Genomic DNA, 57671 nt, shown 5'->3' with positions numbered 1-57671 from the left:
TGCAACAAGTTTATTTGCAACAGGAACAGATAATATTATTGTACTAGTAGAAAAAATTAATAGTACAAATGACCTAAAAGTTAAAAGCCAATTAATGGATAAGCTTGATGAAGAACTTGAAATAATGGACAAAGATGATCTTTCAGAAGCACAAAGAATTGTTAACGCAAAATTAAAACAATCAAAACTTATTACTAAATAACCCCTACTACATAACCTTAATTATCCTATGTAAATTCTTCAAACCCTAATTTGAAGGATTTACATAATTTTTTAATCAGACCATACTTTGAACATGAAAAGGATTAATATTATTGCTTCCTACAATTTGTTCTACAACTGTTTTATTATCATTTTTATTTTCTTGATAATTTTCTTGAATTTCTTTTAAATCATCCAAACTTTGTTTAGTATCATCTCTATTTAAATATGAAGGCAAGTTAGACAATAATTGAACGTAAGTATTAATTATATTTTCTAAAAAAGCATCTAAGTCAATTTGATTCATTTCATTTCTAGATAATGAACTTGAATTACCATATACTTCTGATACATCTAAACTTCCATGAGGATTTTTCCTTCTTCCTGCATGATAATCCATATTATTTTTAAGCTCTGTTAAATACATAGCAGGAATCTCTTTTTTCTTCATAGTTTCAAAGGCAGCTTTATTAAAAGCTTCGTCATTAGTTAAAGTAGTAACTTGCAATAATGAAGTACCAAACTCTCCAAACATAAGATCATAACCTTCTGTTTCTTTAGTTTTAAAAGCACCTTCTTTTTCCCGTTGAAGTTGAAGCTCTTTTGCTTCTTCAAAAGTTAATTTTTTATATTCTGATTCTGTCATATCTTTTGTTTCTAACAATTGACTAAAATCATCACTTTTTTGTGTAGTAGAATTTTTCTCTACAGAGCTTACATCTGAATAGGTTTTAATATCTGAAGAAATTTCCATAAGAGTCCTTTTTTAAAAATATATTTTTTTGTTATAAATTATACTCTTTTTTTTACAAAAAATACTCTTAAATTATTTTGAATTTAAATATTTGATTATTTCTAAGTAAAAACCAATTCTATTTTAGTTCCTTCATCTATTTGGCTTTGTATATAAATATGGATATTTAAAGTCTCACATAATTGTTTTACAATACTCATGCCAATTCCTAAACCATTGGTATTTTCTTTATAATATCGTTGAAATACTTTTTTTGTATCTTTGATACCTACTCCGGTATCTTCTATTACTAATTTTTGTTTCTCTACTGTTATATAAACATATCCATTTTTTTTATTATATTTACAAGCATTTGTTAATAAGTTATCAATAATACGTTCTACACCACTCTTATTACTTTTAATTATTCCATCTCTCATATTTTTTGTAAAATTAATTTTAGGATATATTTTTTGTAAAATTTCTACTTTTTCATTAATCAACTCTTCTAGGGATACCGTCTCATCTTTTGAAATCTTGTTTGGAGTTATAAATTCTAAGTTTTTATATAAAGAAGAGATACTTTTTGCACTAAGTTCAATACGTTCAATCTCATCAAAATCACCTCTTTTTCTTAAGAGTTTTGAATTCAATAATATAGAAGTGGCTGGTGTATTTAAATCATGAATTAAATCTTTAAGAAAATTTTCTAAAAGATAAAGAGCTTCTTTCATTGGTCGCATAGAATACATAGCAAAGCCTACTGAAATAAAAAGTAATAAAAAGAAAATAATGATACTAAATTTGAAAATTTTTATTAAAAATTCATTATAAACTTTTTCATATTTTTCTTTATCATAAATTACTTTTAGAAAATAAGGACCCGTTGAAGGTATCTGAAAATAAGCACATAAACCTTCTTCACAATGATAAATTTTGAAAAGCTGTTTTTCTTTATCTTCTTCTATAATATCAAGTGAAAACTTATCTCCTTTGAAATCAAAAGTATAATCTTTCATCTGATAAAGTATATTCTGATCTATATCTTTTATTTTATCTTCGTGATACATATACAAGACAATACTTGCAAAAATAATTAAAGGTATAAAAAAAAGATATATTGTAGTGAAAAGCGATTTTTTCTCATAGTTTTTCAAGTTTATATCCTATACCTTTGGTATTTGTGATATTTAAATCTAACACTTTTTTTAATTTACTAATTAGAACACGAAGTCCAGTTTCACTCGGTTTATTCATGTAATCAAAAAAAGTTGATTTATCAACTGTCATATTTATATTACGTATAAGTAATGCAAAAATCTCTTTTTCTACATTTCCTAAAGTTACTTCATTTCCACCTTTTAGTACCCTATTTTCTAATAAATCAAATGAAATATCGTTATATTGAATAACAGGGTTTTTACGTTTTAACGTTGCTTGAATCCTAGCAAGTAATTCATCAAGGTCAAATGGCTTTTTAATATAATCATCACAACCACAATTAAAACCTTCCAATGTAGTCTTAATATCTCTAAGCGCTGTAATAAAAAATGTAGGTGTATTATCTTCTGCATCACGCAAAAGTTTTAAAGTTTCCATTCCGCTAATTAAAGGAACATTTATATCAAATAAATATAGGTCAAATTTATTTTCATAAGTAATGTCAATTACTTCTTGACCATCACTTACTAAAGTAACATCATAATTTTCTTGTTCTAAAATTTGAACCATTGTTTGTGCTAAAATATTATCATCTTCTAAAAGTAAGATTTTTATTTTATTATTCATCTAAATATTTACTTTTTTAATGAACTATCATTATAAGGTTTAAGAGGAATTTTTTGTTTAGCTTTAATAATAGCATCAGCTTCTTCTCTAGCTTTTATATTTTTTTGTGCTAACTTTTTCTTTAATTCTTCTATTAACTCTTTTTTCTCTTCAGGAGTAGGAGCTTGATTTACTTTCTCAAATAGTTTATCTACTTCTTTAGTCTCTGCAAACATTGTTGTTGCTATAAAAAAGAAAAAGGTCATTATTAGTTTATTAAATTTCATTCTTCTTCCTTTATTTTTTATTTACTTTTTCATCACTTTTTTCTAAAATTTTGATACTGTTTTTAACTTTTGAAATAGGTGATATTTTAAAAGACTTTAAATTACATTTATTCTTTTTTGCTAATTGATATTGTGAATTATAAGACTCTAAAGCTGCATTAATATTTTTTGCAAAAATTGTAGGAGATTTATTTTCAATTAAAAAAAGTTGTGCTTTTGCTCCAACAACATCCTTTTGAATAAAATATCCTTTTTCAAACTCTTCTGTAATATATTTAGAAGCATGAGCCATAACCTTTGTATGTTTACTACAGTACTTATATGTTATCTGTTTTTTCTTAACTTGTTTAACTATCTTTTTTTTTGTTTCTTTTTTAACAATTGGTTTCTTAGGAGGGATTATAGTTTCTGAAGTATTCTCTTTAACACATCCAGAAAAAAGTATTGTAAAACCTGTTATAAAACATATTCGTTGTAAGTTAGTCATTTTTATAACCTTCCTTTTATTTTATAATATGGCTTCGTTTCTATTAAAACTATCATCAAACTAATATATTATTAGATTAGCAAATATGATAAGAGTATTTAAAAGCCTGTATATCATAGTTTATTGGTTTTCTTTGAATAATTAGTATCTTCTTTTATCTTTAATTTTTATAATAAAAAAAGATATAAAGTAATATTTTATTTTATATCTAACACTCAAAAAGGTTCCAATTATAATCAAAATCATATTAAACATCAAGATAAAAAAATTTAAAAATAGAACTAACACTTAACTTACACATTAAATATATACTTCCATTACATTTTAACAAAATAAAGGAGTATTAAAATGAAATTAAATAAAAAAATAGCAATTCTAGCTATCATCTCAGCAACAGGTTTATTTGCAGCAGGATTAAGTAATGTTAATATGCTAGTAGATAAAATTAATAATACTAAAGATGTTAAAGTAAAAGAACAATTAATGCAAAAACTTGATCAAGAACTTGGAACAATGGATAGAAAAGATCTTCCAGCAGCACAAGAAATTATTAGTACAAAATTAAAAAAAGAAAAGGAAGTAAAAAAATAGTATTTAGCTATTTAATGTAAGTCATCCTAACCCTAATTGGGATGGCTTATATTACTTAATATATATTTTTAATTATATAAGAACTAATCCCTCTTTTGAATTTTTATATGTAGTTTTTAGAAAATCATCTAAATAACTTTTACCAAAACTCTCAATTCCATCCAGACAAATTTTTAAATAATCAAAATTTGGTAATATTTCACTGTTTTTCTTCTGAAACTTCCCTTTATAAAGCACACAATTTAAAATAATAGTATCATCATAAGTTCTAACACTTTTTTCATCTAAAAAAAATCTATCATAACCTTTTTCTCTTTTATCTAAAGTTTCAAAATATTGATCAGATAAATTTTTTATAACTAAAGCATTAAACCAAAATTCTTCTTCCTCTTCTACGTTTAAAACAGCTCGATTTATCGAGTCAACAAATCTATAAGAAGGTTCTTGATTAAATACCCTTCTAAATCCATACACTTTTACAAATTCGACATCTTTTAATAATATACCTTCTTTTAAAAGTTCTTTTTTATTAATTAAACTTCCATATACAATTAAATTTTTCATATTTATTTATCTAGTTTATTATCCATAAACCAAAAAAATGAAAACATCAATCCTGGTGTTTTAGCCTTATTTTCATCATAAATAAAATCTCTAAAGCTAGAAACTGGTAAGAACATAGTTTCTATCTCTTCATCATGAATTCCTCCACCTTTATGTACTTTCATAGATTCATTTATTGAAGCGTAGTATAAACTTTGGCATCCACCACTAACTCCAACATTTGTATAAAAAGATGTGATTTTTTCAATATTTTCTAAAGGAACTTTATATCCACACTCTTCGTCAATTTCCTCTTTTACTATAACTTCAAGAGGTTTTTCTTTATCTACAATACCTGCACAAAGCTCATATGTACATAATTTAGAAGTATCGTTTAAGTATACAGGAGGTCTAAACTGTTTTACTAAAAGAAAAGAGTTCTTTTCTTCATGATAGAGTAATACGGCAACTGAATCAAAACTTTTCACTGCTTCCCATGCTTTATTTTTTCCATTTTGTGTATAAGTTATTTTAACAGGGTGAACAAATTTTGTATCAGTTAATTCATCTGTTTTAAAGTTTTCAATTTTATTATTCATATTAAACCTTTCGTATATTTTATTTTTATTTGTATAAAATATGAGTAAATTTATTATAACTTAACATTCAAATATAAAAAGGTGTATTTATGAAACTAGAATATACAGGACCAAAAGAGATAGTTTCTCCTCATGGAATAAGCTTTAAAAACGGAAAAGATGATAAATATGTGTATATATATCCTGCAATGCAAATATACAATGCAATTCACCATAATTATGAAAAAGGAGTTATCTATACTCACAATATAGATGGCAAAAGATTAAATGATGATGAGATATTAAATACTATACTTAATTTAAAAACCAATTTAAAAGAAACTTGTGAAAAAGAAGTTTCTTTATTAGAAAATTTTTTAGATAAAGAGATAGAAGACATTAAAGAAGATGATAAATTAACAGAAGAAGAAAAGTTAGTTTATAAAAACAATCTAATAATCATGAAAAAATATAAACTTCAAAGAGAAACAAATAAAATCATTTATAATCATCTAATTGAAATTATTGTTGATGATATTTTTGAGCATAAATTAAAAGAATTAAATACACCATTCAACGAAAGATTTTGGCATATACTACAATCAATTCAAGGAGAGTTGTCAAACCATGAGAAAAGATCAATTGGCTCACAGCTTGACACTATTCATAAAGAGAATATTTCTATATCATTAAAAATAAACTCTATTGGGAAGTAACAACAATATTAGTAAAATCGATTGAGAAAGTTGAACCCTCATCGATTTTAGAAATAAGGCCTAGTTTCAATTTATAATCAAAACAAATACGTTTTACAATATCTAATCCTATTCCAAAACCACCTTCTATGTTACTACCACTTTTAACTCTTTTATATCTTTTAAATATCTCTTTTTGATCATTCTCACTTATACCTATTCCAAAATCTTGTACTGCAAAAACTGAATCTTTTAAAGAAACTTTTATAATAGAGTTTGGGTTACTATATTTAATTGCATTTGATATTATATTATTAACAACTTTTTGAGTTTTTGTTCTATCCATTAAAATCTTACATGGTTCAACAGCACACTCCAAAGTAATATTTTTTGTAACTGAAATATCATTAAAATACTCAACACTATCACAAACAAGTTCATCAAGATTGAATGTCTCTTCTACACTATCATGCATAGTATCAAAAGCAGAAAAATGAATATCATTATAAATTTGAGAAATTTGTTTAGAACTACTCATAATATACTTCATCATCTTATCTGGTTTCTTACCTTTTTTTAGCATACTAACAGAGGTCATTAAAACAGATACTGGAGTATTTAATTCATGGGCAGAATCTTTTATAAAGTTATCCATATGCTCTACTTTTTCCCTTACAGGTTTTAATAAAATTTTTGCTAAAAAATACGCAATAAAACCTACAAAAATAGCACTAAGAAGAAGAGCAATAACTACATATACTTTTAAACTATCTCTATCTTCAATACCTTGGCAAGTCTCTATAACAATATATTTAATAGGAATTTTTGGGTCATTAAGTTTTTCAATATAAAAATGATAAATATCACTTTCATAAAATTTCTTTTCTAAATCTACAAAATCTACACCATCAATATATGAATAAATTAATTTTTTATCTTCATCAAATAATGCATATCTTAACACATCTTTCTCTAGCTTTTTTGGTACAAATTTCTGATGATGCATATAAGAATTTAAGATATCCGTTTTTATCTGCATTGAAGCATTACCAAGGGTCATATTACATGTATTTTCTAAACTTTCTACTTCATCTTGATAATAGAAATATAATAAAATACCAATAAGTAATAATGCAGAGCCTATATAAATTGATAAAAAACTTACTAAGGCTTTTCTTTCACTTTTATTCAAACTTATATCCTATACCTCTAATTGTTTGGATTCTATCTTTTCCAAGAAGTTCTCTTAAATTTTTAATATAAACTCTAATTGTTGCATCAGTTGGCATCTCTTCGTATGCCCAGATATTTTGTAATAATTCGTCACTAGATACAACTCTACTTTTATGTTTACAAAAATATTTTAAAATATCTCTCTCTTTTTGAGCTAAATGTTTAGTCTCATTATCAACTACTAATTGGCAAGATTCAGGGATAAATTTTATATTTTCACCTATCTCAACATCATCTGATTGTTCAATTAAAAAATGTTTACATAATTTCATAATTCTTTGATCTAATTCTTCTAAATCAAAAGGTTTTTTAATATAATCATCAACTCCACTTTCAAAAGATTCTTTTAAATGTTTTGTATCTTGATAAGCTGTTAATACAATTGCTGGAGTTTGATTCTTATAATCTTCTCGTATAGTTTTTAAAACTTCAATTCCAGTCATAATAGGTGTATTAATATCTAATAACGCTAAATCAAAAACTTCATCAATTAAATATTCTAAAGCATCTTGTCCATTAGTTGCTAAAGTAACTTTATATCCTTTGTCAGTTAAGTGATCATCCAACAAGTCATTTAAAGCTGGATCATCTTCAAGTAACAATATCTTCATTACTTATTTCCTTTCTTCTATTTTTAAATTTTTTTACAATAACTGGTACTAATGTTAAAAGTCCTAAAAGTATGAATGCAAACAAAATATCTTTAGTAAAAATATCCCCCAAAGAATTAATATTTGCTAACTGACTTCCAGCATATGTATAAACAAATGAACCAGGAATAATTCCAAGTGAAGTTGTGATGATAAATGTTTTTAAATCAACTTTTGTAACTCCACATAAAAAGTTTACTAAGAAAAATGGGAAAATAGGTAGAAATCTCAAACTAAATAAATATTGATATTTACTATTTTCTAATTCTGTATTAAATTTTTCTAATTGCTTTTCATATTTTGATTGTACCTTTTTTCCAATTATATATCGCGCAAGTAAAAAAGCAGCTACTGCTCCTAGTGTTGCTCCAATATTTACAAATACAGTCCCAACAAGTGCACCAAATAAAAATCCACCTGAAAGAGTCAATACTGTAGCAATAGGAATTAAAAAAGCAACAGATACTATATACGTAAGAATAAATATAACTACAGTTAAAGCATAATTTTCATTTACAAAAGTAGTTAATACATCTTTTTGAGCTTTTAAATTCTCAAAAGTAAAATATGAATCCAAATCAAAAAATTTAATTAGACCAATGATTAAAACAAATACAAGAACTATTATAATTTTACTTTTCATAACTAACTCCCTGTAACTATCGATTTAATTTTTTTTAAAAACTTTAAAAACTTGTTATTTAGTAATTTATTAATATAAAACTGTTTTGAAGGTTGTTTTATAATATCTGCATAAGTAGGATATAAATATACCATTTTTGATAACTTATCAAATGAGATATTAAAAGTTTTAGCCAATTGTAGTTGATGAATTAATTCCCCAGCTCTAGATCCTAAAATAGAAGCTCCAACAATTTTACCGCTATTTAATACACTAACTTTTATAAGCCCTATTTTGTCCACATCAGTATACCCTCTATCTGAATTTTTATATTCAAATTTATAAGTTTTCACTTCATCTTTGTATTTTTCATCTGCTTCTTTTGGTCTTAATCCAATTTGAGCTAACTCAGGGTCACTATATACACACCATCCAATATTTTCATAAGAGATTTTTTTCTTAATTGGCAAACCAATATTTGAAGCAGAAACAATAGCTTCTTGTTCTGCTATATGTGTAAATTTATACTTTGTAGAAACATCTCCAATTGCATAAATGTTTTCATTTGATGTTTGAAGGTATTCATTTACTTTTATTCCCTTCTTATCATAATTTACATTTGCATTTGATAGGTCTAAATCCACATTTGGGGCACGTCCAGTTGCAATTAAAATTTCATTTGCACTTACTTTTTTTTCTTCACCATTTTGTTTAATATAAATTGATTTTTCTGTATCATCTTCGCTTGCTTTTACAAACTCTACATTGTTAATAAAATCAATACCCTCTTTTTGCAATTGTTCTAATAAAATATTACTAAGCTCTTCATCATTCTCTTTTAAAATACCTTCACTTCGTGAAAGAATAGTTACTTTTGAACCTAAACGATTAAAAGCTGTTGCCATTTCAACACCAATGGCTCCTGTTCCAATTACAATTAAAGATTGGGGAATTGCTTCTTGTAAAAATATATTTTCATTTGTTAAATATGATATATCTTTTAATCCAGTTATATTAGGAATATCTGCCCTTGCACCAGTAGCAATTATAAATTTATTTGAATAATATATTTTTCCATCTACATTAATCTCATTTGCATTTATAAAAGTAGCATTCCCTTCTATAATATTAACCCCTGCTTCTTCAAATATTTCAGGTGTTTCATGGGAATAAATTTCTGCAACAACACTTCTTACATGTTCTAATACATTTGAAGTATTTATTGATATATCATTTGAAGAAAGTCCATATTTAGAAATATTTTTAGTATCATAATAAGCTTTTGCAGATTTTAAAAGAGTTTTTGAAGGGACACATCCACTATGGGTACAATCTCCTCCAAGTTTAGCTCTTTCTACTATTGCAGTTTTCTTTCCAAAAGCAACTAAAATCTTTGAAGCAACTAATCCAGCTGGTCCTCCACCTATAATTATTACATCAAACTTCTCCATGATTTCCTCTTTTCTAAAAATTTTATTGTTTCTGAGGTTTTAAAAAAACTATTTGAATACTCTTTAAAAAAGCTATTCAAGTCATCTAAAACATCAATGTCATTCAAACTATGAAGTAAATTTACCTGTTTTTCGTGTAGCTTTTGTAAAGTCTCTTCTAATACATTTTCTGTACTCCAAGAAATATTTTTAAATACCTCATCATAAAATTTTTGTTTAGAAAAAGCAATTAGATAATAACCTCCATCTAAAGAAGGGCCTAAAACAATATCATTAGTATCAAGTTTCAAAAAAGATTCATTTATAATTTCATTTGATATATGAGGAGTATCACTTCCTATTAAGACAATTTTTTCATAGCCATTTTCAAATTGAGTTTGAAATGCATTTTGCATTTTTACTCCTAAATCTCCATGGGATTGTAAGAAATTGTTAAAATCACCAAACTCTTTATTTATCAAATCTAATTTAGGATAAGCACAGAGTTTAAAATCAAACTCTGATACTTTTAAAGTGCTAATTAAATCACGAACAAAACATTTATACAAATCTAAAGTGAATTCTTCATCGCAATCTTTTGATAATCTTGTTTTTACAAAACCTAATTTAGGTTCCTTTACAAACATGATTACTAAATTTTTATTCATTACTTACTTCAATAAAATCTATATAAGACAATGATGATTCTCCTGTATTATCAGAATCAGTCATTATTGCTAAAGTAACATTATTAGGAGGATTTTCACCAAAAGCTTTTTTATAATCTGCTAAAACATCCACAGTATGTGTTTGCCATTTGTTTAAGTTTATATCAGAATTATTTAAAATAATCATTTTTGCCCTATTGGTATAAGCGCTTGTAATTATATTCTTATCTTGTATCTTATTTGACCAAATATAATTTATAGTACTATGAGGAGGATACTCTCCATAAATAGACTTTGCTAAATCATATTTTATTTGATCAAAAAAACCTGCTTTATCTGGATCATATTCAAACATCACATATATACGAATAGGATAATCATCACCATCTTTTCTTGTAGCATCACCTTTTTTATATACATTGTTTACTTTCCATTTAAAAGAAAGTTTTGGATATTTAAAAATATCATAGTTTTTTTTGAACTTTATACCAGAAGCTGAAGCATTACTTTTTGCAACTAAAACAGAATCTTTTATTTCATAAGTTGAATGCTTTTCAATCTTTTCAAATAATAAAGGTTCCCAATTTTCTAAAGAGTTAAAGTCCTCTTTTAATAAAACTTGTGCATTTAATGTAAATACAGCAAAAATAAAAATTAACAACAACCGCATGATAAATCCTTTTCATTTTCTGATTCTTTTTCATATTCATTGGCTAATGTAGCACAACCCTTAAACTCACCAAAGTGAATATCTGTATTTCCAATAATTTCAAAATAATCTTTATATCTAGTCTTACTTAACATATCCGCTGTATTTTTACATACATGCTCAGGCCTATTTATTTCAAACAAATGATTTGAGTCTAATTGAAACTCTAATTCACTCTCTTTAATTCCACCTTTATATATAGCAAACTGTCCATAATCTTCACAAACACTATCTAAGTCTTCTATTTTCCATAATCTATAAGTAATTGAATAAAATTTAGTTTTGCCTATAATTTTCTTCATCTTTTCATCTGTTATTTCTATCTCTTTTGAAGTAACCATACGAGGTTCTGTAAATCCAGCTTCAATAGCAAACCTTACAAAATCATTTGCATATAAAGCTCCACCTAAACACTCTCCATGTAATACTTTATCTTTTTTAATATGTTCAGGTAATCTTCTATTTGAGTAAACATCAGAGAAATAAAACTCTCCTCCGTATTTTAGAAGTTTAAATACTTTTCTTAAAATATCTCTTTTATCCTCAAGTAAATTAATAACACAATTTGAAGTAACTATATCTATAGACTCTTCTTCAAAATGTTTATCTATATTTTCTATATAATCATGTACAAAATTTGTATTTACTTTACAAAACTCAAATCTTTTAGTTTGTGCTTCTTGATGTTTTTTTGCCACATTAATTTGATTTTCAGTCATATCTATACCATGTACAAATCCGCTTTGACCTGCAAGCTTTGAAAGAATATAAACATCTCTTCCACTTCCACACCCTAAATCAAGCATTGTTTGATTTTCAAGAACTAAAGGCATAGGAGAACCACAGCCATAATACTTATCTTTTATCTCATCTACTATATATGGTAATGTATCTCGTACTCGCTTGGGAATCATATCTAAAGTACAACAGGCAGTTGTTTTTAAATCCTCACTTGAGCTTAAAACCTCTCCGTAATACTCTTTTGCATTGTCCTTAGCATCAAATTCTTCTGTGCATTTTGCTTCATCATCTGAACATGAACTCTCAACACAGCATGAACTTACTTCTTCAACTTTTTCATCTGAACATGAAGTCTCAGAACAACAAGAACTAGCCTCCTCATCTTTTTCATTGGGAATAACTTCCCCATGACATGAACTTCCACTATTAACTGTACAGGCATAACAGTGTGAATCAAAACTAATTTCTGGTTTAAAATTATTAAAATCTATTTCCCAAAAAGGAGTATTTTCATATCCTTTTACTCTAGTTTCTAATGCAAGATTAAAATCACAATCATAAATAAAACCTTGATAATCAATAGATAAAACTCTTTTACACATTACATTACATAAAGTACTTTCATTATATTTACTTTTCAATGTATCCATATATTCATCTAAAAGATTATGTTTTTTCAAATCAAATTTAAATCTTTTGATAGGCATATTAACTATAGTAGCAAGAGAGTTAAATTCAACATCAAACTTATCTTTTAATATTGTTTTATACTCTTGTTGTAATTGAGCTTGAGGAGCAGGAAGATACGTTCCAACAGGATTATATACTAAATCTAATTGTAAATCACCTTTACCATAACCCATATCATTTAGTTTTTTTAGTAAAACTATTGTTTCATCATAAACACCAGCTCCTCTTTGCTGTGTTGTTCCATCTTCAAAAACAGAAGGTAAAGAAGCTATTACTTTTACATTAAATTTTTTATATACTTCTAAAAAATGTTTATATTTCTCATCATTTAAAACTGTTAAACTAGTTCTTACAACTAAGTTTTTCCCTGCTTTATTTAACCTTGTAAGGAATGTTAAAAAACTTTCATTCATCTCTGGAGTTCCACCAGTAAATTCTATAGTTTGTATATCAAGTTTTTCAATCTTTTCAATAATTTTATTTGCAGTTAATATATCCATATTTTTGTCACCCTTAGGACTTGCTCCTATATGACAGTGAGTACAAGTAAGATTACACATATTTCCAATATTTATTTGTATTAAATCAAATTTATCTTTTAAAACTTGCCTATGCTCCCAAAAATTACCCATTTGTAAACCTTTATTTAAATATTTTTATAATCTATTATGATAGAATAATTCCGTTTAGTTAATGTGTATTAAACTGTATAAAAGGAAACAAATATCAATATTTCAATTATTATTCCAGTATTTAATGAATCAAATATCAATTTATTTTTAGAAAAACTATTTAAACATGATATGAAAAATAATGAAATTATTATTGTAGATGGAAATGATAGTTCAACAATCAAACTTATAAAAAATGAACAAGTAATAAAAACCAACTCTATAAAAGGTAGAGCAAATCAAATGAATAAAGGTGCAAGTTTAGCATCAAAAGATATATTACTTTTTTTACATGCAGATACTATACTTCCTAAAAATGCATTTGATATTATTTCTACTATCTTAGAAAATAAAAATATCCAAGCAGGTGCTTTTGACTTAAGTTTTGATTCAAATAGATTTATCCTAAGTATTATCGCAAAAGTAGCTTCTTGGCGTTCAAGAATCACAAAAGTACCATATGGAGACCAAGCTATATTTATAAGAAAAAATATATTTGAAAAAATAAAAGGCTATGAAAACATCTCACTTATGGAAGATGTAAATTTAATGCAAAAACTAAAAAAAGAGAATCTAAATATTAAAATATCTAAACAAAAAGTAATCACAAGCGCAAGAAAATGGGAAAATAAAGGAATAATCTACACAACCCTAAGAAATTGGATTTTAATATCTTTATATTATTGTGGTGTAAATCCTAATAAACTTACAAAATTTTATACTTAGTTTTCTTTCTTATTCCATTTATCATAATGAACTAACTGATCTAAAGGTATTCGTGAAGTCCACCCTGCTTTCTCTAACTCTGGTTTATCATGAAAGTAATCAACTTTTCCAATACAAAGATAAGCTATAGGAACTATATCCTCTGGAATATCTAATATCTCTTTTAATACATCATGATGAATAATACTAACCCAACCAACTCCAAGATTTTCAGCCCTTGCTGCAATCCATAAAGTTTGCACCGCACATACTGCACTATATAAATCCATATCTAAATTTGCAGTTCTTCCAAGTACTGTTTCACCAGCTCTATTTCTATTACAAGTAATACAAATACCTACAGGAGCTTCTAAAATACCTTCTAGTTTTAAACTCTTATAAATTTTTTGTCTTTCATCTTTAAACATAAGTTTTGCTTCTTCATTAGCTTGCTCAAATCCATCTTTTATTTGCTCTTTAACCTTTTTATCACGAACTACTATAAAATCCCAAGGTTGCATAAAGCCAACACTTGGAGCATGATGGGCAGCATCTAAAATTCTATTAATCACTTCATCATCTATATCTTCTGTTTTAAATTCACTTCTAGTATCTCTTCTATTATATATAGTTTTATATACAGCTTTTTTTTCTTCTTCAGTTATATTCATTTAATTTCTTAATTTAATTTTTTTGTATTATATCTAAATAGTTACTACACAGTATAATAATATAATCAAGAAAAATCAAAGGGATACTTATGCGTAAATATTTTTTACTTCTATTTATAGGAATTGGTTTATTGCTTGCTAGTTCAATGGATAAAGAGATTAAAATAGAAAAACCTATGGATAAAAACTTAAAAGCTGCATATTTTGCAGGAGGCTGTTTTTGGGGTGTTGAACACCATTTTGAAAAGAAAAAAGGTGTAAAAGATGCAATCAGTGGATATATGGGTGGTTGGGTAAAAAATCCAGGATATTATGATGTTGTAAAAGGTAAAACAGGGCATGTAGAAACTGTAAAGGTTGTTTATGATCCAAAAATTGTAACATTTGAAGAGCTTACAAAACTATTTTTTGAAATTCATGACCCAGAACAAAGAGATGGGCAAGGTCCAGATATTGGAAGTCAATATCTTTCAGGAATTTTTTATCACAATGAAGAAGAGAAAAATACTGCACAAGGTGTAATAGATATTTTGACAAAAAAAGGTTATGACGTAGCTACGTCACTTGTAGAAGTTAATCCATTTTATATTGCAGAAGGCTTTCACCAAGACTATTATGCTAGAACGGGGAAAACACCTTATTGTCATATTTATAAAAAAATATTTTAATCTATTTTAGTAACTTTTTAATAATCTCATAAAGAGTCTTTTCGGCATCTTTTAGAGATTTACCAAAAGTTACTATTCCTTCAAAATGACCCTTCATAACAAAAGCATTATTTAAAAAAGGGTCAATATTTTTGTAAATATTTTTAACATCTTCAACCATCTCAGGTGTTCCATATGGCGTATCATTTGTACTTAAATAATTGTTTTTTAACATATAATCCCAAATCTTTTCATTATGAATATGAATTACAGCTTTTATATCTGGGTCTAAATTATATATACAAGCATGAGTTATAGCTTCAGAACTTGGACGGCTTGGTCCCATTGCATATGTCCTAAATTTTTTAAAATCTACTTTTTTAACAAAAGAGTAATAACTAGGAGTTAATTTGGGTAACTCTCCTGTTTGAGTAGAGGTAATTACAAAAGAGTTTTTCTTTTTGTATCTTACAGATATATTACCAAAGCCTATTCCATTACTATAAGCTCCTATAAGGCCTAAAGAAAAGAGTCTTGCTCTAACATTTTCAATTTTTTTACACTCTTTTATCGCAATATCATCTGTTTGATTATATTTTAATGAATACTTTACAACACCTTCATCTATCATAAAAAACCTTCACTTTGTAATTCTATTTAAAAAAGACAATATTACTGAATTATAAATTATAGAACTCTTTCTCACTAATATAATTTCTTAAGGCAATATATTCAACTACTTCATTTCTTACATTTAATATTGGCATCACATAACTATCTACATAATAAGCAGAACCATCTTTTCTTTTATTTTTAATCTGCCCATGCCATATTTGTTTTTTCTCTTTTATAGTGTCCCAAACTTCTGTAAAAACTTCAGTTGGCATATCATGATGTCTTACTATATTATGAGACTGTCCCAAAAGCTCCTCTTCTGTATATCCAGAGATTTTACAAAAAGTTTCATTTACATAAGTAATTTGACCTTCTAAATCTGTTTTAGACACAATAGAAGCTTTATCAACTATTAACTTGTACTCATTTAATAATTGTTGTTGACTTTTTATTTGATGTATTTTTCTATGATAATCAACCCAAAGGTCCACTTTTAAAATAAACTCTTCTGCTAATAAAGGTTTTGATAAAACTTCCGATGCTCCATTTTTAAAAGCATCTCTATTTGTAGAAGATTTTTTTACTGAAGATAATAAAATTATAGGCAATTCTTTATAACTGTTTTTAATTAAATTTAATGTTTCAAAACAACTTTCACCTAATAAATCTAAATCAATTATTACTAAATCTACTTTTCTATCTTTTAAAAAAGACAATCCATCAGTTATTGAATATTTTATTGTTACATTATAATTACGAGGAATAAGAAGATCACAAATATGGTCACAAACTAGCTTCGAAGAATCCACAACTAGTACATTGTTTAAACTATCATTATTTTCAATATTAAAAATTGTTTTGTATAAAGTATAAGCTAAATATTGAGTGTTTCTACTTTTTTCTACATAGTCTAAAACACCTTGTAAATATAAGTACTCTTTTAGATGAATATCTGAATCAGCAGTTAAAACAATAATTCTCGAATCTGAAATACTTTTTATACTATTCAATAGATCTATTCCGTCTTTATCTGGCAAATGTAGATTTAAAATAATATAATCATAAGTATTTTCTTCTATTAGCTTTTTTGAATCATTGTAAGTCAAACTACAATCACATTCTAAACTAAAACCTTTTAACTCTTTTTTTAAAGTGTTACTTATCTCTATAGAATCTTCTATTAGCAATAACTTTTTATTTTTAACTTTATTTTCTTCATCTAATTCAGTTTGATATATTAATTCACCACTAAAAAAGTTTATTTTATATCCGTATCCACTTAAATTTTTTATTATATCTGAGTAGGTTTTTTTTCTAATAATTCTTATAGTTGTTCTTAAACTATCAATAGAAACATCTTTGACCTTACCTAATACACTTTGAATTTGATGATAAGGAACATAGTTATTTTTGTTTTTCAATAATAATTCTATTAATTGTCTTTCTTGAGTATTCAAAGGAACAATTATTTTATTTCTATCTAATAATTCTTTTGTATCAATATTGTAAACAAAGCCCTCACCTAAAATAAATTTATTTAATGGCTTGTCATTTGCAAAACTATTTTTAACTTCAATTAAAGATATTATTTTTTCAAAAACAAAATTGTTCTTTTCTAAATAGTTAGAAATACCTAAATTTATACATTTAAGTAGATTTTCACTTTCAAAATTATTTGTAACAATAACTATTTTTAATTTAGAATCTTTTTTCTTCAAATTTTGTATTAAGTTTATTATATTTTTATCTTCTAAAATTATATTACAAATTAAAATATTTGGTTTATGGTATTGGTACTTAAAAACAGCTTCTTCTTCATTTTTTGCCCAAGATATTTCATATCTATTATTCAAAAAAAGATCAACTAATTTAGTTCCAAACTTTTCATCACTTTCTAGATACAAAATATTATTACTTATAAATTCGTTTAACACTTTTTTCCATCCTACACATTTAAATTAAATAAATTATATCCATATAAAAAATTATTTTATCCTATAAAAAATACTAAATAGCTTAATATATTATATTCTTTCATACTCTATAATTTGGTTTCTCCCTCTCTCTTTTGCAGTATATAAAGCACTATCTGCCTGTTCTAGTACTATTATAAATTCAGAACCTTTTTCTGCTTTTGCATATCCTATTGAAGTTGTAATATTTATTTTTTTCTCTTGAAAAATAAATTTATTTTCTTCAATAGATTTTCTTATTTTTTCTAATTTCTTTTCCAAAATATTTTTATCAATATCTTTAATAATTAGAATAAATTCTTCTCCTCCATATCTACACAAAATATCATCATTTCTTGAGTAAGAATTTAAGATAATAGAAAACTCTTTTAATATTAAATCTCCACAAGTATGACCATATAAATCATTTACTTTCTTAAAATAATCAATATCAAAAAATATAATATAATAATCACTAGATACAAACTCACTTATATCTATATTCTTTAGGTAATGTCTATTATAAAGGCCTGTAAGAGAATCTGTCATAGCATAATCTGTTGCGATTTTTTGAGTATGAGTTACTAAGAGCTTTGTTTTTTTATAAATTAAATATAATAAAGTACCAATTAACATAATTACCACAAGAATATAGATTAATTCTCTTTTAAAAAAGCTATCTACTTTATTATTTATATTCTCTGTAGGAATCTTAATACTTATAATTCCTCTTAAATCACCAAGTTTATAATTGTATGCTAAATCATCATATTTTTCTTTTATTATAGGAAGAACATTCTCTTTTTTTCCATGACATTTTAAACAATATTGTTCAATATTTATTCTTGTTGCAAATTGATAATATTGTTTTCCATTTTCATTGTATTTCTCAAAATATTCAATATCATCATTTTTATTAAAAAACTCTATTGCCTTTTGCTCTTCTTTATCTGCTTTATTATTTTTGTTTCTAGGTCTATCAGAAACACTTTTTATATAATATTTTTGTTGATTTTTAAAATTTTCAGGAATTAAAGAAGATGCATGTGCAGGTATAAAACCAAGAGTTTTTTCATTTAACTCCAATCCACTTTTAAATAATTGCTTTTGATAAATATCCTTCATAGATATTATATAGTCGTTTAATACCCGTGCTTCTGCTTTTATATCTTTTTCAAAAGAGTCATTAAGTTCTTTATAAAAATGAAAACTTTTTAAAATAAGAAATATACTAAGAAAAATAATTGATAATACAAATGTATTTAAGAGTTTAGGTATTCCACTAAAAAGCAACAGGCTTCCTTTTATAATAATAAAAGAAAGCGTATAATAAAAAAATTAAAAAAAAATGAATAAATCTTTAATTTATAAATTTATTATAAATTGATTTCTCATTTGTATCACATAAACCTTTTTCTGTAATTAATCCAGTAACTAACCTTGCAGGAGTAATATCAAATCCATAATTAACAGCTTTTGAGTTCTTTGGAGTTATTAAAAGTTCTTCAACTTCGCCATTTTTATTTAAACCTTTTATATATTTAACTTCATCTTCACTTCTAGTTTCAATGGGAATATCTTTTACTCCATCTTTAATCTCAAAGTCAAGTGTTCCTTCTGGAATAGCAACATAAAAAGGAATATCATTGTCTTTTGCTGCTAAAGCTTTTAAATATGTACCAATTTTATTTGCCACATCACCATTTGCACTCACTCTATCAGCTCCAACAATACATACATCAACTAAACCTTGTTGCATCAGATATCCACCTGTATTATCAGGAATAATTGTATGTTCTATATCATCTTGTCCTAATTCCCAAGCTGTAAGGTTTGCTCCTTGATTTCTAGGTCGTGTTTCATCTACATAAACATGAATATCAATACCTCTTCTTTTTGCTTCATAAATAGGAGCTAAAGCAGAACCATCATCCACAATTGCTAACCAACCTGCATTACAATGAGTTAATACATTAATTGATTTTTTACCTTTTTTATTCATAATATCTTCAAAAATATCACAACCATATTTTGCAATAAGGGAACTTCTTTGACTATCTTCATCACATATTTTTATTGCTGCACTTTTCGCTACTTCTAATAAATCTTCATTTTCATTTATATTTAAAATTGCTTCAAGCATAATATCAACTGCCCACATAAGATTTACAGCAGTTGGTCTTGATTCTCTAATTTCTTTAGACTTTTCTACTATAAATTTTAAGTCTTGGTTTTCTTTTACTGCTAAATAAACTCCAAGGGCACCAATGTTTCCTATAACTCCAGCACCTCGAACTATCATATCTTTTATAGATACAATAGCATCATCTGCATTTTTTAAAACAACAGTTTCTTCTATAAATGGAAGTTTTGTTTGATCAATTACTTCTACAAATCCATTTTCATTTAACCAAAAAGCTTTATACTTTCCATTCATTTAGTTTTTTCCTTGATAATATGTAATACAGTTTCTACTTTTGTTATATTTTTATGATCTTTTACAAGTACTTTAGCAATATCAAGTGTCATTTTAATTGCATAATCTCTTATCTTTTCATCTTTTATGTCTCTAATATCAGCTACTCCTGCTATTCCAAACATTCTTCTAGCCATTTTACAAGCTGCATAGCCTAAAGCATCTTGGAAAATATTTAACATAAACTCTTTTTTGTATTCTAGTAAATCATAATTATGAATAAATCCATTTACAATTAAGGCTGATTCTTCTTGCTCATTCCATAAATGTAAAAATTTTTCTTCAAATTTTATAAATATTTCTTCAATAGCTTTTAAAATCCATATTCTATACTCTTCTTGGGTATTTAAAGCTACATGGGAAGTATAAGACATAATAAGATTTCCAATCAAAGCGCCAATATCAAAGCCAAAAGGTCCAACAAAAGCAAATTCAGGATCAATAATAAAAGTCTCTTCTTGATTTAACATAATTGAACCTGTATGCAAATCACCATGAAGTAAAGCATCACTTTGAGTCATAAACTTATATTTTAAACCCAATACAGCTTTTTTAAAATTTGAATCTTCAAATAATTCTTTTGCTAAATTATGATTTATAGAATATTCATCATTTGTTTCATGTTCCATAAAAGCAAATGTGAAAACAAAATCTTCTGTTAATTTACATAATTCAGTATTTGAATTAAATTTATCAATAAGTTCTCTTTTTTCTGTTGAATTCAAATATAAAGATGAAGTTTTAAATAGATTTTGTGCTAAAAATGTTGAGATATGTTCTGCAAAATTTGGATATAAAGTTTTATTTATCATTCCTTGTCTCATAATAATATGTTCACCTAAATATTGCATAATAACACAACTCATATCTTCATTAACATCATAAAGTTTTGGGATATAATTAGAAGTGATTTTTGAAAATTGTTCTAAAGCCCTTATCTCAAAAGTCATTCTTTCTCTACTTAAAGGATATTCTTCACCTACACATCTTAAATATGGAACTGCTTGTTTAAGAATCAAAGCTTTTTTAGGATTTGGAATTGATTTAATTATAAAAACATAGTTTAAATTTCCATCACCAATTTCATCAATATATAAATCATCTGCATTAAAATAATTTTTTACTTCTTCTATAGAATGAATATATTCGATTATATTATTTTTATCTAAAATCTTGTAATCCATGTACTTACCTTTAATTTATAATAATTCAATATTTTATTCATAATTTATACATAAACTACTGAAATAACTAAAAAAAATTACATTAAAATCATATAATTTTTGTATAATTGCCACCATGAACTTTAAAAATGAAAATTTATTAATACTAGTAATAAGATATGCATTGCCATCACTAATATTATTTTTGTCAATAATTATAACTACATTTCTTTATTTTGAGAATAAATCTGAACTTAAAAGAATAAAAAAGAATACTCAAGAAGAATTTATTGAGAATAAAAAGCAAGTTATAAAAGAACAAATTGAACACATATATAATTATGTTATTGATGAGCAAAAAAACACAGAAGAACATCTCAAAGATTCCCTTATAAGTAGAGTTAATGAAGCTCATACAATAATTACAAATATATATAATCAAAATAAAAAGACTCATACAAAAGAAGAAATCACACAAATAATAAGAGCTGCAATAAAAGATATTAGATTTAACAATAATAGAGGCTACTTTTTCGTATATGACAAAGAAGCTACAAATATTATTCACCCTTTAATTCCAAAACTAGAAGGGACAAACCTTATTAATTATAAAGATACAAAAGGTATTTATGTCTTAAGAGAATCTCTTGCTTTATTAAAAGATAAAAAAGAATCCTATCAAGAATGGCACTGGAGAAAAATAAAAGGTGACAATAGAGAATTTAAAAAGATTGGTTTTGTAAAAAATATCTATGAGTTAGATTGGTTTTTAGGTACAGGTGAATACCTAGATGATTTTACAAAAGATATTCAAAAAAAGATTATCTCACAAATTAATAAGTTTAAATTTGGTGAAAATGGATATTTCATTGTAACAGATAGCAATAATAACTATATAAGTCATGTAAACAAAGAGTTAATAGGCAAAAATGCATTAAAAAAATTAAGAACACTAAATGATATTAAAGCTATAAAAAAGATAGAAAAAACAATAAATGAAAAAAAAGGATTTGTATATTTAGATTTTTATAAACCTAACTCAGACAAAGTTTCTTCAAAAATAATATATTTAAAAACTATACCAAAATGGAACTGGGTAATTAGTACTGGGTTTTATAAAGATGATGTTCAAAAACTAATTAATAAAAAGAAGAGGGAATTAACAGCAAAGTATAATGAAAATTTAAAAAACCTACTTATTTTTACAGTGATAATTACATTAATTTTATTACTTCTATCATTGTATCTATCTAATATCATAGAAAGAAAATTTAAAACATATAAAAATAGTATAGAATCTTATATAAAAGAGAATAAAAAACAATATAATCTATTGGCACAAAAAACCAAACTTGCAGCAATGGGTGAAATGATGGAAAATATTGCACATCAATGGAGACAACCTTTATCAGTTATTACAACTGCATCTTCGGGAATAAAGTTACAAAAAGATATGGATAATCTCTCAGATACTTTTTTAGATGAATCAATCAACAGTATAAATTCATCAGCTAATCATCTATCTGAAACAATTGAAGATTTCAGAGACTTTTTTAAACCAGATAAAGAAAAAATTAGATTTGAACTTAATACTGCGATTAAAAAAACAATTAAACTTCTTGCTTCTCAATTAAAAATAAATCAAATAGAAATTATTCAAAAGGTTGAGGACATAACAATTAGTAGTTATGAAAGAGAACTACTTCAAGTATTATTAAATATTATTAATAATGCAAAGGATGCTCTAATTGATAATAAAAACATACCTAAATATATCTTTTTAGACATCTATAAAAAAGAGAGCAAAGTTATCATTAAAATCAAAGATAATGCAGGAGGAATACCAGAAAATATCATAAATAGAATTTTTGAACCATATTTCACTACAAAACATAAATCCCAAGGTACAGGTATAGGATTGTATATGTCTCAGGAAATAATATCAAGACATATTAAAGGAACAATTGAAGTTGACAATACAAATTACGAATATGAAAATACGAAATATACTGGTGCAATTTTTACAATAACATTACCTCTTACAAACTCATAATTTAATTCTACTTTTTTATCAACAATGAATAAAACTTATATAGAAGGATTAATCCTTCTATATCTATTATTTAAAATTATCAAATACTAATGGAGATTTGAAATCTAAAGATTTAAGATGTTTCATTATTGTTTGTAAATCATCAATATTTTTCCCAGTAACTCTTATCTCATCACCTTGATTCACAGCTTTTACTTTTAACTTTAATTTTTTGATTTCAAGTTGTATTGTTTTTGCCTCATCTTGTTTAATTGAGTCTATAATTGCATAAACATATTTTCTATTTCCACCTGAACTATCATCTTTTTTTGCCTCATCTAGGGAATTTATAGATAATCCTCTTTTATTCATTTTTGTAATCAAAATATCATAAATTGCATCAACTTTATTATCACTAGATGAAGTGATTGTAAGAGTCTTAGCTCCTTGATTAAAATCTATTTCTTTTGTTATACCCTTAAAATCATACCTATTATCCATCTCTTTTTGAGCTTGAACAACTGCATTTTTCATCTCTTGCATATCTAATTTTGCAGATATATCGAAAGCATGTTCTTTTGCCATTATGGCTCCTTAATTTTTTATTTTTATTATAGAAAATTTAAGATGTCATAACTATTAAATTGATTATTTTTATTATTAAACCATTTAGACAAAATAGTATTATAATAAGTTCGATAATGAGTAGTATATATTAAATTGTTCTTTTTTAAATTATCTAAACTTGGAGCTTTACCGTACATTCCACCTTTTACTTTGCCACCAATTACAAATTGAGAAGATGCAGTTCCATGGTCTGTTCCATTACTTCCATTCTCTTTTACACGTCTTCCAAATTCACTGTATGTCACAATTAGAACATCATCAAAAAGATTGTATAATTTTAACTCATCAACAAAACTTTTTATTGCATTATCAAATTCTTTTAAAAGTTTGTTTTGTCTTTCAATTTGATTTGCGTGAGTATCATATCCTTTTTGAGATATTTTTATTACAGGTATATCTATTTTTGATTTTATTATCCTTGCAGCCTCTTTAAAATCATTTGAAATATCTGTCTCTTCAAAATCTGTTTTTATATCTATATTGTTAACATATTTTTCTAAAGATTTACTTGATCGTTTTATTGACTCTTTCTCTTTATTTAAAAAATCTAAACTACTATTTATACTAACATTTGATTTGATACCATCTAAAAATGATGCCTTTTGTATAAACTGTTTTATATTTTTAACTTGAAGAATATTTAAATCTTTTGAAAAAAGATGTCCTTTTTTTCTTTTCCCAAGAAGTATCGCATTTGCTGGTCTCATATCATTTAAATCATATTTTTGAAGTGTTTTTGAAATCCAACCTTCATCTAAATACTCATTTGATTTACTTGCAGTTTCAACTATCTCGATAGACCTAAAATGGGAAAAATTAGGCTTATCATAACCAAGCCCATGAATAAAAGCACAATTCTTCTCTCTATAAAGCTTTGAAACCCATCTTAAGCTTTTATTTAATCCAAAATCTTCTTCTATCTCATTTATTTTTTCTTTTTTTAAACCAATTGTAGGTCTTAATTTATAATAATTTTTATTTCTATAAGGAACAAGAGTATTTAATCCATCATTTCCACCATCAAGTTCAACTAAAATCAATGTTTTTTTAGAACCACTAATTGCTTTTACATCTATAGGAAATAAAATTGCACTTGCACAAAATAATGATAACTTTACAAAATCTCTTCTTTGCATCATATACTCCTATTTTAAATTATAAATTGGTTTTGATAACAGAGTTAAATAGTTCTTTTTATTATTCTTAAAAAGCATCTTACCCTCTACATTTAATGCATAAAAATAGTCTTTAAAATCGCTAAAATCTTTTATTTTCAATGATTTTATATTTTTATTATTTACTCTTCTTTTAATAGCCAATTTTATAAATTCACTTCTGTTTACTAAAGAAGTTGAATCAATCCAACTTTTTCCTTGCTCCCACCCTTTAACATTTGGAGGATTAAATAAATCCTGTCCCAAGTTTCTGGCAGTTTTACTTATAAATTTATAATCTTTTTGTTTAAGTTTTATATTCAAACTTTTAACTAATGAAGCTATTAGTTCTACAGGGGATTTAATCATATTTCCCATATTTTCTTCAATCCAAAAATCATCTGATAAAAGTAAGTTTTTCATCAATATAGAAATATCATAATTACTTTTTCTAAATATCAAAGCTAATCTTTCAACTTCTCCTATATTAAACTTTTCATTTATAAATTCTTTATATAGTTTTTGAACAATAAATTTAGATACTTGTTCCTCTTTTAAAACTATATTTATAATATCAGTTCCATTAAAATTTCCACTGTGGTTTTTAAAAGTTTTTATTCCATTATCATGATGTTTTTTAACTAATATTGATATATCTTTTTTTCTATTAACTCTAAGTCCTGTAAAGGCCCTTGCAGCTTCCTTGATATCATTTTCAGTATAATTACCCTCACCTAAAGTAAATAGCTCTAAAAGCTCCCTTGCATAGTTTTCATTAGGATGAGATTTTTTATTTGAGTTACTATCAAGATAAATAAGCATTGCTAAATCTTTTGAGCTTTTATGCAAAAGTTCATCAAATTTCCCTAATGCATTCTCTCTGTAAAGCATATTTTGTTTAAACATCAAATAAGGTGATTTTACAACTCTATATTCACTTGTAAAATGGTTATGCCAAAAAAGAGTCATCTTCTCTCTAAAAGAAAACCTAGAATCTAAAATCATTTCATGCCACCAAGTTTGTATTTCTAACATTTTTTGACGTCTTTGTTTTCTAAGCTTTTTTCTCTCTTCTTTTGAAAGTTCTTTAACCTTTCCTTTAAAAATAGATACTTCTTTTATATTTCTTGGTTTTTTATAAATATCTTTTGTATTAGCTTGTTTTAGTAAATAATCAACAGCCTCTTCTTTAGAAAAATTTTGAAAAGTTTTTAAATCTTTTTTTGTATATCCAAAAGATGTTCTATTTAATAAATGTTTCGATTCATCTAAAGTTAGTGAAAAAGCATTGATAAAAAATAATGATAAAATTAAAAAAAGTTTCATAAAATACTCCAGAAATTATTTCTAAGAGTATTCTATAATTGTGTTATTAACGTGTAGTTAACAAAAGAGAGAAAAGATTCTCTCTTTTTTAAAATTTATTCTTCTGTTTTTGGTTGTGGCAAAATTAAATTTAAAACAATACCAGTAATAGCACCAAGTCCAATACCAGAAAATGGTACACCACCAAAATTAAATGTCATACCACCAATAGAAAATACTAAAATCATTGAAACAATAACCATATTTCTAGGACAAGAGAAGTCTACATTTGCTCTTGTTAAAGTTGAGATACCTAATGATGCGATAATTCCAAATAGAAGTAACATAATTCCACCCATAACAGGAACTGGAATAGTTGCTAATAAACCACCTAACTTACCAACAAAAGCTAAAATGATAGCTGCTATTGCAGCCCAAGTCATAATTGCAGGATTGTAAGCTTTTGTAACAGTAACAGCACCTGTAACTTCTGAATAAGTAGTATTTGGTGGACCACCAAATAATGATGCAACAGAAGTTGCTAATCCATCTCCAAGTAGAGTATTTTTTAAACCTGGTTTTTTAAGATAATCTTCTTTTGTAACATTTGAAATTGCTAACATATCACCAATATGCTCAATTGCTGGAGCAATTGCAATTGGTAAAATAAAGATTATTGCTTGCCAATTAAACTCTGGAGCTGTAAAGCTTGGGATTGAAAACCATGAAGCTTTTGCAACAGAAGAAAAATCTACTATCCCAAAAAATAGTGCTACAATATATCCAATAACTATACCACCTAAAATAGGAACTAATTTAAAAATTCCTTTTCCAAGTAATGAAATGAAAACTGTTGTAAAAAGTGCAATCATTGATATAACAATAGCTTGTTCAAAAGGAACTAACTGTATTGCACCATCACCTGTTTTCCCCATTGCCATAAAAACTGCAACTGGAGATAAAATAAGTCCTATTGACATAATTACAGGACCTACAACAACAGCAGGAAGTAATTTATGTAAAAATCCATCACCTTTTAGTCTAATTAAAAAACTTAATAAAACATACATCAAACCAGCAGCAACTAATCCAGACATCGTTGCAGCAATACCCCAAGTTTTAACACCGTGAGAAATAGGAGCGATAAAAGCAAAAGATGAAGCTAGAAAAATTGGAGGAATAGCACCTCTATTTACAAATTGGAATACTAAAGTACCAATACCAGCTGTAAATAGCGCAACATTTGGGTCAAGTCCAGTTAAAATTGGTACAAGTACTAATGCACCAAAAGCAACAAACAGAAACTGAATACCTAAAATAGAGTCTCTAACTCTAAAGTTATAATCTGTGGGTTTCATAGATCCTCTTATAATAAAAAAATTTGATAATAATATCAAATTTATGGTTAAAACCGTGTAAATAAATGTGTAATTTATAAGCAATTTTTGGATAACATATTAATAGATTAACTAAAATAATAGGATATATTATATGTATAAAGAAAGTACCAATGTTGTTGTAAAACATTTAGTAAATAGATTAAGAGATGTTAGGACTGCTTCAAATGAGTTTAGACTTACAATTGAAGAGATTTCAAGAATTGTTGCAGCTGAAGCATTAACAGATTTTCCAACAGTAACACAAAATATCAATACTTGGCAAGGACCATTAGATGTTCAAATGCTAGAAGTACAAAAGTTAGTACTAGTTCCAATATTAAGAGCAGGAGAACCAATGCTTACTGGTATATTAAAAACTTTACCATATGCAAGAAGTGGTTTTTTAGCTATGAAAAGAGATGAAGAAACTTCTGAATCAAAACTATTTTATGAAAATATTCCATCACTAGAAGATAAAACAGTATTATTATTAGACCCAATGGTTGCAACAGGTGGTTCTTTAATTGACGGAATTGATTTCTTAAAATCGAAAGGTGCTAAAAAGATTTTATCATTAAACGTATTAGGTGCACCAGAAGGTGTTAAAAGAGTTCAAGATGCACATCCCGATGTTGATATTTATATTGCTCAAATAGATGAAAGATTAGATGAGAACAACTATATAAGACCAGGTCTTGGAGATGCTGGAGATAGAGCTTTTAATACAAACGAATAATTAAAATTCTAAAGGATTTGGATAATCATATCTAAATCCTAACCTTTCTATTTTACTTCCATCTACTATTCTTTTTTTACATTCTTTTTTATTTTCAAATATAGGTTCTTCAAAACCATATTTTTTTGCATTTCTTAAATAAACTTCTTTTTTTGTTGGGTGAGATGGAGCACAAAGATTAAAAATACCACATAAATCATTTCTAAGAGTAAACAATGTAGCTTTAATTATATCATCTCTATATACGTAATTAACTCTAGCATTTCCACTATCTACCACTTTCCCTGAAAAGTATTGACCTGCAATTCTATTGTATCCTATAAGTCCAGAGCACCTAAAAATAACATCTGTTTTCTCTTCTACTAATCTTTCTGCATCAAAAACTTTTTTTGAAATAGGATTATTTATTTGTAAATCTTCTTTTAAGAGTAAAGACTCGTTAGGATAAATAGATGTAGAGCTTATAAAAAAGACTTTATTTATTTTTGATTTAGCTACAAATTCATAAATTCTTTCTAAAAAGCTCAAATAATTTTTAAACTTAGAAGGTGGGAAATTAATAAATAAGTAATCAGTATCTAAAAGTTCTTCAAGATTATTATAATTCTCTTCATTTAATAAATAAGGGCTTAAACCCTCATTTATTAACTCTTTTTCTTTTTTTTCATCTTTTATAGACACCTTTACTAAAAAATCTTTTTTTAGCTCATTAGCTAATGCAAAACCAAGCCAACCAGCACCTAAAATAGAAAAAGTTTTCACTACTCTATCTTCTTTAAATCTTTTACTTCTTCTCTTAAAGATTTTATTTCATTTAGAAGTAAATCAAGTTTTAAATGATCTTCATGCATCTCTTTTTTCATATCTGCTTCTTGAAGTTTTTGCATTTCTCCAATAATAACTGCCACAAAAAGGTTAAAAAATACAAAGGCTGTAATAATCACAAAAGAGACAAAATAAATCCATGCCCATGAATAAACTTCCATAGCCTCATACATAACATCTGTCCAGTCTTCAAAAGTAAGAACTCTAAATAGTGTTAACATCGATACTAAAAAATCTTTCCATAAACCAGAAGGCAATTCACTAAAATAAAAATTCCCTACAATTGCATAAATATAAAAAATTATAAACATAAGTATAACAATATCAATAATAGAAGGAATAGCTTTAATAAGCATATCAATAATAGCTTTTAATTCTGGTCTTGAAGTAAATAGTCTTAAAACTCTAAATACTCTTAATACCCTAGCAACTGCAGCAAAACCAGATTGTTCTAAAGGTAGAAGAGTAATTACTACAATTACAAAGTCAAATAAATTCCAACCATTTTTAAAAAAATTCATAAATTTTTTTTCTGCAACCATTTTAATAGCAATCTCAAAAATAAAATATATAGTTACAAAATAATCTGCAAGTTTTAAAAATATTGCATAGTTTGTTTCAACTTCGCCCATAGTTTTAAAACCAAGAATTGAGGCATAAGCAATAATAATTATGGTTGTTAAATTAGAAAACCATTTAGCATCTCTTATTTCTTCTATTCTTTCAATCACCGTCATAATTTTAATCCTTGTAAATTGAAATTGCTAATAAAACCCAAGCAATTATTAATAAAGTTCCACCAATTGGAGTTATTGCACCTAATACTGGAATATTTAAAATAACTAAAAAGTATAAAGAAAATGAAAAGATAATCATCCCAACTAAAATAAGCCAAGATGCAACAACAACTTTTCTAGAGTTTGGTTTTAAATACATGATAAAAGATGCTGCAAAAAGTCCTAAAGTATTATAAAAGTGATATTCTACTCCTGTATTATAAGTTTTAAGTAGTGAATCTTCAACAATAGATTTTAAACCATGAGCACCAAATGCTCCTATTGCTATGGCAAGAGCCATCATAATCGAAGATATAGTTAAAAAAAGTTTTACATTTTTTTCTAGTTTCATAATTTATCCCTAATTTTTTTGGAAGTATATCTAAAAAATATTAATGAAATTTTTAATAATTTTTTTACACTAGTTAGTTTAATCTTTCCTAAAAATAATATTTCTACATATAAAAAACCTTAAAAGCTACAAAATCAAACACTTTAGCTACTTAGAAAAGTTATGATATACTTTTTTATGAAAAAAATTATTTTAATCGCAATTCTGATAATTGCATTACCAATTGCATATTGGTTAGTTTCTCCATTATTCTTTGATGTAAAAGTTGAAGAGAGTTTACCTAGTGCCACACAAACTTTTCAAGAACATGAAGAAGAACGAAAAAAGATGAAAGACACAATGGTTAAAGAAGATAAAAAAGAAATGAATAGTCTAAAAGAGTTAGGAAGTTTTGTTGATGCTGATAGCTCACATAAAGTATCAGGACAAGCTCTTCTTTTTAAAGACAAGGACAATCATATTCTAAGACTTGAAAATTTAAATTCTACAAATGGTCCAGACCTTTTTGTAGCACTTTCGGATAAAGAAAATCCAAAAACAGGAGACAGTGGTAAAATCAAAATCCTTGCAAAACTAAAAGGAAACCAAGGAAACCAAAATTATAATTTAGAAGATACAAAAATAGAAGACTATAAATCTATTCTAATTTATTGTAAAGCTTTTTCTGTAGTTTTTGGACATGCTACAATTAAATAATATCAATTCATTTATAACTTTTGTTTTTTAATTTAAAATTCAAAAGTTGTAAATTTATATATTAAAAACAGTTTTTATAAAACTAAAATCTAATTTTCTTTAGATTTAGGTGATGCTTCTTTATCTTTTTTATCTTTCTTCTTAGAAGAAAAACCAGCACCTTTTTTTTCTTTTTTCTGAAGATCTAAATCATTCATTAAAGTACGATAATCCATACCCTCTTGATTCATTTTTGCAAAACATGCAGCAATTGCAGCAATTGCATTAGGAACTTCTTCTTTCTTTTTATACGATTGGATATTTTTCTCACTTACTTTGATTAAAGCAGTGAATTTTGGAATAGTAAGTTCCGCATCGAGTAATAACTTTTTAAAGTCAATAAATGTCATTGATTTTTCCATATGTTAATTTATAAGTTATTATACATACTTAGCCTTGAAGTTTAGCTAAAAAATACTAGTTTTATATATTTTATATATATTTTATAGATAATAGTTTGAATTTATCAATCCAAACTATTACTATTTGATTAGATTACGTCTACTTCCCAGAAAAAGTCGATCCACTCATTTGCTTCTCTAACAGAATAATCTGGTTGTAAAACTGCTGTTTCTTTATAAAAAAGTGTTGCAAGTTTAAATTCAACACCTGGAAACTTCTTTCCAAGAACTTTTAAAATTTCTTCCATTGTCTCACCTGAGTCAACAATATCATCTATTATTAAAACTCTCTTTGCATGGGACATATCTGGGATATTAAAGATATTAAATGTATCAAGTTTTAATTCACCCTCATAATGAATTGAGTTTAAAGAATATAAATTTCTCATATCTAAAGCTTGAGCCATTAAGTGAGCAAGAGTTAATCCACCTCTTGCAACTGCTAAAAGAACATCCGGTTCATAACCTCTACATTTATCAACTAATGTTTGAGTGTCCTTTTTAAATTCATCGTAACCGTAATAATATTTTTCCAAAAATTTCCCTTATAAAATAAATGCTAATAAACTAATAAATGTGATTGTTAGAATACCAATATTTAAATCTTTATATTGGCCTCTAGCAAATTTGATGATAGTATACACTAAAAATCCTGCAGCAATACCATTTGTAATAGAAAAAGTTAGAGGCATTAATATAACAATTAAAAATGCTCCTGCACTTGTTGCTAAGTCAGAATCTTCAAAATTAATTTTTCCAAGTTCTGTAAACATTAAGACACCAACTACAACTAATACTGGGTAAATAGCATTTCCAGGAATAGATTTAAAAAGAGGTAACATAAACAATGTACCAATGAAGAATATAGCTGTGAAAACAGCAGTTAATCCAGTTCGTCCACCTTCTTCAACACCTGAAGCACTTTCAATAAATGCAGTAGTTGTAGAAACACCAAGTAAAGAACCAGCACTTGTTGCAATAGCATCTGCTTCAAGTGTTTTTTGTAAAGATTTATCATCTTTATTATTTTCTTGAAAAAGTTTTGCTCTTGTTCCAACACCTGTTAATGTACCTAAAGTATCAAACATATCAGTAATTAAAAATGTAATAATTACTGGTAATAAAGATAAAGTTAAAGCACTCATAATATCAAGTTTGAATAATATTGGTTCAATAGACGCAGGAGCACTTAGTATTGCTTCAGGGAAGCTTCCTAAACCAAAACTCCAAGCTACAACAGAAGTAATTGCAATTGATAAAATAAAAGCACCTTTAATTCTATATGAATAAAATGCAAAAGCTAAAATAAGTCCTAATACACCAAGTTGAACATCAGCTTTTGAAAAATCTCCAAGTCCAACTAATGTAGCTTCATTGTCTACAATCATACCCATTTGTTTTAATCCAATAAAAGCAATGAAAGAACCAATACCTGCAGAAATTGCACGTCTAAGACTCATAGGAATTGAAGTCATAATCCAGACTCTAAAGTTTGTAAATGAGAGAATTACAAAAAGAATACCTGATAAAAATACAATACCTAAAGCCGTTTCCCAAGGTATTTTCATACCTAATACTAAACCATAAGAAAAGTATGCATTCAATCCCATACCAACTGACATTGCAATTGGAGTATTTGACCATAAACCACTGAAAAGTGTTGCTAAGATTGTAATAAGTGCTGTTGCAGTAACAACTGCTTCCATAGGAAGCCCTGCATCAGCTAAAATAAATCCATTAACTGGAACAATATACATCATAGTTAAAAATGTTGTAAAACCAGCAGAGAACTCAGTAAAAACATTAGTATTATGTTCTTTTAGCTTAAACATAAAATTATCCTTAAATTTTGAAATTAAGTTTTGATTATACAAAATGTAAGGTAAAAGACTACTAAAAATATGTGATAATAATGTGACAATTGTGTAACTTATAATCGCATGAATAAAAAATATAAAGAAATATTATGAATATTACAAACGAATGTGTAAATTGTATTGTAGGACAAATAGATAAAGCTACAAAACTTTTAAATCTTGAAGAGAAATTATCTCTAGAAATAATGAATGAAGTAGAAAGGAGAGCTTTATCGTTCTCTTTTAATGACACTCCACCTTTTGTAGCTAAGGATGTGTATCAATATCTTGCATTAAAAACAAATCTTGATGACCCTCTTGAAAAATTAAAACAAGAATCTATAAAAAAAGCTACAAGTTATTTACCTTTAATTGAAGAAAAAATCAAAAATAGTAACGACAAACTTTTTACTGCTATTAAAGCAGCTGTTGCGGGAAATGTAATTGACTTTGCAACTACAAAAGAGTTTTGTTTAGATAAAGAAATAAACTCTATTTTTGATACAAATTTTGCAATAAATAATTATGAAATTTTTAAAAAAGAATTGGAAAAAACAGATAGATTAATAGTACTTAGCGATAATGCGGGAGAAAACGTATTTGACAAAATTTTAGTTAAAACTATAAAAGAATTATATCCAGAAACTAAAATATATTATGCAACAAGAGGAAAAGCAATTATAAATGATATTACTACTAAAGAAGCTTTTCAAGTTGGTATTGATGAATATTGTGAAGTAATTAGCTCAGGAGTAGATACTCCAGGATTAGAAAAAAAACAAGCAGATAAAAACTTTTTAAAACTTTTTGAAAATACACCTCTTATTCTTTCAAAAGGAATGGGAAACTTTGAATGTCTAGAATCATATCAAGATAAAAGAATTTTCTTTTTATTCAAAGTTAAATGTGATGTAGTAGCAAATCAAATTTCACGAAACTTAGGTGAAATTATTTTAAAAAGAGGATAATTTAACAAAGATAGTTTATATATGAAATTATAAGCTATAATGTCAAAAAATTTAAGGGTATAAATGGCTAAAGGTAAAAAAACTGTTATAAAAGAGATTATGTTATTAGAAGATGATGTAATTTCAATAAATGGAAAAGAATACGTTATCTTAGAAACAGCAGAAGATATTGAAACTGCAACTATTATGAAAATTTCTTCAAATGGAAATAGAATATTACGTTTTGATGATGAAAATAAAAAAGCAAGAATTGATGTAAAAAGAGAGATAAATATTGTTAAATATACTATCAATGACCAAGAAAGAGCTAAGTTATTTCAAAAAGGAAATGATAAATCTAATTTAAATAATGCTGATAAAAGAGTTGTTGTAGCACAAGCATTTTCATATATCAAAGCTCGTGAAATAGTAGCACAATTTGGAGATAAAGAGAGTTCAAAATATAATCCAGAAATTGGAAAAAGTGTTTTTTATTTATTAGAAGAAGAATAAAACAAGCTGTGTAAAAAGGTTATGAAGAGTAATATTGGTACATTATTTATTTCGAACTAGAGTTTGACACTTTTTCAATTGGTTATTTTTTTGAAGAAAGATTGGATGAAGTTTTAAATATATGATTTTAGTGTTAATAGTATTGATATAGAAGTTACAAAGGATAGTTAAGAAAAAGTTTTGGAGAGATAAATAAACTCTCCTAAAAGCTTATTTTATATTGTTAATATATAATAAAATAAACCCTAAACTAAAAATTAATACTCCTCCAATAATTTCTAATATAAAACTTTTATTTTCTAAAAAACTATTTGTTCTTTTATTTAAAGTAATTGATAAGATACCAACTAGAGATATTGTAAATCCCATCCCAATACTCATAGTAATAGCAGCTAAAACTCCTAATAGATATTTTTTTAGCATAATACAAAATAGTACTATAGTCATAACCCCAGGACAGGGAACCACTCCTGCACTAAAAGCAAGAGCATATTTACTTCTACTTTTTTCAATTCCTTTCTCTTTTTGTTTTCTTGAAAGGTAAGAAGAGACTATTATATAAACACCTACAAGGATAATCATAACGGCACTTATTTGCATAGTAATATTTGAGTAGTGGTTAAAGTTTTGTCTAAACATTTTTTCTAAAATAAAAAATATTCCAAATGTCAAAACCAATGCAGATATAGCATGTATAACAGAGATTAAGTATCCTAAAGAAAAAGCTTCAGAATACGTATTTTTATTAGTAGAGAAATAAAAAGCAACTAAAGCTTTTCCATGCCCCGGACCTGCTGCATGAATAAGTCCATATAAAAATGCAATACCCAAAACAAGTAATGAACTTGAAAGCATATTTTCATCGTTAATATTTTTTATACTAGAAGATATATAATTATTTATTTTAAATTGATATTGGATTAGTTGTTTAATAAATTCATCATAGAAGTTCATATTAGTTTACTCCAAATATCTCTTTTTTTAGTTGTTCCATTTTACTTTTATTTACACCTCTTAGTTTTATATAATCTTTTTCTAACATCATTCCTACAAATAACTCTTCATCTTCAAAATCAATTTTTAAATTTTTTGTATCTATTTTTTGTTCGATATCAAAACTATAAATTAGTTTATCTTTTTCTATTGATGCTTTAAAGTTTTTTGGATTTATTGAAACATCACTTTTATTTGACAGTATTTTCATATAAAAGTTCTGTTTTTCTAGTGAAGAAAAGTAGTTTTTATAGATATAGGTATTTTCATTTTTATCGAATTTTCCATTTGCATCTTCATCAAGTTCCATTATCAACATCATTGAAGTCATTTCATCAAGAATCCACTTGATATGAAGCTTATCAATCTTTTCATTTTTTATTTCTATCGTTGGTTTAACTTCAATAAATGTATGAGGATGGCTAAAAACTTTTGTGAAGAGTAACATTAAAAGTATAATTGTTTTAAGTACATGGTTCATAGAATAGATTATCTCTTTAAGTTATAATTACAATGTTCTTGGAATTTGAGATGAATGATGATTTAAAATTGGACTATTTTTTGATATGTCTAATAGATAACTGAATCTTGCCTCAAAATTGAATAGCTCACCATCAATAGCAAAACGCCAGGTATAAATACCCGTAATTGCAAATATCTGATTCTCTATTTCTTGAGTAATAACTGTATTGTCATGTAATGAGATACTTAACTGTTTTTTCTTCCCAACTTTTCCAAAATATTCTTTTATTTTTTCTTTTGTGTCTAATAATCTGTTTGAAAAAGTTGGAATTAAAACTGCTTTTTCATTATATAGACTTAGTAGTTTTTTTGTATCTGCAGAATTAATACTATCTATCCATTTTTGAAGAATATATCTAGCTTTATTCATGTGTTGTTTTCCTTTTTTTATTAACTTAAGTAGTTGTTTATATTATGCGACTAAGTTGCAGTTTAATATTATAGCAATACAGTTTTAAATGCAACTAAGTTGCAGTATTTAATTTTAAAAAGGAGATATATTGAAAAAAGAGAAAATTTTTATGTTTTAAAATATATTGTTTCAACTCATTACGAGTTTATTGAGATAATTATTTTTAATCTTTGGAACTTTCTCTAAATTTCAAACTAAATTGTTGAAGTATGATATAATTTTAATGACTATTAGCTACTAACGCAAATTTTTGAATGGTCTCTTATCCCCTATAAACTAGGATAACCTTTCTTTAAACATCTTAAACCAAATTGACTCATTTTTAGTTATTATCATATTTGATATCTCTTTTATTCCTTTTTCTATCTGTTTTTTAGACGAGTTTGTAAAATTAAATCTTGCCTCTTTAGATTTTTTACTATCTGCAAAAAATACTTGGGCAGGTACAAACGCTATATTTTTTTTCAATACTTCTTTTGCTAATAAAAAACTATCTTCTTGAAATTTCCCATAGATAAACATTCCACCATTTGGTTTTTCAAATTGAAAACTTGGAATATATTTCTTAAAACAACTTGCCATAAATTCCATTTTTTCTTTATAGTCCATTCTAATCTTTTTTAAATGTTCAAATAAATCATTATCTTCCAGAAACTGATTTAAAATCATTTGATTTAAAGTTGGAGTATGTAAATCTAAAGCTTCTTTTGAAACTAATATCTTCTCAATAAATTTTTTATCACATCTAATCCACCCTACTCGTAAACCAGGTGCTACTATTTTTGAAAATGACCCTAAATGGAAACTTTTTTGATAATACGCACTAATAGGCTTTTTTATCTTTCCATCAAAATCCAACAAAGAATAAGCTGCATCTTCTATTAAAAAAGATCCTTTTTTATTTAAAATATGTGCAATCTCTTTTCGCTCTTCTTTTTCTAAAGATTTTGCATTTGGATTTGCAAAATCACTCATTACATATAATCCATTATCTTTTTTTAATTGATAATTTAAAGAACCTATATATTTAAAATCCTTTACTTTTAAATCTAAAACTTTAAAAGCTGATAAGGCTCCAATATAAGTTGGGGTCTGTACTATTACCTCTTTTTCTAAAAAAGTTTTACTTATGATATCAAAAGCTTGTTGACTCCCTGTAGTTATTAATATTTCATCTTTTGTAGTTGGAAAATCAAAATATTTAGTATATAGCTTTGCAATTTTTTCTCGTAAATCTTCTATTCCTTGAGATTTTGAATATTGCATGCTTGAACTATCATCAAGTACTTTTAAAGATGCATTTTTTAACTTTTCCATAGGAAATAAATTTTCATCAGGTAATCCACCAGCAAAAGAGATAGTCTCTTTATTTGTTGCATCTAATATTTCTCTTATATACGAGCGTTTAATACTCTTTGTCATAATCTCTCCTTTTTTCACTTAGAGCATTTTATTAGAATAATTTTTTTTATTCTTTATCCTATATTTCAAAATATTTGTCTTATATTGCTATTTTTGTTATACTTTTAGATGGAGTTTAAATGAAAAAAGATACAAAACAGGAAAGAGCCAATATAGTAAACAATTCACTATTTTATATTTATAAATATATAGATACACCAATATCTTTGGATGAATTAGCAAAACTAAACTCTGTTAGTAAATACCATTTTCATAGAATCTTTAAAGAAGAAACAGGAAAAACACTTTTTGAAACAATTACTTCTATAAGATTACAAAAAGCCGCAAATTTACTTATCGTAAATCAGTACTCTACAATAAGTGAAATCATTACAAAATGTGGTTTTTCATCACACTCTTCATTTATAAAAGCTTTTAAAAGAAGATTTATATATACACCTAAACAATGGAGAAGTGGAGCCTATAAAGAGTATTCAAAAAAACTACTAGAAGAGTATCCTAAAATTACAAACTTTAAAAATCTAGAACCTGAAATAAAACCATGTGATGCAATACATTGTGCATATATCAGACATAAAGGTTATGATTTAAGTATAAAAAAAACATGGCAAAGGTTAAATGCTCTATCTTATGAACTAGGATTAGAAAACTGTAGACAAATTGCATTACAACATGATAATCCTACTATTACACCTTTAAAAGAAGCATCTTATGTTGCAGGTATTGAAGTTCCAAAAGATTTTAAAGGAATTAGTACTCTAGAAATACCAAAATGCTTATGTGCAGTATTTTCTTTAAAAGGCGAATATGGTGATGTATTAAATCTTATGAGATATGCTTATCATTTTTGGTTACCAAATTCAGGGTATGAATCAAAAACAATGCCCTCTTATTCTATTTATAATTCAAACCATTTTTTAAATAAAGATGGAAAAATTGATTTAGAGTTTTATTTACCTATTTCGGTGGCTTATTAAAATTTGTTTTAAAAATATATCTTGCAATCTCTTCTAAAGCAAGTTTATCATACCCAAGTTCAGGCATCAGTTCAAACTCATCAATTGAATATTTCATTATAGAAGTTTCAGCATTTGGTTTTAAAACCCATTGAGTCATATAATTTACAAAGTCTTCTTCTATAGGAAAAGCATTGATATAATTCTCCTTTACTTCAGCAATAGAAGGTGCAGAAACTTTCTTTGTTTTAAAATGACAAGTCACACAATTGCCATAAAAAAGAAGTTCTCCATAATTTGAAGCATATATATTATTAAAAAGTAATATAAGTAGTATTAATAATTTTTTCATAAAATTATATTATCAAATTTTATAGTTTCTTTTTATGATTTGGGTCAAGCTTTAGAAATTGAAACTCTATTTCGTCCATTTCTTTTTGAAGAGTATAAAGCTTCATCTGCTCTTATTAAAATATCATCTAATTCATTATCATCTTTATTATTTAAACAACTAATTCCCATACTAATTGTTATAGAAATATCAAAAGCTTCCGAAGTATAATTTTCTTCTTCTACAATTTTTCTTAGTTTTTCAGCAATTATATAAGCACCATCACATGAGGTTTCATTTAATAATACAATAAACTCTTCACCTCCAATTCTTGCAACCAAATCAGATGACCTTATTGTATTTTGAATAGTTTGAGAAACTACTTTTAAAACTTCATCACCAATAAAATGACCATATTCATCATTTATTTTTTTAAAAAAATCTACATCTATAATTATCAAAGATAATTCTGTTTTATCCCTTTTAGCAAGTGAAAAAAGTTTATTCCCTAGTTCAAAGAAATATCTTCTATTCGGAATTTTAGTCAAAAAATCTATCGTTGCTAGCTCATTTAGTTTTTTTACACTAGCTTCTAACTCTTCTGTTCTATTTTTAATTTTATCTTCTAAATTAGTATTTAATAATTCAATTGTTTCTTGTCTTTTATAAATTGAATTAATAAAATAAACTACAACTACTGATATAAATAAAGCTATAAAAATTACTGCTGCTGTTAAAGATAAACTATTACTTTTTATCAACATTATTTTTTCATTATAATTATCAATTGGAATAGTAACTCTCAAACCACCTCGTACATCACCTAGTACATAATCTTGCTCTGCATGGCACTCTAAACATGCTCTTTTTACTTCTAAAGAGCCCATAAAATTGAAACTATTATCTTCTATTCTTGTATAGTATTTTTCGTTTTTATTTGTTTTAAAATAATTTAAGGCTTCTGTTTCAAACGCATCTGCTTTATTATTAGGATTTATGGGGTTTAAACTAGTAATTTTATAATAATACTTTCCATTCTTGTTAGCTATTTCAGATATTTGTCTTGTCATCCAAGCTGGATTTATTTTAATTAAAAGTTCATTGTCTTTTGTAAAAGTATGATTATCTTTTAAATATTTGTTTAGTTCTAAAGAAGAATTTGCTTTTACATAAATCCCACCATGTTCTGCATTCCAAATTCGAGTATCAATCATATTCTGAAAATGCGCTATAGCCTCTTGTTTTAAAGATTTTTCAGATAATTCAACATATTGTATTTTTGAGATATTAATATAATATAAAATAAAAGTAGTTCCAAAAAGTATAGATAATAGAAATAAAAAAATAATAACACTTTTATTAAAGCTTTTCATAATAAATCCATCTTTTTTGTATCCTAATATTATACTATTTTTTTCTTAAAATAATATTTTCACATATAAAAATAACTTAATCTATTCTGAACTTCTTAAATTCTTAATTTCTTAAAGATACGATAAAATCGATACTTAAGTTAATTTTTTATTAATAATATTTTTGTTATAATTAGCATAAAAACAAAATATAATAATTTATATTAAGGAAAAACTATGTTTAAAAATAGTTCTATAAAAATTAAATTACTGTCAACAGTAATAGGTTCAATTATATTAGTTACAATTGTAATGTTAACACAATCAATTATAAGTCTTAACAATACCTCCGAAGCTATTATAGAAAAATCTAGTGTTTCTGCATATGATGCAAAAGAAAAAGAGTTGCAAAATTACGTCTCTTTAGCCTATAAAACTGTAGAGTCTTATTATGCAAGAACAGCAAAAGACAAAATTAAAAATGAAGTAGAAGATTACTTATTAGAACAAACAAATTATATTTTTTCAATTCTTGATGGAGAATATAAAAAATATAAAGATATCCTTCCTGCTGAAGAGTTAGAAGAAAGAATTAAGTCTATACTTTCATCTACTAAGTTTGGTAAATCAGGTTACTTTTTTGTTTATGATAAACAAGGTGTAAATATTGTTCTTCCTCCAAAACCTCAATTACAAGGTAAAAATTTATCTCATATAAAAGATGCAAATGGTGTTTTTGTAATTAAAGAGTTAATTAAAATATCTAACAATTCAAAACAAAGTGGTTTTTTAAGTTATTTATGGGAAAAGCCTGGATTTGATAAACCACAAGAAAAAGTATCTTATGTAAGAGTTTTTAAACCATATAATTGGATTATAGGAACAGGTTCTTACATTGATGATGTAACAGAAAGAATGAAAGAAGAAGCCTTAAAAGCAATATCAAAAATGAGATATGGGAAATCTGGATATTTCTGGATTAATGACTCAAACCACATAGTAAAAATGCATGCAGTAAAACCAACAATTACTGGAAAAAGTATGTATGATTTAAAAGATAAAAAAGGAAAATATTTATATCGAGAAATCGTAAAAACTGCAAATGCAAAAAAAGAAGGTGGTTTAGTAAGATACTTTTGGGCAAAGCCTAAAGGCCAAGGAGATGGTACCTTAGAAAAGTTTTCTTATGTTAAAAAATTTGAACCTTGGGATTTTATCATTGGAACAGGAGCATATGTTATTGATATTGAAAATAATATTGCTCAAATGAATCAAGATACAAGAGATAACATTTCAAAAGTGATTATGAATTCAATACTAGTTATTTTAGTAGTTATCTTTATTCTTACATTTATAATTATACTTATCATGAAAAAAGTAATATTTAATCCTCTTACAAACTTTCAAAATGGATTATTAAACTTTTTTAAATATGTAAATAAAGAGCAAAAAGATATAAATTCTTTAGAGATTAAATCAAACGATGAAATTGGTAAAATGGCAGGACTAATTAATCAAAATATAGATAAAACAAAAACTATATTAGAACAAGATAACATATTAATTAACAATGTAAAAGAAATCGTAAATCATGTTGGAGAAGGATATCTTGATAAAAGGATTACAAGCTCTACAAATAATGAGTCACTAGAAGAGTTAAAATCATTATTGAACAATATGTTAGAAAATGTTCAACAATTAGTTGGTAATAACATAAATGCATTAAGTGATGTATTAGAACAATATGCAAATAGAAATTTTACAGAAAAAATCGATACTCAAACAAGCGGTAAAATTGGGACTGATATTATTAATATGAATAAAATGATTACTAAAATTTTACAAGATAATCAAGAAGATGGTATTAGTTTACAAGATAGATCTGAAGAATTAACATCAAATGTAAAAATCTTAAATGAAAATGCTACTAGCCAAGCAGCATCACTAGAAGAAACAGCTGCTTCTATTGAAGAAATCACAAGTAATATCAAACAAACTAGTGAAAAAGCTCAAGAGATGTTATTAATATCTTCAGAAACACAAGAATCTGCAAACTTAGGAAAAGATTTAGCAACTAAAACTGTAAATTCTATGGATGATATAAATGAAACTGTTATTGCGATAAATGAAGCTATCTCAGTTATTGATCAAATTGCTTTCCAAACAAATATTTTATCTTTAAATGCAGCAGTTGAAGCAGCAACAGCAGGTGAAGCAGGAAAAGGTTTTGCAGTTGTGGCACAAGAAGTAAGAAATCTAGCTTCACGTTCAGCAGAAGCAGCTAAAGAGATTAAAGATTTAGTAGAAAATGCTACAGTAAAAGCCAATGAAGGTAAAAAAATCAGTACATCAATGATTGAAGGATTTAATAACCTTGAAGAAAAAATTGTAAATACTAGTAATTTAATTGGTGACGTTACAAATGCTGCTAAAGAACAAAATACAGGAATGGCACAAATAAGTGATGCAGTAAATCAATTAGATAAATTTACTCAAGAAAATGCCTCAATTGCCGATAGAACAAATTCTATTGCATTAGAAACAAATGAAATAGCAAAAGATATAGTCGAAAATGTAAATAACAACAATTTTGATGGTAAAAACTAAAGAAGAGATCTTTCTCTTCTTTAAAACTACTCTTTTATATCTTCATATGTAGTTTTATTTCTTCCATTTTCTTTTGATTTATATAAAAGTTTATCTACTAAATTATATATTCTCTTAGAAGATAAAGTATCATTTTTCTTAATAGAATTTACATTTACTAATCCAATAGAAACAGTTAAATAAGGTGATACCTCATTATTACAGGACTCTAACTTAGCATTTTCAACATTTTGTCTTAATTTTTCTATTAAAGAATATGAGTCTTTATTACTTTTTACATCAAAAAGTATTCCAAACTCTTCCCCACCTAATCTAAAGATATAATCACTTGGTCTATGAAAAGTCTCTTTTAATACTTTCCCTACTGAAAATAAAGCTTCATCACCAGCTTGATGACCAAAACAATCATTGTAATCTTTAAAAAAATCTATATCAATTAAAGCTAAAGAGAATTGATGATCATGTCTATCTAATAAGCTTATTTTTTTTTCAAAAATTTCCTCAAAATATCTTCTATTATGTAATCCTGTTAAATAATCTGTAATACTTAAACTATTTAATATTTTATTTTTTTCATCCAGTTCATTAACTGTTTTTTTATATTCACTAACATCTAACATAATACCTACAAGACCTAATACTTTGCCATCTATTACAAATGTAGATTTATACAAATTATAATATCTTATTTGTCCATCTGCACATTTAACTTTTGTTTCATAAAATTGAACGCCAGGATTAGAAAAAAGTTCTTTATCTTTTTCATAATAAATATCTGCATGCTCTTTGGGAATAACATGAGGTAAATCGTAAAGTGTTCTTCCTAATATTTCATCTTTTGATATACCTAAAATAGTTTTTGAAAATGCATCATTACAATGCTGATATACACCGTAAGTGTCTTTATAAAACATTGGACTAGGTATAATGTCAAATAACATTTTTAAAAAAGAATCATTTACTTTTATATTTTCTTTTAAAGAATCTAACACTAAAAGTGTAGTTTCTAAAGATTCAATTTTTGATTCTAATTCTTCATATGAAGGTTTATTATTCATATTCTAATACCTCTTATATTATGGTAATCCAATAATTATTATTATTTTAATAAGAAAAATAGCTATTCTATTATCTTTATGTTTTTTAAAGAAATAATAATATTATATACTTCTTTAAATCTTGATGCAAAATCAATAAATTATATTACAATTATTACAAATATGAGACAGTTCAGAGACAAAGTTATTGTAAAATTAAATATTAATAGTTGTTTTTTACATTTTGATACTTTTAACTAATAAAATATATAGTAAGAAAGAAGGTTTTCGTAATGAGAATTTTAATATATGATAATAATTTAAGTGATTTAAATAAATTATCATCCATGATTGAAGCATTTCCAATTGAAACAATAATAGATAAAGTGTCAGATTATAAAGATTGTATCCAGATGTCTAAAAAACATAATTATGACAAACTATTTATTGATTATACCGATGATATAGGTAAAAAAATTGCAAAAAAACTTTTAGAAATAGATCCAAAACAGAGAATATATCTATTAAATGATAATTTTGATTGTATAGATGAAAAGAACTGTGAAAAATGTAAAAAAGAGTTCAACAAAGATACAATTATAAAACCTCTAAATCAAGTTCAATTAAGTAAAATTATTAGCAAAAACTTCAAATGTGAAAGTTTCAATAAAAGTGAATTTGAATTTCAAATAGAAAAAGTAAAAAAATCTATAATAAATGAATATCCATATTTCAAATTTGAATTTGATAAAAAAAATAAAATATTAAAATCTGAACCAATGTCTATATCAATTTTAGTATATATAATTGAACAACTACAACATAATAATATAAAATATGAAGTAGAAGACAACGAAAAAATTAGAATTGTTACAAACTACTAATATTTTAACTCTCTTTTTTAGTGACTTTTAGTACTATTCACTTTATGGAATTATTAGATAAAGAACACTCTATCTACTTACTAGATCAAGATAATTTTGATTTCCCAAGTGAAGAAATGATGAAAGATGATCTCGTAGCTGTAGGGGGAGATTTTCATCCTCAAAGAATTATCAATGCTTATGAAAAAGGAATTTTTCCTTGGTTTATTGATGAATATAATCATATACATTGGTATAGTCCAAATAAAAGAATGGTTTTATACCCAAATGAATTTAAGGTTTCAAAAAGCCTTAATAGAACAATTAAAAATAAAAACTTTAAAATTAAATCAAATGAAAACTTTGAAAAAGTTATCAAAAACTGTTCGACTATTAAAAGAAAACATGAAAATGAAACATGGATAGATGATAATTTTATTCAAGCATATACAAATCTTCATAAATTGGGATTTGCATTTTCAATCGAATGCTATTTGGAAGACAAATTAGTAGGTGGATTATATGGTCTATTAATAAATAATATATTTTGTGGAGAAAGTATGTTTTCAAAAGAAAAAGATGCATCAAAAGTTGCATTTTATCATCTTTGTAAACAAGCAGAAGAAAATAATATAAAACTTATAGACTGCCAAGTATATAATGAGCACCTACAAAGTTTAGGTGCAAAAGAGATAAAAAGAGAAAAATATTTTAAAATTTTAAATAATAAATACTAATTATTGTTATTTTATAAGTTATCAATAATAATAAATATATTATAATATTATTAAAAGGTATAAAAATGAAAAACTCTCTTTTAATTTTAAGCTTATATTCTTTAATATTATTAAGTTTTTTTATCCCACATCTTTGGGTATTTACAACATTATCTATTTCTCTACTTCTTATAGAAAAAGTTTATACTAAGAAAATGATAGATGTTTTAAAATAAAAAATTTAAAAACTAGAAATCTTACTTAAAAAAGCTTTTCTCATACAGAACACTAAAAGAACACTAAAAAAATATATCCTACACATTATTCTAAATATAAAAAGATACAAATAAAGATAGAATACAACTTTAGTTTTGATTGTATTTTTATATAGGTATTTATATTTTAACAAAACATAACAATTATTACTAATAATATTAAATAGGAAAAATTATGCAAAAGAAAGAGTTATCAGCAGTAGAACAGTTAAAAGCATCAAGAAACCCTCTAAAAGTTATTGAAGATATGTATAAAGAAGCGCAAGAAGGAATTCCTTTAAGTGATGAATATATTGGATTATTAAAATGGTATGGAATGTATCCACATATCAATCATGATGAAACAGAAGATAAAAAATATTTTATGAAAAGAATCAAGATTGTTGATGCAAAGATGAATCTTGAACAACTTGAAGTTATGGCAAAAATAGGAAAAGATTATGCCCAAGGCTTAGTTGATTTTACAACAAGACAAAATATTCAGTTTCACTATATTGAAATTAAAGATATCCCAGCAATATTTAAATTATTAGATTCTGTAGGCTTAACTTCTAGAATGGCATCAGGAGATGGACCTAGACCAATTATGACATCTCCTGTTGCAGGTCTTGACCCAGATGAAATCATTGATGTTTCAAATTTAGTAAAAGAAGTAGATACTTATTTTGATAAAAATGATGATAGGTTTTGTAATTTTCCAAGAAAATATAAAACAGGTATTTCAGGTTGTGGTAAACATTCAGCAGCACATGAAGTTCAAGATGTAGCCTTTACTGCATTTAAAACAGATGAAGGAGAAATACTATTTGATTTAACAGTTGCGGGAGGCCTTTCAAAGTCAAAACAAATTGCCTATAGAGCTAACAGATATGTAAAAGCAGAACAAATAAAAGATGTAACAGTTGCATGTGCAGAAATTTTTAGAGACTATGGAAACAGAGCAAATAGAAATAAAGCAAGAGTTAGACACTTAGTAAATGAGTGGGGACTAGAAAAGTTTATTGAAGAGATTGAAAAAAAATTAGATTATCCTTTACAAGAAGGTTTAATAGAACCTAAAATAACTCCTTTTGAAAAAAGAAACCATTTTGGTATTCATAAAGCAAAACAAAAAGGAGAATCTTTTATTGGCTTTGCTACAAACTCAGGAAGAATTGATGGTAATGATTTTCAAACAATAAGCAAACTATGCAAAAAATATAAAGTAAAAGGATTAGCACTTACTTCTACACAAAACTTTATTATCTATGGAGTAAAAGAAACTGATGCACAAACTTTAGCAGATGAAATTGCTACATTAGGTTATCCATATAATCCAACACCTTTTAGGGCTAGATTACAATCATGTACAGGTAAACAATTTTGTAAATTTGGTATTACAGAAACAAAAGAGTATTCAAAAGAAGTTGTACAAGAACTAGAAAAAAGAGTTCCAGAATTTAATGAAAATATTATGATTGCAATATCAGGATGTGGAAATGCTTGTTCTCATCCACAAATAGCAGATATAGGATTTGTAGGTACAAAAGTTAGAGATGAAGAAGGAAATAGAGTTGAAGGATATGATCTTATTCTTGGTGGACATTTAGAAGGTACAAAAGATAGTAGAATTGCCCATAAAACAGGAATTAAAGTTGAAGCATCTAAAGTAGTTGACTTTATTATTAATTTAATAGAATCATATAAAAAAGATAATTTAAATCAAACTACGTTCAAAAACTATTTAAATATTGTAGAACTAGAAAAATAAGAAGAGATAATCTCTTCTTATTTTTTTAAAAGACCTTCTAAATCAATAGTTAATCTTATTGTATCACCAACAGCAACGCCACCGGCTTCTAATACTTTATTATATGAAACTCCATAGTCTTTTCTATTTATTTTTCCATATAAAGACAAGCCTACTTTAGTATTACCTCTATGGTCTATTATAGTTCCATTATTTTCAAGTTCAAACTTAACTTCTTTTGTCACACCTCTTAGAGTAAACTTTCCAATTACCTCATCATTTTCAACTTTTGTTGATTCAAAAGTAATATATGGATACTTTTGGGCTGCAAAAAAATCATCTGCTTTTAAATGATTATCTCTTTTTTCATTTGCCGTATTAATTGATTTTACTTCTACTTTTCCAGAAATAGATTGCAATGTTTTAGTTTTCTCATCATATTCAATAGTTCCAGAAAACATATCAAATTTCCCAACAACATTTGAAATCATCAAATGTTTTACTTTAAATCCTACGTTTGAATGAGATTTATCTACAGTAAAAGTCCCTGCAAATAAAGCACCAGAAGTCAAAATTGTGGCTAAACCTAATTTAATTAATTTCATATTTTCCCTTTTTTTAATTGTTTGAAAAATTATATAAAAGCTATATTAATACAATATTAACAATTACTATCAGTAATATAAATTTCATATAGTAAATTTTTATACATATAAAATATAGACTATCAAGTTGGATATTATTTATACAAAAAAAGTATTATATAAGAAAACTAATTTGATACAATGAATTATGTTACAAAAAGAAACAGAAAATTATCTAGTTTTTACAGATTTAGATGGAACACTACTTGATCATAAAACATACAGTTTTGAAAAAGCAAAAGAAATGCTTGATTACTTAAAGTTAAATAATATTCCTTTAATAATCGTTACAAGTAAAACAAAATATGAGATTTTAAAACTAAGAAAAGAACTTCAAATATCTTATCCTTTTATAGTAGAAAATGGTGCTGGTATTTTTTTACCTAAAGGTAATGACTTTGAACAAATAAATATGGGGAAAACTTATAGTGAACTATTAAGTTTTCTCAATGAGTATAAAGAAACATTTAATATCAAAAGTTTTTCAGATATGGATAAAAAAGAAATATCTCTTTTAACAAAACTGAATATAGAAGATGCAAAGTTAGCAAAAAAAAGAGATTTTTGTGAACCCTTTATTATAAAAGATGAATCAAAAATTAAAGTTTTAAAAAAATTATGTTTAAAAGAAGGATTTGACATCGTTAAGGGAGGTAGATTTTATCATCTAATTACTTTAGGACAAGATAAAGCAAACGCTCTCTTAAAACTTCAAAAAATTTATGAAGATACATTTGATAAAAAGTATAAAACAATTGCTCTAGGAGATGGAGAAAATGATAAAACAATGCTTGCTTGTGCAGATATATCAATTCTAATTAAGAAATTTGACGGTACTTTTTTAAATTATGAGAAAAAAGGCTTAATAAAAACAAAACAAATAGGTCCTGAAGGATGGAATGAAGCTTTAAAAGAAATTTTATACAAATAAAAACAAATTTAAAATCTATTAATAATCAATATAAAAAGGAAATATAAATGGCAGATTTTTTTCAAAATGGAGTAATTACTACACTTCAAAACCTTGGAGCAAGAAGTTTAGAAGATATGGAAGATGAACTTTTAAAATTTAGTGAAAGAAGAAGAATGGTTCTTCTTTTACCTGCATTATATTCAGAGTTTGAAACACCTGCCATGCATAAAATAATTGATGAATTAAAAAGTGTAAAATATTTATATAAGATTATACTTGGATTGGATAAAGCCACAAAAGAACAATTTGAAGAAGTAAAAGAACTTATGGCAGAACTTCCTTGTAAAGTCGATGTTTTATGGAACGATGGGCCAAGGATAAAAGAACTATATAAAGAACTTACACAAGAAGGTTTTCCTGGACTTGACACTCCAGGAAAAGGTAGAAACGTATGGACAATGTTAGGTTATGGATTAACAGATAAAGATGCTTATGCTTTTGCACTTCATGACTGTGATATTGTTAATTATTCAAGAGAAATTCCCGCAAGACTTTTCTATCCTATAATTCATCCTGCTCTTGACTTTGAATTTAATAAAGGTTATTACTCAAGGGTAACAGATAAACTCCATGGAAGAGCTACAAGACTTTTATATAGCCCTTTAATAAACTCTCTAAAAAAAGTACATGGTCATAGTAGATACTTAGAATATATGGAAAGTTTTAGATATGCACTATCTGGAGAATTTTCATTTATTAGATCAATGGGAAGAGGTATTGCTATTTCTCCCACATGGGGACTTGAAGTATCAACCTTAAGCGAAGTATATAAAAATACATCAAACAAAAGAATCTGTCAAACCCAAATCATGGATACATATGAACACAAGCATCAAGACTTAGGTGATTCTAATAGTGGTGGAGGTATCTATAAAATGTCAAATGACATAGCCAAAACATTATTTAGGGTTATGGCACAAGAAGGTGTTGTTTTTTCACCATCTACATTCAAAACATTGCTTGCAACGTATTTTCAAGAATCAAGATTTGAAATATCAAAATACAATGCGCTTAGTAAATTAAACGGTTTAAACTTTATTCGGGAAAAAGAGATTAAAGCAGTTGAAGCTTTTCAAGAAGCTATAAAAGAAGCATCCCAAGAATATTATGAAGATCCAATGGGAATACCATCACTATCTCCATGGATTACAGTGCGTTCAGTAATGCCTGACTTTTCTGAAAAATTTCATGAATATGTTCAAAAGGATAATGAGTGAAAAACCATATCTCAGATTCAAAACATAATATAAATAAAAGATTAAATAAACTATATCCTCCAAAAACTGCACAAAAGGCGTTAGATAGTATCGTTGATTTAATATATAAGTATAAACAAAGAATCAATTCAAAAGAGTATCACTTAAGCCAAAAAGATATTGTGCTTATCACTTATGGAGATCAAGTTTCAAGAAATAGTGAACCAACACTTCATACACTAAAAGAGTTTATGGATAATCATCTAAAAGATATTATAAATTCAATTCATATTCTTCCTTTTTATCCATACTCATCAGATGATGGTTTTTCAGTTGTAAACTATAGTGCAGTAGATCCCAATATGGGCTCATGGAGAGAAGTTGAACAACTATCAAATGAATATAGAATTATGGTAGATGGAGTAATAAATCATATTTCACAATTTTCTGATTGGTTTAAAGCTTTTTTAGCAGGAGATAAATATTTTGAAGATTATTTCATAGAACTTGATCCTACAATTGATTTAAGTAAAGTTGTAAGACCACGAGCAACACCACTTCTACATGAATATATAGATGACAATGGGAAAATTCATAATATTTGGACAACCTTTAGTAAAGACCAAGTTGATTTAAACTATAAAAGCTATAAAGTTCTAAGAAGTGTACTTGATGCTATGTTTTATTATATTGAAAAAGGTGCAACTTTAATTAGACTTGATGCTATTGCTTTTATATGGAAAGAATTAGGAACTCAATGCGTACATCTACCACAAACTCATGAGCTAATACAACTAATAAGAGAAGTACTCCATGAAGTTGCTCCTGAAGTTATCATAATAACAGAAACAAATGTCCCACATAATGAAAATATTTCATATTTTGGAAGTGGTGATGATGAAGCACAAATGGTTTACAATTTTGCATTACCACCTCTTTTATTAAATTCTATTATCCATGCAAACACAGAAAAATTGACTAGCTGGGCAAAAACCTTAGAACTTCCAAGTGATAAAGTTTGTTTCTTTAATTTCTCAGCAAGTCACGATGGAATAGGACTTAGACCTGTAAAAGGCATATTAAGTGATGAAGAAATTGAGGAATTAGTACAAAACGTAGAAAATCATGGAGGGTTAGTTTCTTACAGAACAGAAGAAAATGGTAGTAAAACACCTTATGAATTAAATTGTAGCTACATTGATGCCTTAACACATCCAGAAGAAGATCAACTACTTAGAGTTAAACGGATGTTAGTAACCCAAGCTACAGTTCTTGCTATGCCAGGTGTTCCAGGAATTTATTTCCATTCATTAGTTGCTTCACAAAATTATCATGATGGAGTAAAACATTCAGGAATAAATAGAACAATAAACCGAGAAAAATACAATATTGATTGGCTTGAACAGGAGTTATCTATACTTGGAAGTTTAGCCAAAACCATTTTTGATTCATACAAAAGAATGATATCTATCAGAATAAATGAAGAAGCATTTAACCCTTTTGGAAAATTTTCTTTTTTGAATTTTGACAATAGGGTTTTTGCAATAGATAGATTTAATATTAACAAAAATTTTAGAATACTAACTTTACACAACTTTAGTAATGAAAAAATAACTATAAATTTACCCCAAGAAATAAAACTTCCATTATGCGATTTATTAAATTCAAATTATTGTAATGAAAATAGTGAGAAAAAAGATTCAAAAATCACCCTTGAGCCATATCAAATAATGTGGCTTAAGGGATATATATAAAATTTAAGGAGAATATAAAATGAATAAAATTACAAAGTGTTTATTTCCAGCAGCAGGTTATGGCACAAGGTTTTTACCTGCAACAAAAGCTATGCCAAAAGAGATGTTACCAGTATTAACAAAGCCATTAATTCAATATGGAGTAGAAGAAGCCATTGAAGCTGGTTGTGATGTAATGTCAGTTATTACAGGAAGAGGTAAAAGAGCAATTACAGATCATTTTGATATTTCATATGAGCTTGAACATCAAATACAAGGTTCTTCAAAAGAAAAAATGTTAGCAGATATTAGAAATATTATCGATAAATGTACCTTTACATATACAAGACAAAATGAGATGAAAGGTTTAGGAGATGCAATATATAAAGGAAAAGTTTTAGTTGGGGAGACTAGTCCTTTTGCAGTTATATTAGCAGATGATTTATGTGTAAATCCAGAAGGTGATGGAGTTTTAAAACAAATGGTTAAACTCTATGAAAAATATAAATGTTGTATTGTTGCTTGTATGGAAGTTCCAAAAGAAGAAGTTCATAAGTATGGTGTAATAGAAGGTAAACCAATGAAAGACAATGTGCATATTGTCTCAAATATGATTGAAAAACCAGATAATGACAAGGCACCTTCAAATCTTGCAGTTATAGGAAGATATATATTAACGCCAGAGATTTTTGAAGTTATTAGTAAAACAAAACCTGGAAAAAATGGAGAGCTTCAAATTACTGATGCACTTTGTACACAAGCAAAAAATGCAATGGTTCTTGCTTATAAATTTGATGGTAAAAGATTTGATTGTGGTTCAGTAGATGGTTTTGTTGAAGCTACTAACTACTTTTTTGAGTTAGAAAAAAAGTAGTTAGTATGGGTACTAAATTCAATCTTTGTGATTTTATACTTTTTGGTGGGCATGGTGATTTAGCATTTAGAAAGCTAATGCCTGCACTTTATCATCTTTGTAAAGATGATTATATAAGTGAAGATACAAGAATTATAACTGTATCAAGAAGAAATATAACTATAGAAGAACATATTGAATTAGTAAAAAGTAAACTGCTTGAATATATAGATGACTTTGATGAAGAATTTTTTAGTAAGTTCAAAAATCAAATCTATCTAGTAAATATTGATTTAAACCAAAACCAAACATTTGAAAATTTAAAAAATATTTTAGACGAATACCCAAATAGACACAGAATAAACTATTTATCCACAAGCCCAGATTTTTTTGGTCAAATATGTCAATCTTTAAGTTACTGGAAAATCATAACAGATAATTCTAGAGTTGTTTTAGAAAAACCTTTAGGTAGAGATTTAAAAAGTTCCCAAGAACTAAATAAAAAAGTATTAAACTATTTTAAAGAGAATCAAATATATAGAATTGACCACTATTTAGGTAAAGATACAGTTCAAAATATACTTGCTCTTAGATTTTCAAATATCTTTTTTCTTCCCTTGTGGAATGCAAATCACATAGACCATATTCAAATCACAGTTGCAGAAAGTGTAGGAGTAGAAGGTAGATGGGATTATTATGACGAATATGGGGCTTTAAGAGATATGATTCAAAACCATCTTATGCAATTATTATGTCTAATAGCTATGGAACCTCCCTGTTCTATTGATGCAAATAGTATTAGAGATGAAAAAGTAAAAGTTTTAAGATCTTTTAGAAAAATGAAGGATGAAGACATTAAAGAAAAGACTGTTAGAGCGCAATATAAAGCAGGTTCATCGGAAGGAGAATCAGTTCCAGGTTACATTGAGGAAGATTCAAAACAAAGTGACACAGAAACATTTGCAGCCATAAGAATAGATATTGATAACTGGAGGTGGAATAATGTACCTTTTTACATAAGAAGTGGAAAAAGAATGCAAAAAAGAAACTCCGAAATAGTAATTCAGTTTAAATCTATCCCTCACTCTATATTTTCTGTAGATGAGAGTATTATAAGTGCAAATCGATTAGTTATAACTTTGCAACCAAATGAAAGTATTGAGCTTAAACTTATGAACAAGATACCAGGATTAAGTGAAAGTATGGAACTTCAACAAGTTGATTTAGAATTAAACTCACCATTAAAAGTACAAAGAAAACCAGATGCATATGAAAGACTTATTTTAGATGTAATTCGAGCAAATGCAACTCTTTTTATGCGACTTGATGAAGTAGAAGAAGCTTGGAAATGGGCTGATACTATCTTAGAAGGATGGCAAAAAAACTTAACTCCCATGAAAAAATATACAGCAGGTAGTGATGGTCCTAGTGCCGCTATACAAATTATAGCAAAAGATGGCAGGAGCTGGAACGATGAATAATATTGATTTTATAGATTATAAAAATTCAAAAAGCTTAGTTGAAAATTTTGTAAAAGAAGTTTCAACAATATTAAAAGAAACTCTTTTAAAAAAAGAAAATGCCACTCTTTTAGTATCAGGAGGGAATACTCCAAAACTTTTTTTTCAAGAGTTATCAAAAGTAAAACTTGATTGGAATAGAGTTAAAATAGGATTAGTTGATGAAAGATGGCTTTTAGAATCTAATGAAAATAGCAATGCTTACTTAGTAAAAAAATATCTTATTCAAAAGGAAGCTAGTAAAGCAAGTTTTATACCACTATTTTTAGAAAACAAAGATTGTTTTTCATCTGATGATTTATGTTCAAAACTTTATAAAAAAGAGTTTTTACAAACTGATATTCTAATATTAGGGATGGGGAACGATGGACATACAGCTTCTCTTTTTTCTAAAAGTAAAGAAATAAAAGATGCACTAAATTTAAATATAAAAAAGTTTTGTATTTCTACAAATCCAATAACTGCGCCATATGACAGAATGACTTTAACTCTTAAATCAATTCTAGAATCTAAAAATCTTTTTTTACATTTTCAAGGTAAAGAAAAATTAGAAATTTATAAAAAAGCTTTAAAAAGTGAAAATATATATCCTATTTCGAAAATACTTTTTAATGCATCTAAATTAAAGGTTTATTTTAGTCATGAATAAAATATTGTTAAAAGTCAAAGAAAATATTGTTAAAAGATCAAAAAAAAGTAGAGATATTTATCTTCATAGAATTAAAAATGCAAAAATAAAAAATCAAGGTAGAAAAAGTTTATCTTGTAGCAACCTAGCCCATGTAATAGCTCCAATGACAGATAAAGAAAAAAGTCTATTAAAAGAATACAGCTCTTATAATATGGGAATAATAACTTCTTATAATGATATGTTATCTGCCCATGAACCTTATCATAAATATCCAGATATTTTAAAAACTGCCTTATTAGATTACTCATCAACAGCCCAAGTTGCAGGAGGTGTTCCTGCTATGTGTGATGGAGTTACACAAGGTGAAACAGGTATGGAACTCTCTTTATTTAGTAGAGATAATATAGCAATGGCAAGTACAATTGGATTATCACACAATGTTTACGATGGTATATTTTACTTAGGCATTTGTGATAAGATCGTTCCTGGTCTGATGATAAGTGCTCTTACCTTTGGACATCTTCCTTCTATATTCGTTCCTAGTGGACCTATGAAATCAGGTATCTCAAATAAAGAAAAAGCCTTATCAAGACAAGAATATGCAAAAGGTAAGATTGATGAAAAAAAACTTTTAGAAGTAGAATCTTCTTCATATCATAGCTGTGGAACATGTACATTTTTTGGAACAGCTAACTCAAATCAAATGCTTTTAGAAATGATGGGACTTCAACTTCCAAACTCATCTTTTATAAATACAAACACACCTTTAAGAGAAGAACTTACAAAATACAGTGCAAAGATTTTATATGATTTAAAAAAGAATAATATTTCCATAAGTGATATTATTGATGAGAAAAGCTTTATAAATGCAATAGTTGGACTTATGGCAACTGGTGGTTCAACAAATCATACAATTCATCTAATTGCAATGGCAAAAGCTTGTGGAATTATTTTAACATGGGAAGATTTTGATGAAATTTCAAAAATAACTCCTCTATTATCTAAAATGTATCCAAATGGAAGTGCTGATGTAAACGCATTTAGAGATGCTGGAGGTATGGCTGTTATAATAAAAGAACTATCAGAAAACGGATTAATTTTTGAAGAAGTCAATACTATAGTTGGAAAAAGTTTAAAAGAATTTATTGTTGAACCAAAATTAGAAAATAAAAAACTTGTTTTTAAAAAAGTGAATGGAATATCTAAAAATAGTGAAGTTATTTCATCATACAAACATCCATTTAATAAACAAGGCGGCTTAAAGCTTTTAAATGGGAACTTAGGTCAAAGTATTATTAAAACATCTGCTTTAAAAGAAAAACACCTTTACATAAAACAAAAAGCTATAGTTTTTTCTTCACAAGAAGAACTTCATGAAGAATTTCAAAAAGGAAATCTTCAAAAAGATTTTATTGCTGTTGTAAAATACCAAGGCCCACAAGCAAATGGTATGCCAGAACTTCATAAGCTTTTGCCTCCTCTTGGAATATTGCAAGACTTGGGATATAAAGTTGCACTTATTACAGATGGAAGAATGTCAGGAGCATCAGGGAAAGTAGCAAGTGCAATTCATTTAAGTCCAGAAGCAAAGGCTAAAGGAATGATTGCAAAAATAAAAAATGATGACTTAATAGAATTAGATGCAATCAATGGTAAATTAAATCTTCTAGTCGATAAAGAAGAATTAGAAAAAAGAGAAATAGAAGAAAAAGATTTAAAACAAAATAGTTTTGGTATTGGTAG

General features: G+C 26.3%; 61 protein-coding genes (2 of these 61 cut by a window edge). 23 read left to right on the top strand and 38 right to left on the bottom strand.

All coding sequences use genetic code 11. The features are described from left to right. Nucleotides 1-202, top strand: the 3' portion of a protein-coding gene (locus BT997_RS10410; RefSeq protein WP_072681833.1) for a restriction endonuclease. It extends 41 nt beyond the left edge of the window; 202 of the gene's 243 nt are visible here — the last part of the coding sequence; its start codon lies beyond the left edge, outside the window; the stop codon is at nt 200-202. A 75-nt stretch (nt 203-277) separates the two neighbouring features. Here the strand turns inward: BT997_RS10410 and BT997_RS10405 are convergent, their stop codons facing one another. The 5 genes from BT997_RS10405 to BT997_RS10385 form a co-directional block, all read right to left on the bottom strand. Continuing rightward, complete coding sequence (locus BT997_RS10405; protein ID WP_072681832.1) at nt 278-955, bottom strand: hypothetical protein; 678 nt, start codon at nt 953-955, stop codon at nt 278-280. Nucleotides 956-1056: 101 nt separating this feature from the next. Next, a complete protein-coding gene (locus BT997_RS10400) occupies nt 1057-2004 on the bottom strand; it encodes a HAMP domain-containing sensor histidine kinase (RefSeq protein ID WP_143145187.1) in 948 nt (315 codons plus the stop codon). A gap of 73 nt (nt 2005-2077) precedes the next feature. Next, on the bottom strand, nt 2078-2722 hold the full coding sequence (locus BT997_RS10395) for a response regulator transcription factor (protein WP_072681830.1): 645 nt from the start codon (nt 2720-2722) through the stop codon (nt 2078-2080). An 8-nt stretch (nt 2723-2730) separates the two neighbouring features. Beyond that, nucleotides 2731-2988: a hypothetical protein gene (locus BT997_RS10390; RefSeq protein ID WP_072681829.1), complete on the bottom strand. Its 258-nt coding sequence runs from the start codon at nt 2986-2988 to the stop codon at nt 2731-2733. Nucleotides 2989-2998: 10 nt separating this feature from the next. Continuing rightward, complete coding sequence (locus tag BT997_RS10385; protein WP_072681828.1) at nt 2999-3475, bottom strand: hypothetical protein; 477 nt, start codon at nt 3473-3475, stop codon at nt 2999-3001. Nucleotides 3476-3823: 348 nt separating this feature from the next. On the opposite strand from BT997_RS10385, the gene BT997_RS10380 reads away from it, so the two are divergent. Next, a complete protein-coding gene (locus BT997_RS10380) occupies nt 3824-4066 on the top strand; it encodes a restriction endonuclease (protein WP_072681827.1) in 243 nt (80 codons plus the stop codon). A 72-nt stretch (nt 4067-4138) separates the two neighbouring features. On the opposite strand, the gene BT997_RS10375 is transcribed toward BT997_RS10380, so the two are convergent. Together BT997_RS10375 and BT997_RS10370 are read right to left on the bottom strand one after the other, a co-directional pair. Beyond that, nucleotides 4139-4630 carry a hypothetical protein gene (locus tag BT997_RS10375; protein WP_072681826.1) on the bottom strand — a complete coding sequence of 164 codons (492 nt, stop codon included), beginning with the start codon at nt 4628-4630 and terminating at the stop codon, nt 4139-4141. 2 nt (nt 4631-4632) lie between these two features. Continuing rightward, nucleotides 4633-5208 (bottom strand): NUDIX hydrolase, encoded by a 576-nt coding sequence (locus BT997_RS10370; protein ID WP_072681825.1) that lies wholly within the window; start codon nt 5206-5208, stop codon nt 4633-4635. A gap of 89 nt (nt 5209-5297) precedes the next feature. Between BT997_RS10370 and BT997_RS10365 the strand changes: the two genes are divergently transcribed. Further along, on the top strand, nt 5298-5903 hold the full coding sequence (locus tag BT997_RS10365; protein WP_072681824.1) for a hypothetical protein: 606 nt from the start codon (nt 5298-5300) through the stop codon (nt 5901-5903). On the opposite strand, the gene BT997_RS10360 is transcribed toward BT997_RS10365, so the two are convergent. The 7 genes from BT997_RS10360 to arsS are packed head-to-tail and all read right to left on the bottom strand — an operon-like array spanning nt 5890 to nt 13257. Then, on the bottom strand, nt 5890-7074 hold the full coding sequence (locus BT997_RS10360) for a HAMP domain-containing sensor histidine kinase (RefSeq protein ID WP_072681823.1): 1185 nt from the start codon (nt 7072-7074) through the stop codon (nt 5890-5892). The genes BT997_RS10365 and BT997_RS10360 overlap by 14 nt on opposite strands. After that, nucleotides 7067-7726, bottom strand: coding sequence for a response regulator transcription factor (locus BT997_RS10355; RefSeq protein ID WP_072681822.1), 660 nt, complete (start codon nt 7724-7726; stop codon nt 7067-7069). The genes BT997_RS10360 and BT997_RS10355 overlap by 8 nt, the downstream gene beginning before the upstream one ends. Continuing rightward, a complete protein-coding gene (locus tag BT997_RS10350; protein ID WP_072681821.1) occupies nt 7707-8408 on the bottom strand; it encodes a TVP38/TMEM64 family protein in 702 nt (233 codons plus the stop codon). Before BT997_RS10350 ends, BT997_RS10355 begins: the two co-directional genes overlap by 20 nt. A gap of 2 nt (nt 8409-8410) precedes the next feature. Continuing rightward, the gene (locus BT997_RS10345; RefSeq protein WP_072681820.1) at nt 8411-9838 is read right to left on the bottom strand and encodes an NAD(P)/FAD-dependent oxidoreductase; all 1428 of its coding nucleotides are present in this window, start codon (nt 9836-9838) and stop codon (nt 8411-8413) included. Next, a complete protein-coding gene (locus tag BT997_RS10340) occupies nt 9820-10485 on the bottom strand; it encodes a TIGR04282 family arsenosugar biosynthesis glycosyltransferase (RefSeq protein WP_072681819.1) in 666 nt (221 codons plus the stop codon). The genes BT997_RS10345 and BT997_RS10340 overlap by 19 nt, the downstream gene beginning before the upstream one ends. Beyond that, nucleotides 10478-11155 (bottom strand): DUF3047 domain-containing protein, encoded by a 678-nt coding sequence (locus BT997_RS10335; RefSeq protein WP_072681818.1) that lies wholly within the window; start codon nt 11153-11155, stop codon nt 10478-10480. The genes BT997_RS10340 and BT997_RS10335 overlap by 8 nt, the downstream gene beginning before the upstream one ends. Beyond that, a complete protein-coding gene (gene arsS, locus BT997_RS15360) occupies nt 11140-13257 on the bottom strand; it encodes an arsenosugar biosynthesis radical SAM (seleno)protein ArsS (RefSeq protein WP_083568680.1) in 2118 nt (705 codons plus the stop codon). The genes BT997_RS10335 and arsS overlap by 16 nt, the downstream gene beginning before the upstream one ends. A gap of 93 nt (nt 13258-13350) precedes the next feature. Between arsS and BT997_RS10320 the strand changes: the two genes are divergently transcribed. Next, entirely contained in the window at nt 13351-14022 is a 672-nt protein-coding gene (locus BT997_RS10320) for a TIGR04283 family arsenosugar biosynthesis glycosyltransferase (protein WP_072681817.1), read from the top strand. Here the strand turns inward: BT997_RS10320 and bluB are convergent. After that, nucleotides 14019-14672 carry a 5,6-dimethylbenzimidazole synthase gene (bluB, locus tag BT997_RS10315; RefSeq protein ID WP_072681816.1) on the bottom strand — a complete coding sequence of 218 codons (654 nt, stop codon included), beginning with the start codon at nt 14670-14672 and terminating at the stop codon, nt 14019-14021. The two genes, BT997_RS10320 and bluB, sit on opposite strands and share 4 nt — an antisense overlap. An 89-nt stretch (nt 14673-14761) precedes the next feature. Here bluB and msrA point away from each other — a divergent pair, with 89 nt between their 5' ends. Further along, complete coding sequence (msrA, locus tag BT997_RS10310) at nt 14762-15340, top strand: peptide-methionine (S)-S-oxide reductase MsrA (protein ID WP_072681815.1); 579 nt, start codon at nt 14762-14764, stop codon at nt 15338-15340. Between the two features lies 1 nt (nt 15341). Here msrA and BT997_RS10305 read toward each other — a convergent pair whose 3' ends face one another. The 5 genes from BT997_RS10305 to mtnK all read right to left on the bottom strand — a co-directional run bounded on the left by BT997_RS10305 (nt 15342) and on the right by mtnK (nt 21546). Next, on the bottom strand, nt 15342-15950 hold the full coding sequence (locus BT997_RS10305) for a class II aldolase/adducin family protein (RefSeq protein WP_072681814.1): 609 nt from the start codon (nt 15948-15950) through the stop codon (nt 15342-15344). 49 nt (nt 15951-15999) lie between these two features. Further along, on the bottom strand, nt 16000-17868 hold the full coding sequence (locus BT997_RS10300) for a response regulator (protein WP_072681813.1): 1869 nt from the start codon (nt 17866-17868) through the stop codon (nt 16000-16002). Between the two features lie 90 nt (nt 17869-17958). Then, nucleotides 17959-19179 carry a diguanylate cyclase gene (locus BT997_RS10295; protein ID WP_072681812.1) on the bottom strand — a complete coding sequence of 407 codons (1221 nt, stop codon included), beginning with the start codon at nt 19177-19179 and terminating at the stop codon, nt 17959-17961. Nucleotides 19180-19246: 67 nt separating this feature from the next. Next, nucleotides 19247-20323 (bottom strand): S-methyl-5-thioribose-1-phosphate isomerase, encoded by a 1077-nt coding sequence (gene mtnA / locus BT997_RS10290; RefSeq protein WP_072681811.1) that lies wholly within the window; start codon nt 20321-20323, stop codon nt 19247-19249. Then, the gene (gene mtnK, locus BT997_RS10285) at nt 20320-21546 is read right to left on the bottom strand and encodes an S-methyl-5-thioribose kinase (RefSeq protein ID WP_072681810.1); all 1227 of its coding nucleotides are present in this window, start codon (nt 21544-21546) and stop codon (nt 20320-20322) included. Before mtnK ends, mtnA begins: the two co-directional genes overlap by 4 nt. Nucleotides 21547-21709: 163 nt before the next feature. Here mtnK and BT997_RS10280 point away from each other — a divergent pair, with 163 nt between their 5' ends. Continuing rightward, nucleotides 21710-23578, top strand: coding sequence for a cache domain-containing protein (locus BT997_RS10280; protein WP_174247232.1), 1869 nt, complete (start codon nt 21710-21712; stop codon nt 23576-23578). A 66-nt stretch (nt 23579-23644) separates the two neighbouring features. Here BT997_RS10280 and BT997_RS10275 read toward each other — a convergent pair whose 3' ends face one another. From BT997_RS10275 to BT997_RS10260, 4 genes are all read right to left on the bottom strand, one after another. Then, complete coding sequence (locus BT997_RS10275) at nt 23645-24145, bottom strand: YajQ family cyclic di-GMP-binding protein (protein WP_143145186.1); 501 nt, start codon at nt 24143-24145, stop codon at nt 23645-23647. A gap of 23 nt (nt 24146-24168) precedes the next feature. After that, the gene (locus BT997_RS10270) at nt 24169-25320 is read right to left on the bottom strand and encodes a DUF1501 domain-containing protein (protein ID WP_072681807.1); all 1152 of its coding nucleotides are present in this window, start codon (nt 25318-25320) and stop codon (nt 24169-24171) included. 9 nt (nt 25321-25329) lie between these two features. Then, nucleotides 25330-26664, bottom strand: a complete 1335-nt coding sequence (locus BT997_RS10265) for a DUF1800 family protein (RefSeq protein WP_072681806.1) — start codon at nt 26662-26664, stop codon at nt 25330-25332. Between the two features lie 95 nt (nt 26665-26759). Then, on the bottom strand, nt 26760-28001 hold the full coding sequence (locus BT997_RS10260; RefSeq protein ID WP_072681805.1) for a uracil-xanthine permease family protein: 1242 nt from the start codon (nt 27999-28001) through the stop codon (nt 26760-26762). A 133-nt stretch (nt 28002-28134) separates the two neighbouring features. Here BT997_RS10260 and upp point away from each other — a divergent pair, with 133 nt between their 5' ends. Then, nucleotides 28135-28758: a uracil phosphoribosyltransferase gene (gene upp, locus BT997_RS10255; RefSeq protein WP_072681804.1), complete on the top strand. Its 624-nt coding sequence runs from the start codon at nt 28135-28137 to the stop codon at nt 28756-28758. Here the strand turns inward: upp and BT997_RS10250 are convergent, their stop codons facing one another. The 3 genes from BT997_RS10250 to BT997_RS10240 are packed head-to-tail and all read right to left on the bottom strand — an operon-like array spanning nt 28759 to nt 30711. Next, complete coding sequence (locus BT997_RS10250) at nt 28759-29520, bottom strand: GDP-L-fucose synthase (protein WP_072681803.1); 762 nt, start codon at nt 29518-29520, stop codon at nt 28759-28761. Further along, on the bottom strand, nt 29520-30320 hold the full coding sequence (locus BT997_RS10245; protein WP_072681802.1) for an ion transporter: 801 nt from the start codon (nt 30318-30320) through the stop codon (nt 29520-29522). The genes BT997_RS10250 and BT997_RS10245 overlap by 1 nt, the downstream gene beginning before the upstream one ends. 4 nt (nt 30321-30324) lie before the next feature. Beyond that, the gene (locus tag BT997_RS10240) at nt 30325-30711 is read right to left on the bottom strand and encodes a DUF423 domain-containing protein (RefSeq protein ID WP_072681801.1); all 387 of its coding nucleotides are present in this window, start codon (nt 30709-30711) and stop codon (nt 30325-30327) included. 177 nt (nt 30712-30888) lie between these two features. On the opposite strand from BT997_RS10240, the gene BT997_RS10235 reads away from it, so the two are divergent. Continuing rightward, on the top strand, nt 30889-31407 hold the full coding sequence (locus BT997_RS10235) for a DM13 domain-containing protein (protein WP_174247231.1): 519 nt from the start codon (nt 30889-30891) through the stop codon (nt 31405-31407). A gap of 89 nt (nt 31408-31496) precedes the next feature. On the opposite strand, the gene BT997_RS10230 is transcribed toward BT997_RS10235, so the two are convergent. The 3 genes from BT997_RS10230 to BT997_RS10220 all read right to left on the bottom strand — a co-directional run bounded on the left by BT997_RS10230 (nt 31497) and on the right by BT997_RS10220 (nt 33679). Then, nucleotides 31497-31796: a hypothetical protein gene (locus BT997_RS10230; protein WP_072681799.1), complete on the bottom strand. Its 300-nt coding sequence runs from the start codon at nt 31794-31796 to the stop codon at nt 31497-31499. Nucleotides 31797-31936: 140 nt separating this feature from the next. Continuing rightward, a complete protein-coding gene (locus BT997_RS10225; protein WP_072681798.1) occupies nt 31937-32383 on the bottom strand; it encodes a phosphoribosyltransferase in 447 nt (148 codons plus the stop codon). A 9-nt stretch (nt 32384-32392) separates the two neighbouring features. Then, nucleotides 32393-33679, bottom strand: coding sequence for an NCS2 family permease (locus BT997_RS10220; protein ID WP_072681797.1), 1287 nt, complete (start codon nt 33677-33679; stop codon nt 32393-32395). A 134-nt stretch (nt 33680-33813) separates the two neighbouring features. Between BT997_RS10220 and BT997_RS10215 the strand changes: the two genes are divergently transcribed. Both BT997_RS10215 and BT997_RS10210 read left to right on the top strand, forming a co-directional pair. Beyond that, the gene (locus tag BT997_RS10215; RefSeq protein WP_072681796.1) at nt 33814-34671 is read left to right on the top strand and encodes a DUF89 domain-containing protein; all 858 of its coding nucleotides are present in this window, start codon (nt 33814-33816) and stop codon (nt 34669-34671) included. Nucleotides 34672-34734: 63 nt separating this feature from the next. Further along, nucleotides 34735-35163, top strand: coding sequence for a hypothetical protein (locus BT997_RS10210; protein WP_072681795.1), 429 nt, complete (start codon nt 34735-34737; stop codon nt 35161-35163). Nucleotides 35164-35373: 210 nt separating this feature from the next. Here the strand turns inward: BT997_RS10210 and BT997_RS10205 are convergent, their stop codons facing one another. The 4 genes from BT997_RS10205 to BT997_RS10190 all read right to left on the bottom strand — a co-directional run bounded on the left by BT997_RS10205 (nt 35374) and on the right by BT997_RS10190 (nt 38512). Beyond that, the gene (locus BT997_RS10205) at nt 35374-36117 is read right to left on the bottom strand and encodes a nickel/cobalt transporter (protein WP_072681794.1); all 744 of its coding nucleotides are present in this window, start codon (nt 36115-36117) and stop codon (nt 35374-35376) included. Nucleotide 36118: 1 nt separating this feature from the next. Next, complete coding sequence (locus BT997_RS10200; protein ID WP_072681793.1) at nt 36119-36637, bottom strand: DUF1007 family protein; 519 nt, start codon at nt 36635-36637, stop codon at nt 36119-36121. A gap of 27 nt (nt 36638-36664) precedes the next feature. Further along, entirely contained in the window at nt 36665-37048 is a 384-nt protein-coding gene (locus tag BT997_RS10195; RefSeq protein WP_072681792.1) for a nuclear transport factor 2 family protein, read from the bottom strand. A gap of 318 nt (nt 37049-37366) precedes the next feature. Beyond that, the gene (locus BT997_RS10190; protein ID WP_072681791.1) at nt 37367-38512 is read right to left on the bottom strand and encodes a PLP-dependent aminotransferase family protein; all 1146 of its coding nucleotides are present in this window, start codon (nt 38510-38512) and stop codon (nt 37367-37369) included. 119 nt (nt 38513-38631) lie between these two features. Here BT997_RS10190 and BT997_RS10185 point away from each other — a divergent pair, with 119 nt between their 5' ends. Next, a complete protein-coding gene (locus BT997_RS10185) occupies nt 38632-39489 on the top strand; it encodes a GyrI-like domain-containing protein (RefSeq protein WP_072681790.1) in 858 nt (285 codons plus the stop codon). Here the strand turns inward: BT997_RS10185 and BT997_RS10180 are convergent. Both BT997_RS10180 and BT997_RS10175 read right to left on the bottom strand, forming a co-directional pair. Then, the gene (locus BT997_RS10180; RefSeq protein ID WP_174247230.1) at nt 39470-39820 is read right to left on the bottom strand and encodes a cytochrome C; all 351 of its coding nucleotides are present in this window, start codon (nt 39818-39820) and stop codon (nt 39470-39472) included. The genes BT997_RS10185 and BT997_RS10180 overlap by 20 nt on opposite strands. Nucleotides 39821-39864: 44 nt before the next feature. Further along, a complete protein-coding gene (locus BT997_RS10175; protein WP_072681789.1) occupies nt 39865-41172 on the bottom strand; it encodes a diguanylate cyclase in 1308 nt (435 codons plus the stop codon). Between the two features lie 216 nt (nt 41173-41388). Between BT997_RS10175 and BT997_RS10170 the strand changes: the two genes are divergently transcribed. Continuing rightward, nucleotides 41389-43758: a methyl-accepting chemotaxis protein gene (locus BT997_RS10170; RefSeq protein WP_072681788.1), complete on the top strand. Its 2370-nt coding sequence runs from the start codon at nt 41389-41391 to the stop codon at nt 43756-43758. 26 nt (nt 43759-43784) lie between these two features. On the opposite strand, the gene BT997_RS10165 is transcribed toward BT997_RS10170, so the two are convergent. Continuing rightward, nucleotides 43785-44816 carry a GGDEF domain-containing protein gene (locus BT997_RS10165; RefSeq protein ID WP_072681787.1) on the bottom strand — a complete coding sequence of 344 codons (1032 nt, stop codon included), beginning with the start codon at nt 44814-44816 and terminating at the stop codon, nt 43785-43787. 272 nt (nt 44817-45088) lie between these two features. Here BT997_RS10165 and BT997_RS10160 point away from each other — a divergent pair, with 272 nt between their 5' ends. The 4 genes from BT997_RS10160 to BT997_RS10150 all read left to right on the top strand — a co-directional run bounded on the left by BT997_RS10160 (nt 45089) and on the right by BT997_RS10150 (nt 48399). Beyond that, on the top strand, nt 45089-45679 hold the full coding sequence (locus tag BT997_RS10160; protein ID WP_072681786.1) for a hypothetical protein: 591 nt from the start codon (nt 45089-45091) through the stop codon (nt 45677-45679). 44 nt (nt 45680-45723) lie between these two features. Then, entirely contained in the window at nt 45724-46395 is a 672-nt protein-coding gene (gene aat / locus BT997_RS10155; RefSeq protein WP_072681785.1) for a leucyl/phenylalanyl-tRNA--protein transferase, read from the top strand. A gap of 65 nt (nt 46396-46460) precedes the next feature. Then, a complete protein-coding gene (locus BT997_RS15570) occupies nt 46461-46610 on the top strand; it encodes a hypothetical protein (protein WP_174247229.1) in 150 nt (49 codons plus the stop codon). A gap of 214 nt (nt 46611-46824) precedes the next feature. Next, a complete protein-coding gene (locus BT997_RS10150) occupies nt 46825-48399 on the top strand; it encodes a nitrite/sulfite reductase (protein WP_072681784.1) in 1575 nt (524 codons plus the stop codon). A gap of 17 nt (nt 48400-48416) precedes the next feature. Here the strand turns inward: BT997_RS10150 and BT997_RS10145 are convergent, their stop codons facing one another. Further along, a complete protein-coding gene (locus BT997_RS10145) occupies nt 48417-48983 on the bottom strand; it encodes a YceI family protein (RefSeq protein WP_072681783.1) in 567 nt (188 codons plus the stop codon). Nucleotides 48984-49170: 187 nt separating this feature from the next. Here BT997_RS10145 and BT997_RS10140 point away from each other — a divergent pair, with 187 nt between their 5' ends. The 7 genes in view from BT997_RS10140 to edd are tightly spaced (at most 47 nt apart) and all read left to right on the top strand, a layout consistent with a single transcriptional unit that may run on beyond the window. After that, nucleotides 49171-49953, top strand: coding sequence for a mannosyl-3-phosphoglycerate phosphatase (locus BT997_RS10140; RefSeq protein ID WP_072681782.1), 783 nt, complete (start codon nt 49171-49173; stop codon nt 49951-49953). Between the two features lie 47 nt (nt 49954-50000). Then, complete coding sequence (locus BT997_RS10135) at nt 50001-51212, top strand: glycosyl transferase (RefSeq protein WP_072681781.1); 1212 nt, start codon at nt 50001-50003, stop codon at nt 51210-51212. After that, a complete protein-coding gene (locus BT997_RS10130) occupies nt 51209-52945 on the top strand; it encodes a sugar phosphorylase (RefSeq protein WP_083568676.1) in 1737 nt (578 codons plus the stop codon). Before BT997_RS10135 ends, BT997_RS10130 begins: the two co-directional genes overlap by 4 nt. A 19-nt stretch (nt 52946-52964) precedes the next feature. Continuing rightward, nucleotides 52965-53798 carry a UTP--glucose-1-phosphate uridylyltransferase GalU gene (galU, locus tag BT997_RS10125; RefSeq protein WP_072681780.1) on the top strand — a complete coding sequence of 278 codons (834 nt, stop codon included), beginning with the start codon at nt 52965-52967 and terminating at the stop codon, nt 53796-53798. Nucleotides 53799-53803: 5 nt separating this feature from the next. Then, the gene (gene zwf, locus BT997_RS10120) at nt 53804-55258 is read left to right on the top strand and encodes a glucose-6-phosphate dehydrogenase (RefSeq protein WP_072681779.1); all 1455 of its coding nucleotides are present in this window, start codon (nt 53804-53806) and stop codon (nt 55256-55258) included. Continuing rightward, on the top strand, nt 55251-55946 hold the full coding sequence (pgl, locus tag BT997_RS10115) for a 6-phosphogluconolactonase (RefSeq protein ID WP_072681778.1): 696 nt from the start codon (nt 55251-55253) through the stop codon (nt 55944-55946). The genes zwf and pgl overlap by 8 nt, the downstream gene beginning before the upstream one ends. Beyond that, a protein-coding gene (edd, locus tag BT997_RS10110) for a phosphogluconate dehydratase (RefSeq protein ID WP_072681777.1) crosses the window boundary here: on the top strand, nt 55939-57671 show its 5' portion. The gene runs 88 nt beyond the window's last position; the window shows 1733 of its 1821 coding nt (coding positions 1-1733); its start codon is at nt 55939-55941; its stop codon lies off the right edge, out of view. The genes pgl and edd overlap by 8 nt, the downstream gene beginning before the upstream one ends.

It is taken from the genome of Arcobacter sp. LA11, assembly GCF_001895145.1.
In the GTDB taxonomy this organism is placed as follows: Bacteria; Campylobacterota; Campylobacteria; order Campylobacterales; family Arcobacteraceae; genus Halarcobacter.
The sequence above is the reverse complement of the archived record's forward strand: the minus strand, read 5'-3'. Positions and strand labels throughout refer to the sequence as shown.

Bases quoted from the DNA above. Each gene is read 5' to 3' on its own strand.
- BT997_RS10405 (WP_072681832.1), bottom strand. From the start codon at position 955: ATGGAAATTTCTTCAGATATTAAAACCTATTCAGATGTAAGCTCTGTA.
- BT997_RS10400 (WP_143145187.1), bottom strand. From the start codon at position 2,004: ATGTATCACGAAGATAAAATAAAAGATATAGATCAGAATATACTTTAT.
- BT997_RS10395 (WP_072681830.1), bottom strand. From the start codon at position 2,722: ATGAATAATAAAATAAAAATCTTACTTTTAGAAGATGATAATATTTTA.
- BT997_RS10390 (WP_072681829.1), bottom strand. From the start codon at position 2,988: ATGAAATTTAATAAACTAATAATGACCTTTTTCTTTTTTATAGCAACA.
- BT997_RS10385 (WP_072681828.1), bottom strand. From the start codon at position 3,475: ATGACTAACTTACAACGAATATGTTTTATAACAGGTTTTACAATACTT.
- BT997_RS10380 (WP_072681827.1), top strand. From the start codon at position 3,824: ATGAAATTAAATAAAAAAATAGCAATTCTAGCTATCATCTCAGCAACA.
- BT997_RS10375 (WP_072681826.1), bottom strand. From the start codon at position 4,630: ATGAAAAATTTAATTGTATATGGAAGTTTAATTAATAAAAAAGAACTT.
- BT997_RS10370 (WP_072681825.1), bottom strand. From the start codon at position 5,208: ATGAATAATAAAATTGAAAACTTTAAAACAGATGAATTAACTGATACA.
- BT997_RS10365 (WP_072681824.1), top strand. From the start codon at position 5,298: ATGAAACTAGAATATACAGGACCAAAAGAGATAGTTTCTCCTCATGGA.
- BT997_RS10355 (WP_072681822.1), bottom strand. From the start codon at position 7,726: ATGAAGATATTGTTACTTGAAGATGATCCAGCTTTAAATGACTTGTTG.
- BT997_RS10350 (WP_072681821.1), bottom strand. From the start codon at position 8,408: ATGAAAAGTAAAATTATAATAGTTCTTGTATTTGTTTTAATCATTGGT.
- BT997_RS10345 (WP_072681820.1), bottom strand. From the start codon at position 9,838: ATGGAGAAGTTTGATGTAATAATTATAGGTGGAGGACCAGCTGGATTA.
- BT997_RS10340 (WP_072681819.1), bottom strand. From the start codon at position 10,485: ATGAATAAAAATTTAGTAATCATGTTTGTAAAGGAACCTAAATTAGGT.
- BT997_RS10335 (WP_072681818.1), bottom strand. From the start codon at position 11,155: ATGCGGTTGTTGTTAATTTTTATTTTTGCTGTATTTACATTAAATGCA.
- arsS (WP_083568680.1), bottom strand. From the start codon at position 13,257: ATGGGTAATTTTTGGGAGCATAGGCAAGTTTTAAAAGATAAATTTGAT.
- bluB (WP_072681816.1), bottom strand. From the start codon at position 14,672: ATGAATATAACTGAAGAAGAAAAAAAAGCTGTATATAAAACTATATAT.
- msrA (WP_072681815.1), top strand. From the start codon at position 14,762: ATGCGTAAATATTTTTTACTTCTATTTATAGGAATTGGTTTATTGCTT.
- BT997_RS10305 (WP_072681814.1), bottom strand. From the start codon at position 15,950: ATGATAGATGAAGGTGTTGTAAAGTATTCATTAAAATATAATCAAACA.
- mtnA (WP_072681811.1), bottom strand. From the start codon at position 20,323: ATGAATGGAAAGTATAAAGCTTTTTGGTTAAATGAAAATGGATTTGTA.
- mtnK (WP_072681810.1), bottom strand. From the start codon at position 21,546: ATGGATTACAAGATTTTAGATAAAAATAATATAATCGAATATATTCAT.
- BT997_RS10270 (WP_072681807.1), bottom strand. From the start codon at position 25,320: ATGCAAAGAAGAGATTTTGTAAAGTTATCATTATTTTGTGCAAGTGCA.
- BT997_RS10265 (WP_072681806.1), bottom strand. From the start codon at position 26,664: ATGAAACTTTTTTTAATTTTATCATTATTTTTTATCAATGCTTTTTCA.
- BT997_RS10260 (WP_072681805.1), bottom strand. From the start codon at position 28,001: ATGAAACCCACAGATTATAACTTTAGAGTTAGAGACTCTATTTTAGGT.
- upp (WP_072681804.1), top strand. From the start codon at position 28,135: ATGTATAAAGAAAGTACCAATGTTGTTGTAAAACATTTAGTAAATAGA.
- BT997_RS10245 (WP_072681802.1), bottom strand. From the start codon at position 30,320: ATGACGGTGATTGAAAGAATAGAAGAAATAAGAGATGCTAAATGGTTT.
- BT997_RS10240 (WP_072681801.1), bottom strand. From the start codon at position 30,711: ATGAAACTAGAAAAAAATGTAAAACTTTTTTTAACTATATCTTCGATT.
- BT997_RS10235 (WP_174247231.1), top strand. From the start codon at position 30,889: ATGAAAAAAATTATTTTAATCGCAATTCTGATAATTGCATTACCAATT.
- BT997_RS10230 (WP_072681799.1), bottom strand. From the start codon at position 31,796: ATGACATTTATTGACTTTAAAAAGTTATTACTCGATGCGGAACTTACT.
- BT997_RS10220 (WP_072681797.1), bottom strand. From the start codon at position 33,679: ATGTTTAAGCTAAAAGAACATAATACTAATGTTTTTACTGAGTTCTCT.
- BT997_RS10215 (WP_072681796.1), top strand. From the start codon at position 33,814: ATGAATATTACAAACGAATGTGTAAATTGTATTGTAGGACAAATAGAT.
- BT997_RS10210 (WP_072681795.1), top strand. From the start codon at position 34,735: ATGGCTAAAGGTAAAAAAACTGTTATAAAAGAGATTATGTTATTAGAA.
- BT997_RS10205 (WP_072681794.1), bottom strand. From the start codon at position 36,117: ATGAACTTCTATGATGAATTTATTAAACAACTAATCCAATATCAATTT.
- BT997_RS10200 (WP_072681793.1), bottom strand. From the start codon at position 36,637: ATGAACCATGTACTTAAAACAATTATACTTTTAATGTTACTCTTCACA.
- BT997_RS10195 (WP_072681792.1), bottom strand. From the start codon at position 37,048: ATGAATAAAGCTAGATATATTCTTCAAAAATGGATAGATAGTATTAAT.
- BT997_RS10190 (WP_072681791.1), bottom strand. From the start codon at position 38,512: ATGACAAAGAGTATTAAACGCTCGTATATAAGAGAAATATTAGATGCA.
- BT997_RS10185 (WP_072681790.1), top strand. From the start codon at position 38,632: ATGAAAAAAGATACAAAACAGGAAAGAGCCAATATAGTAAACAATTCA.
- BT997_RS10180 (WP_174247230.1), bottom strand. From the start codon at position 39,820: ATGAAAAAATTATTAATACTACTTATATTACTTTTTAATAATATATAT.
- BT997_RS10175 (WP_072681789.1), bottom strand. From the start codon at position 41,172: ATGAAAAGCTTTAATAAAAGTGTTATTATTTTTTTATTTCTATTATCT.
- BT997_RS10170 (WP_072681788.1), top strand. From the start codon at position 41,389: ATGTTTAAAAATAGTTCTATAAAAATTAAATTACTGTCAACAGTAATA.
- BT997_RS10165 (WP_072681787.1), bottom strand. From the start codon at position 44,816: ATGAATAATAAACCTTCATATGAAGAATTAGAATCAAAAATTGAATCT.
- BT997_RS10160 (WP_072681786.1), top strand. From the start codon at position 45,089: ATGAGAATTTTAATATATGATAATAATTTAAGTGATTTAAATAAATTA.
- aat (WP_072681785.1), top strand. From the start codon at position 45,724: ATGGAATTATTAGATAAAGAACACTCTATCTACTTACTAGATCAAGAT.
- BT997_RS15570 (WP_174247229.1), top strand. From the start codon at position 46,461: ATGAAAAACTCTCTTTTAATTTTAAGCTTATATTCTTTAATATTATTA.
- BT997_RS10150 (WP_072681784.1), top strand. From the start codon at position 46,825: ATGCAAAAGAAAGAGTTATCAGCAGTAGAACAGTTAAAAGCATCAAGA.
- BT997_RS10145 (WP_072681783.1), bottom strand. From the start codon at position 48,983: ATGAAATTAATTAAATTAGGTTTAGCCACAATTTTGACTTCTGGTGCT.
- BT997_RS10140 (WP_072681782.1), top strand. From the start codon at position 49,171: ATGTTACAAAAAGAAACAGAAAATTATCTAGTTTTTACAGATTTAGAT.
- BT997_RS10135 (WP_072681781.1), top strand. From the start codon at position 50,001: ATGGCAGATTTTTTTCAAAATGGAGTAATTACTACACTTCAAAACCTT.
- galU (WP_072681780.1), top strand. From the start codon at position 52,965: ATGAATAAAATTACAAAGTGTTTATTTCCAGCAGCAGGTTATGGCACA.
- zwf (WP_072681779.1), top strand. From the start codon at position 53,804: ATGGGTACTAAATTCAATCTTTGTGATTTTATACTTTTTGGTGGGCAT.
- pgl (WP_072681778.1), top strand. From the start codon at position 55,251: ATGAATAATATTGATTTTATAGATTATAAAAATTCAAAAAGCTTAGTT.